Genomic DNA, 54,939 nt, shown 5'->3' on the forward strand with positions numbered 1-54,939 from the left:
TCCAAGAAATGCGTTTTTTCACGATCTTTTTGTGAAGTCATTTATTTTCAGTAAGTTACGCTCGAAACGGCCCTGAATGCCTGTGTTCGACAGTCTAATGGGGGATGTTGACGCTGCGGCGCCGCGCCTTTGCGTATGCATTTGCAGCAACGCCTATCGCGGGGATCAGACCAGGGCTGCGAACCGGGCCTTCAGCAAGGCTTCGGCCCATTCGTCTTCGGCGGTGCTGTCGAAGACGACGCCACCGCCGACATCCAGCCGGACCGCTCCATCCGATTGCACGGTCAGGGTCCGGATCGCCACATTGAAGGTCATTGCGCCATTCGGCGCGATCCATCCAATCGATCCGCAATAGGCATCGCGTGAACCGCCTTCCAATTCCGACAGGATTTCCATCGCACGGATCTTTGGCGCGCCCGTAATGGACCCACAGGGGAATAGGGCGGCAAAGATCCCGGCCAATGACAGATCGGATCGAATCCGGCTCGTAATACGAGAGGTCATCTGATGCAGCGTCTCGAACCGCTCGACGGTGAACAGGTCCGGCACCTGCACACTGCCCACCTCCGAGATCCGGCTCATGTCATTGCGCAGCAGATCCACGATCATCAGGTTTTCTGCGCGGTTCTTTTCCGACGCCGCCAAGGCGGCGCGCAGCGCGTCGTCTTCGGCGACGGTTCCCCCGCGCGGCATCGTCCCCTTCATGGGCCGCGTGGTCAGCTTGCCGTCCGCCGTCAGCTCAAAGAACAATTCCGGCGACCGCGACAGCAACACCGACCCGCCCAGATCGACCAATGCGCCATGTGGCACAGGCTGGCGCGCACGCAGCCGCGCATAGACACCATCAACAGACCCGCTCAGCCGGGCCGACAGAGGGAAGGTGAGGTTCGCCTGATAGATGTCGCCTGCCGCGATATAGGCCTGAACCTGATCAAAGGCCGCTGCATAGCGTTCGAAATTCCAAACCGGGACGGGCTCGCTCAGCGTGCCGCCCTCTGCCAGGGCGGGGGCCGGAACCGGCGCGTCGAACACGCCGAACTGCAACAGCGGCAGCCCCCGCCCCTCCGGCATAAGGGGTGACAGCTTCGCGTCCAGAACATGCCCCAGCTCATACGCGGCCGCACCGGCCAGCCAGAACCCATCGGCCTGCGCCGCCTGCATCCTGTCAAAGGCGTGAGGCACCTCGTCCGCTGTCTCGGCCCGGATCACCGCGCGCGGCTCTGTGAACAGGGTACCGCCGGTCAGCGGGCCAGCATCGAACAGCACCCGCGCCATGGACCGGCTCAGAAGTCGGCGGCGATGCGCAGGTCGCGCAGGGGCCGGACGACATCGATGGCCTGTTGATAGATCGGATGCGCCTTGTAGGCGGCCAGGGCCGCCGCGTCGTCGAACTCCGCATAGACGACCACATCCACCTCGGACGACAGGGCGTCGACCTGGCTGTTCTCTACCACCTCGAAGGTGCGGGAATGCGGGATCGCCGCCAACATCGAAAGCCCTTCGACGATACGGCCCACGTCGGCCTTGTCGCGCGCGCTGAAGAACACTGTGTGGCGGATGAAGGTTCTGTCACTCATGGCGGGTCCCTGCGGCGGTCGCGCCCGTTTGGCGCGGTCCGACACTTTCCGCAAATCGCGCGCCGCCGCAATGGGGCGCGGCCAGCCGTCGCGGCTCAGGTCCGGGCAATGGCGCGCCCCGGGGCGGCGGGGTCTTCGCCTTCGGGGATGTCATGAAGATAGAGGAAGTCGGGTTGATAATACCCGATCTGCTGCAGCTTTTCCCGATTGTGGATCGTCACGCGGCCCTGGCTGATGGTGCAGCACCCCGCTTCGCGCAGATCGCGCAGACCCCGGTTCACGTGCACGGCGGTCATGCCGCTTGCATCGCCCAGGTCGGCCTGCGTCAGCGGCAGGGCATAGCTTTCGGCATCCGCCCGTCCGCACAGCGCCAGTCGGTCCTCCATCTCGCAGATGAAGTTGGCCAACCGCTCCATCGCGCGCATGGCGCTGACGCGGTAGGCCCAATGCCGATGGATCGCGGCATCCACCAGGGTCAGCCCCCACAACGCGATGGCCATTTCGGGATCCGTGCGCACCAGATCCTTCAGGACGTCGTGTTTGAATACCGCAAGGCGGACATCGCTCATCGCGGTGACGTCGTGATCCAACCGCCCCAGCGGCATGGAATGCAGATCGACGAAATCGCCCGGCACCTCCAACGCGACCAGCCGGCGGCGGCGGTTATCCCGATCCGAGATATGCCGCCCCATCAGCCCATCCAGCAACAACAGGCTGACGCCGATCTCTTCGCCGGCTGTGCTGACGGCAACCCGTGCCGGAATATCCCGAAGGTGATCGCACAGGCCCACAAGCTTGCGAAAATGCGCCGGGCTCAGACGGCGCAGCATCCCGGTCTGTTCGATTGTGTTACCGTCCTGCATGGCTTTGCGCCCCCTCTGGGATTGGCGTGAAACCGCGCAGCATCACCGCAACAAGCCACCTGGCCCGCGCCCAGGGCACCACCGCCCACGTCACGGTCGCCCCGCCTCGCGGCCACCGATGCCTGCAAATGCGGCGGGCCATCCGGTCATCGCCCCGCACGTCAGCCCCGCGGCGGATCAACGCGGACCGCCCTTGATTAAATCCGACATAGCACCGGACGGCGCTTGCAACGCCTTCATTTGTTTGAACGTTACGATACTGCGTCCGCATGGCGACTTTCCATTTAACAATTGTGAGCGGAAAATCGGCGGGGCCTTGTGTCGGACGACATGTCCACCCTGCATAAGGTTTCCAGTTGCTCTAGCTTGTCACCCAACGCGCTTTCCCGCTCCGGAGGTCCCTGTGCCCGTCGTTTTCCCCCCGCATTCGCCCCGCCAGGATTGGGACGACGCCTTTGCACAAATGGCGCATATCCCCGGATCCGAAGGGCTGCCCGACCGCTGGGCGGCCGATGCCGCCGCCGCGCGGAGCGCGCTGCGATGCACCTGCGACCTGCGCTACGGCCCCGCCCCACGAGAGATGTTCGACCTCCTCCTGCCCGACGGCCCGCCGCTGGGCCTCGCTGTGTTCGTCCATGGCGGATACTGGATGATGCTCGACAAATCGTCCTGGACGCATCTGGCGCGCGGGGCACTGGCGCGCGGCTGGGCGGTTTGCGTGCCCAGCTATACCCTGACGCCCGAGGCGCGGATCGCTCAGATCACCCATCAGATCGCCCGTGCCATTACCTGCGCCGCCGCGCAGGTGCCCGGTCCGATCAAGCTGGCGGGCCATTCCGCAGGCGGCCATCTGGTGACGCGACAGCTCTGCGCCGACAGCTCCCTGCCGCTGGACGTGGCCGCCCGCATCACCGGAACGCTTGCCATCGCCGGTCTGTTCGACCTGCGCCCCCTGCTTCACACCGCGATGAATGACACGCTCCGCCTGGATCCGCCCGAGGCACGGGCCGAAAGCCCCGCCTTGCTGGACCCAAGGGGCCAGCCTCGGCTGACCTGCTGGCTGGGCGCGCGCGAACGCCCCGAATTCCTGCGCCAATCCCGCCTGATGACACTGCTGTGGCGGGGTCTCGACGTGCCGGTGAACGCGCACGAAGCACCGGGCGAGGATCACTTCTCCGTCCTGGACGGCCTCACGGCACCCGACAGCCCGATCACCGAGGCCTGGCTCGGCACCGCCTGAGGCCACGCGGGGGCCTCAGCCCGTCGCCAGAACGGCCTCCACCTCCGCGCGGAAGGGCATGGAGGCCGCCGCCCCGGCCCGCGTCACGGAAAGGCCGGCCAGGGCACAACCGAACCGCGCGGCCTCCACCGGGTCCATGCCTTCCGACAGAGCGGTCGCAAAGCCTCCGTTGAAGGCATCCCCCGCCCCCGTCGTTTCCACCACGGGACCGGCCGAGACGGCTGGGACATGAACCGATCGGTCGGCGGCATGGAACAACACACCCTCCGCACCCAGCGTCAGCACCGCCGCCCGTGCCACCCCGGCCGCCAGCAAGGCATCGCCCGCTACCCGCGCCGAGGCCAGGTCCGTCACCGCAATCCCCGTCAGCGCCTCCGCCTCGCTCTCGTTCGGGGTGACGTAATCGCAGAGCGTCAGCATCCCTTGCGGCAGATCCGCCGCCGGGGCCGGGTTCAGCAGGGTCGTGGCCCCGCCTGCCCGCGCTAATTCCAAAGCGCGCACAGCCGTGTCCATCGGTTGTTCCAGCTGAGTCACGAAAACCCGCGCGCCACCGATCAACGCCGCCTCCGCCTCGACATCCGCCTTGGAAATCGTGCCCGCGACACCGGGAGCCACGATGATTGCGTTGTCGCCTGTTGCCGCGTCCAGAAAGATAAAGGCGGACCCGGTCGCCCCGCCCCCGCGTTGCACGGCGGGCGTAACCCCCGCCTCTCGCCACAGATCCATGGCCATGTCGCCAAAGGTATCCTCTCCGATGCGCCCGACAAAGGCCACATCCGCCCCCGCGCGCCCCGCCGCGACGGCCTGGTTCGACCCCTTGCCACCGGGCCCCAGCGCAAAGCTGCGCCCCATCACCGTCTCGCCCATGCGCGGCATCCGGTCCGCCCGATAGGACGCATCGGCCACAAACACCCCCAGGATCACAACCTTGCTCATACGCGCCCACGCCCCATCACTTGCAGTGCCATCCTTGTTTCTCCAGTTCCGCTTGCCACCAGGGGCGCATCCGTTTCCGGCAAGACATCGATCCCCGCCACCTGCGACGTCACGGCAGCAGCCGCTGGGTCACCGCCTCGGCCATGGCCCGCCCCAGCTGGCCCTGACCTTCTGCGGTCAAATGCACGCCGTCCAGCGGGTCCGCCGCGCAGATGCGCCCGGCATCGAAAAAGCCGCAGCCCAACCGGTCCGCTTCATCACGTAGCGCGGGCGCGATCGCGCGCGACCGCGCAGGCCCGCCCTGGAACATCTCCGCCAGGACGCCCGCCTCCTCCACCGGAACCGGTGCCACCAGCATCACGTCAGGCGCCCGCCCGCCCGGCCCGGCGGTAGAGCCCTGGACAACCTGGGCCAGCTTGCCGACCGCGGCGGCGATGTCCCACCCGCGCAATCCGAACCGCGCCTTGCAGTCGTTGGTGCCCAACATGACGATCACCAGGTCCAGCGGTCGGTGACTTTCCAACAGGGCCGGCAGCGCGCGCATCCCGTTCTTGTGCGCCCCGTCGATCGGGTCGTCATGCACCGTCGTGCGCCCGGGATGCCCTTCGCAGATCACGTCGTGCCCTGTGACCTGTGCCATGACGGCGGGCCAGCGGGCCGTGACCGGATAGCGCCCCAGGGCCCCCAACCGTGCCAAGGGCTGCGTGCCATGCGAATTGCTGTCGCCAAAGACGAGGATCGTGGCCATGAACTCTCCCTCTCATGTCGGGCAGAGGCTATCGCCGCATCCCGCCCCTGTCACGCATCCCCGCACAGGATCCGCGCGTGGACGGGTTCCGCGGCCCCATGCAAGGGTCGCTCGACACAGATAATGGTATCGGAGCCGCAAATGACCAACGCCCCCACCCTCGGCCATGTGCACCTGCGCGTCGCGGATCTGGATCGCGCCGTGGCCTTCTATACCGAGGTGATCGGCCTGCACGTCACTCAGCGCTTTGGCAACGCAGCGGCCTTTCTCGCTTCGGGCGGGTATCACCACCATCTCGGCCTCAATACCTGGGACAGCCGGGGGGCCACGCCACCGCCTGAGGGCCATACCGGCCTTTTCCACGCAGCCTTTCTTTATCCTGACCGGCCCGCCCTGGCGGCAGCCCTGCGCCGTGCGCTGGATGCGGGCGTGGCGCTAATGGGCAAGGCCGACCACGGCGTCAGCCAGGCGGTCTATTTCAACGATCCCGACGGCAACGGGGTAGAACTCTACTGGGATCGCCCCGCGCAGGACTGGCCCCGAGATACCGAGGGCAATCTGTCGATGGTCAACGCCCCTCTGAACCTGGAGGCCCTGCTGGCCGAGGCCCCGATCACCCGCTGACGCGACGGCGCTCAGCGCTGCGTGCCCCCCGCCCGACCAAGGTCGGACCGAACCCGGCCCGCGGCCGGGCCGTAGGGCGGGCGTCAGGCCGCCTTGCCGCCTGCACGGGCCGCCTCGCCCAGCCAGGTCGCCACGCGCCGCGCCAACCCTCCGGCATGGCAGGCCCGCACCTCGACCCCCGCATTCAACGCCACACGGGGTCCGCCCGCGACCAGACGGCCCTCTGCCAGATGGCCCGCCACCAACGACAGCCGTCCCATGGCCACGCCGCCGCCGCCCAACGCCTCGGCCACAGCCAGCGCATACAGCGAATGCACCGCCCCCATGGGGCGCGCATAGGCCCCCGGCACCGCCGCGCGCCACGCATCCCAATCGCCGGACCAGCTCGCATCCGCCAAAAGCGGTCCGTCCCCCGCCCCTGGCGCATGCACCGGCACCAGCCAGTCCCGCCCCTGGGGTCCGTAGAACAACGTGACATCGACCGCCGATCTCTTTTGGCGCGGCGCGACCTCCATCGCCGTGATCGACACGGACATGCCGGGAAAGGCTGCGCCCACTGCCCCCAGACGCGGCTGCAACCACAGTTGGGCAATCGCAGGCAGGGCCGCAATCGTCAGCCGCAGGGGGGCGGCCTCTGCCCGCAAGGCCGCCTGCGCGTCGGCCATGGCGTCGAAGGCCCGCTCCAACGCGGGCAAACAACGCGCACCCGCTTCGGTCAGGCACACACCGCGCGGCCCGCGCCGAAACAAAGCCGCGCCCAACCGCGCCTCGACGGTGCGGACATGGGCCGAAACGGCCCCTTGCGACACGCCCAGTTCCACCGCCGCCGCCGCAAAGCCACCAAGCCGCGCGGCGGCCTCGACCGCGCGCAGCGCATTGAGCGGCAGGTCAGGCGGGGGCGCGGGGGCGACAGGCATGGGCAGAGCCTCAATTTTTCTGACCCTCACAATCAGCAATCCTCGCGTTGACGTCCACCCCACCTGGCCGCGAAATGCCCGCACGCCACCTTCGGAGTCCGCCATGCACGACCTCTCCCCCCGCCCCTGGCTTTCGCCCGTCGCCGCCACGCGCATCGACGCCTTGCCATTGCCCGCCGACCCCTCCTCGCGGGTCGAGACACTGGCAGCAGAGACGCGCGCGATCCACGACGCCCGCGCCTTCAACCTGAACCCGGCCACAAACGTGATGAACCCGAGGGCCGAGGCGCTCCTGTCGTCCGGGATCGGCACCCGCCCGTCGCTGGGCCAGCCCGGCGAGAAATACGAAATGGGGCTGAGCGCCGTCGAAGAGATCGAGGTCATCGCCGCCCGCCTCGCCGCCCGCGTCTTTGACGCCGCCTTCGCCGAGGTCCGCGTGCCGTCCGGGGCGATGGCCAATCTCTTTACCTTCATGGCGCTCGCCCAGCCCGGCGATACGATCATCGCCCCCCCCGGCAGCATCGGCGGCCACGTCACGCACCATGCGCCGGGGTGCGCCGGGCTGTTCGGCCTGACGATCCACCCGGCCCCCGTGGATGCCGATGGGTATACCGTGGATGTCGATGCGCTGACCGACCTGGCCCGGCGCGCCCGGCCCCGGATCATCACCCTTGGCTCCTCGCTCAACCTCTTTCCGCATCCCGTGGCCAGGGTCCGCGCCATCGCCGACGAGGTCGGGGCCACGCTGATGTTCGACGCGGCCCACCTTTGCGGCATGATTGCTGGGCGGGCCTGGCCGAACCCCCTGACCCAGGGCGCACATGTCATGACCATGTCCACCTACAAGTCGCTGGGCGGCCCGGCGGGCGGGCTGATCGTGACCAATGATGCGGCCATAGCCCAGCGGCTCGATGCTGTGGCCTTTCCCGGCATGACCGCAAACTTCGACGTGGCCAAGACGGCCGCGCTGGCCGTCACGCTACAGGATTGGGTGACCTGTGGGACCGACTATGCCCAGGCCATGATCGCCCTGTCCCAGGCCCTGGCGCAGGCAGCGCAGGCCGAGGGTCTGCCGCTGTTCGAGACACCGCGCGGCGTGACCGAAAGCCACCAGTTCGCCCTGGACGCCGCCCCCTTCGGAGGCGGCCAGACCATGGCAAAACGGTTGGAGACGGCAGGCTTTCTGACCTGCGGCATCGGCCTGCCCCGCCCGGAGGTTCCGGGCGACATGAACGGCCTGCGCCTCGGCACGCCCGAACTGACGCGCCGCGGCGTCCGCCCCGCCGATGCGCCCGCGATCATGACGCTGTTCGCGCGCGCGCTGCGCGACGATCCGGTCACGCTGGCCCCGCAGGTCGCCGCGCTGCGCGCCCGGTTCACCGATCTTGGCTACGTCGCCTGAGACACCGGCAAGGGCGGCATGATACGCCGCCCTGCCAATCGGTCCCCGTAGGGCGGGGTTCACGCCGCCCCGGAGCCCTCGGCCCGCACATCGTCCATGAACTGCTGCACCCTGGCCACCGCCGCGCCCTGCACCCGCAGGCCCAGTTTTGACCGCCGCCACAGCACGTCTTCGGCCGTGCGCGCCCATTCCCGTGACATCAGCCAGCGCACCTCTGCTCCGGTCAGGGTGCCGCCGAAATCGGGGCCCAGATCGTCCAGCGTCTTGGCATCGCCCAGCACATCGCGCGCTTCGGTGCCGTAGTGACGCACCAGCCGTCTGGCCCAGGTCGGCGACAGGAAGGGATAGTCCGTCTCCAACCCGGTCACCAAACGCTGCACGCCGTCGACGGGAAAATCCCCGCCCGGCAAAGGCGCGTCATGGGTCCAACCCCCCGATGCGGTCGGCAGATGCGCCTCGATCTTCTCCATCGCCGCTTCGGCCAGCTTGCGATAGGTGGTGATCTTGCCGCCGAACACGTTGAGCACGGGGGCCCCCGCGTCATCGACCTTCAACACGTATTCCCGCGTCGCGGCGGTCGCCGAACTGGCCCCGTCATCATACAGCGGACGCACCCCGGAATAGGTCCAGACCACATCCGCATCGGTCAGGTCGCGCTTGAAATAGCCGTTGGCAAAGGCCAGCAGATAGGCCTGCTCTTCGGGGGTGCAGACGGGTTTCCGGTCGGGATCGTCATGTTCCGCGTCCGTGGTGCCGATCAACGTATAGTCGTCCTCGTAGGGGATCGCGAAGATGATCCGACCGTCCGCGCCCTGGAAGAAGTAGCATTTCTCGTGGTCATACAGCCGCTTGGTCACGATGTGCGACCCGCGCACCAGGCGCACGCCTTCCTTGGCGTTGGACCGGACCACACCCTTGATGACCTCACCGACCCAGGGGCCGGAGGCGTTGACCAGCATCTTGGCCCGCACCTGGCCCGACCGCTCCCCTTCCAGGGTGACGATCCATTCGCCGCCGTCGCGCTCGGCGGACACGACGCGGGTGCGGACATGGATGTCGGCCCCGCGCGCCTGTGCGTCGCGGGCGTTCAACACGACCAGACGCGAATCCTGCACCCAGGCGTCGGAGTATTCAAACGCCTTCTCGAACCGATCCTCCAGCGGCGTGCCTTCGGGCGTGCCGCGCAGGGAAATCGTGCGCGCACCGGGCAGGTACTTCGACTTGGCCAGGCCGTCGTACAGTGCCAGGCCCGTGCGGATCAGCCAGTCGGGCCGCTTGCCCTTCAGCCAGGGCATCACCGTGCCCAGCAGTTTGGACGTCGGCGTGCCCCCCTCGAACCGCATGTCCTTGGACAACGGCAGCACAAAGCGCATCGGCCAGGAGATGTGCGGCATGTTCTTGAGCAGAACGTCCCGCTCCCGCAGGGCCTCGCGTACCAGGCGCACTTCCCAATACTCCAGATAGCGCAGCCCCCCGTGGAACAGCTTGGTCGAGGCCGAAGACGTCGCACCGGCGAGATCCCCCATTTCTGCCAGGCCGACGGTCAGACCCCGGCCCACCGCGTCGCGCGCAATGCCGCAGCCGTTGATGCCGCCGCCGATGACGAAAAGGTCGTAGGATTCGCGCATGAGAGCCTCCAAAACGAAAACAAGCGAACATTTACGCTTTCCTTTTGGCGCGCGCAATGATTCAATTCAGGGACAAACGCCCGAGGCCCGTATGAGTTTCCGCCACCCCCAAATCCTTGACATCGCCCGGCGCGACGGGCGCGTGACGGTGGACGGTCTGGCCGAGGCCCTGGGCGTCACCGTGCAGACCATACGCCGCGACCTGAGCGAGCTGGCCGATGCGGGTCGGCTCTCGCGGGTTCATGGCGGTGCCGTTCTGCCCTCCGGCGTCAGCAACATCGGCTATGCCGACCGCCGCGCCCTCGGGGCGGAGGTCAAGGCCGCCATCGCCACCCGCGCCGCCGCGCTGATCCCGGACCGCGCGTCGGTCTTTCTCAACATCGGCACCACGACCGAGGCCGTGGCCCACGCCCTGCGCGGTCACACCGGCCTGATGGTGGTGACCAACAACCTGAACGTGGCCACGACGCTGGCGGAAACCGACGCCGAGGTCATCGTGACCGGTGGCACGTTGCGTCGTGCAGACGGCGGGCTGGTCGGCCCAATGGCCGCGGCGGCGGTGGACCGCTTCAAGGTCGACGTGGCGGTGATCGGCTGCTCGGCGCTCGATGCCGAAGGTGACCTCCTCGACTACGATCCCGGAGAAGTGGAAGTCGCCCGCGCCATCCTGCGCCAATCGCGCCGCACCGTCCTGGTCGCCGACGCATCGAAACTGACGCGCAAGGCCCCCGTCCGGATCGCGTCGCTGTCACAGATCGACACCTGGATCACCGACGCGCTGCCCGACCCGCTGGCCGAAAAATGCGCTGCCTGGGGCACCGAAGTGCTGCACCCGTAGGGCGCATTTCCAATGCGCCGCCCCGGCCCGACGGGTTTCCCCCAAACCGTACAAACCGCCGCCGGGTTTACCCCCAAAACGTGAAAATCAGCCGTCGCGCCCGGCCCGGTACCAACGGATCAAAGCCAAGCGATCCTCCTCGGCCATGCGCCCCATGATCGCCGGCGGCATCGCGTGGCTGACGCCCGCCTGCAGATAGATGCGCTTGGCGTGATGGGCGATGTCGGCCTCGGTTTCCAGATGCACGCCCTTGGGCGCCCAGCGCAGATTGCCCCAGACCGGTTCCCGCGCGTGACACATGGAACAATTGCCCAGCACGACATCGGATGCCGCCCCAAAGCCTTCGGCGCTTGCAAACCGTTGCTCTGAAACGGTTAACTGCCGGGCTTCGGAGTCCTCGTAGGTGTCGAACAGGGGGGCCGTGGACAGCCACATCAGCACCACAAAAATCACCGCCGTCGCGCCCAGCGTCCACCATGGCAGCGGCTTGCGCAGATGCATGGTGTTGAAGAAATGCCGGATGGTCACCCCCATCAGGAACACCAGCGCAGCGATGATCCAGGCGTTGTCGGTGCCCGTGGCCAGCGGGTAATGATTTGACAACATGAGGAAAATAACCGGCAACGTCAGATAGTTGTTATGCGTCGACCGTAGTTTCGCAATCGCTCCATACTTGGCATCGGGCACCCGGCCCGCCTTCAGGTCCGCGACCACGATCCGCTGGTTGGGCATGATGATGAAGAACACGTTTCCCGACATGATCGTCGCCGTCATCGCCCCCAGGTGCAGAAGGGCCGCGCGTCCGGTAAACACGTGATTCAACGCCCAAGACATCACCACGATGCCGGCAAACAGCACCAGCATCACCGCCGTTGGATTGCTTTTGAGCGGTGACCGGCAAAGCGCGTCATACCCCAGCCACCCGACAACCAGGAACGCCGCCGACACGGCGATCCCCTGCCAGACCGCAAGGTCCGCCTTGCCGGGGTCCAGCAGAAACAGCTCTGCCCCGGACCAGTAGACCACCGCCAGCAACGCGGCACCCGACAGCCAGGTGGCATAGCTTTCCCATTTGAACCAGGTCAGATGCTCCGGCATCGCCGCGGGTGCCACCAAGTACTTCTGAATATGGTAGAATCCGCCGCCGTGGACCTGCCATTCCTCGCCGTCGGCAGGACCGGGGATGGAGCGGTTCAGACCCAGATCCAGCGCGATGAAATAGAACGACGACCCGATCCAGGCCACCGCGGTGATGACATGGGTCCAACGGACGGCGAATTCGATCCAGTCCCAGAATATCGCAAGGTCGTGCATGTGTGTTCCTGTCGAAAAGCCTTGGCGACGGTCTCATGCCGCCTCGCCGGGATCAACTGCCCCACATCACCCAAAACAGAAAGACAAGGCCCAGAACCAGCAAGGCCACGGCCCGGAATCCGCGCCCCTGCAACCGTCAGCTCCCGCGGTAAGTCGAATAAGCGTAGGGGCTTAGCAGCAAGGGCACGTGATAATGCATATCCTCGGACAGGCCGAACCGCAGCGGGATGTCGTCCAGGAACAGGATCTCACCATCGACCAGACCTTCGGCGCGCAGCCAGGGACCTGCATGAAAAATCAGCTCATAATTGCCGGGCTCGAACGCATCCTGCCCAAGGATTGGTGCGTCTGTGCGCCCGTCGGCATTGGTCATCGCCTCTGCAATCGTCTCGCGCCCCTCGGGCGTGAGACGCACAAGCGTCACGGCCAGCCCCGCCGCCGGTCGCCCGCGCGCGGTGTCCAGAACATGCGTCGTCAGATAGCCAGCCATGGTGCGACCCCCTGTTTCTTCTCGGCAAAAATACTCAAATCCCCGCGCTCAACCGAGCATGGCGATTGACGTCCTTGTACAGCAGATAGCGAAACGGCCCCGGCCCGCCCGCATAGCAGGCCTGCGGGCAGAAGGCGCGCAGCCACATGAAGTCGCCGGCCTCGACCTCGACCCAATCGCGGTTGAGCTTGTAGACCGCCTTGCCTTCCAGCACGAAAAGTCCGTGTTCCATGACGTGGGTTTCTTCGAACGGAATCGTGCCGCCGGGCTGAAAGGTGACGACATTGACATGGAAGTCGTGCGCCGTGTCCTCGGGCGAGACAAAGCGCGTCGTGGCCCAACGTCCTTCGGTGTCCGGCATGGCAACGGTGGTGGCCTGCGCCTCGGTCGTCACGAAGGACGCGGGCGGTGTCACCCCCGCAGCCGGGGTCCAGCGTTTGCGGACCCAGTGAAACAAGGCACCTTCGACCGAATGCAAGGACCAGTCAGCGCCCGCCGCGACATAGGCGTATCCGCCCGCCTCCAACCGATGCGTGGCACCGTCCAGCGTCAGATCCAGCGCGCCTTCGGTAACATAGATCACGGATTGCGCGGCGCGGTCCTCCTCGGGGGTGGGGCTGCCGCCGCCGGGGGCCAACTCTACCAGGTATTGCGAGAACGTCTCGGCAAAGCCGGACAGGGGGCGGGCCAGAACCCACATGCGCATCCCCTGCCAACCCGGCAGATAGGATGTCACGATATCGGACTGACAGGTCCGGGGGATGACCGCGTAGGCCTCTGTAAAGACGGCGCGCCCGGTCATGAGGGCGCTTTGCGGGGGTAGACCTCCAGGTCTCATTGACGACTCCAAACGGTGGGGAACCAGTCTTCGCGCAGGCGGTCCCCGGATTGCATTCCATGTCCCGGAAAGGGCGGTGAGGTCGGGCCGGGCCGCGCGACGACGCGCGCGTCATCCCCCACGAAGCGCAGCGAAAACGCGCGCCGCCGGGCCGACGTGGTATTGCCCCGCGCGCCGTGCAGCGTATCGAAGGAAAAAGCCACGGCATCGCCGGGCGCCATGTCCCACTCCAACACGGGCATGCCTTCGGCGTCGGGGTCGGGCACGGGACGGTAATCGCCAGGGAAGAACGCCTGCTGCGACACCCATCGGGTCGGCAGAACGGGTCGGTCCCAAAGGTGGCTGCCCGCGACCAGCCGCAGGGTCGCATCGCCCACCGGATCAAGCGGCACCCAAAAACTGACCGTCTGGCTGCCGCCAACGAAGTAATAGGGCCCGTCCTGATGCCAGGGGGTCGCGCGGGACGTCCCCGGTTCCTTGACCAGCACATGATCGTGGAACAATTGCACGCGGTCTGATTGCATCAACGCCGCGGCGGCCCCGGCGATGGCCGGGTCGCGGGCGGCGGCCTCCATGGCTGGGAACCGGTGCCAATTGACATAGTCGTCAAAGAACCGGCCCGCCTCGCCCATGAGAGTGTTTTCGGCGGCATGCGGACCCGGGGCCGCCATGTTGTCGGCCAAAGCGGAGCGCAGGGCTTCGACATGCCCGGCGAACAACCCGCGCAGAACGACGGCCCCATCGCGGGCAAAGGCGTCGATCATGTCGGGGGCAAGCTGCGTCATTCCCCTTCCCTGCCGGAACTGCGACATCGCGTCCAGTCCGGTCGCGGTGGTGCTGCATGTCTCCGGACCATATGCCTGCGGAATGACCAGAACGGAGAGCCGATGCCCCTGCCCGAGTCCTTTCGCCCTGAAGCGGTCGTTTTCGACCTGGACGGCACCCTGATCGACAGCGCCGGCAGCTTGCATGCCGCTGCCGCCGCCATGATGCGCGAATTGGGATTGCCGGAGCCGGACTTGCCCACGGTCACCGGCTTTGTCGGCAATGGTGTGCCGCGCCTGGTGGAGCACTGCCTGGCCTGGGCCGGAGCAACAGGCAGGCAGGCCGACGGGTTGGCCGTGTTCCGCCAGATCTATGACGCCGATCCCGTGACAGGCGTGGTAGTCTTCGATGGGGCCCGGATGGTGCTGGAGACGCTGGTGGCGGAGGGTCTGATGATCGGCCTCTGCACGAACAAGCCAGAGGCACCGACCCGGACCCTGCTGGCAGCGCTGGACCTGCCACGGTTCGATGCGGTTGCGGGCGGGGACACGCTGCCACACCGAAAACCCGCGCCAGAGCCGCTTTGGCATGTTCTCTCGGATCTGGGTGTTTCCGTGGACCGGGCGCTATTCGTGGGCGATTCGTCCGTGGATGCGCAGACGGCCCATGCAGCAGGCGTGGCCTATGTTCACGTGCCCAGCGGATACGGTCACGGCATCGGGCCGGATGCCGACGTGACGTTGTCGCATCTCAGCGATCTGATTGCGGTGGTTAGGAACATTCGCAGCTAGACATTTCCAACGAATCACCCATGTGGCATGATGATCCCGTAGAAACGTTGGGGGCGCGCGGTTGCGCCAGAGACCGGGATACAGGTCGATTCGGAAGATGGCAAAGTTCAAGGAACAGATTGCGGCCATGCCGCTGCGGTGGCACGACGGCGACGTCGAGGTCCTCATGGTGACGTCCCGCGACACCGGTCGCTGGGTCGTGCCCAAGGGCTGGACCATGAAAGACGTGAAGCCCTGGGCCGCAGCCGCCATCGAGGCGATGGAAGAGGCCGGCGTCAAAGGGCACATCGCGCGCGAGGTGTTTGGCACCTACCACTACGACAAGGTGCTCGATGACGCCAAAACCGTCGCGTGCCGTGTTCAGGTCTACCCGATGATCGTCGACGAAGAGCGTGACAAGTGGAAGGAAAAGGCCGAACGCACCCGCCGTTGGTTCCCCGTCGGCGAAGCTGCGGACCTGGTCGACGAAGAGGAGCTGTCACAGCTTTTGAAAACGCTGGTCAGCAAACCAAAAAAGACCCCTGTGGCGGGGCCTTTGCTACGCCGGGCGGCGTCCTGACAGATCAGATCGTCGTCAGCGGCGGGGATCACGCGGATCGTTGCGCACAGGAATGGGGATCGCGTCGGGCTGCGGGGCTAGTGCCCCGATCAGATCGGCCATGCGATCCTTCAGGATGTCGGTCAGCTTGTCGAGCGGTCCGCGCGTATCAGCCATCATGAACTCCCTTTCCTGTCTCAAAGTTGGAGCGATCGGCCCCCGGCTTCAAGGGGAGATTGCAAAAAGGCGGAATTCCGCCTGCAATTTGAGGAATAATCGCGCCGTTTACAGACACCCACGCAGCTCGACCGCACCGGACGCGCCGATCACCGTCATGCGCACGTTTCCCGTATCCAGATCGACCGCCCCACCGGTCGTTGCCATCAACTCCGAGGTGGCGCGCAGCTGATCGCCATCTCGTTCCACGGTGGCATCCGTGACCCAAAGATCCTGGTCATCCAGCTCGAACACCACGGCCTCTGTCCCGCCAAGGAACGGCAGATCCAGGACACCCGACAAGATCGCGCCATCCTTGCTGGCCACGACGGTACAATGGGCATCGGTCGACAGCCGGCGGGGCCGATCCAGCATTGCAGCATGGATAGAGGCGTCGGGCTGTCCCACGTCCGGCAAGGCCGCCCCGACCGCCAGTTGCGCGGGCAGGCAGATCTCGGCGCAGACACCCAGGTTCAAATCGCCCTGCAGGTCCATGGCGCGGCCCTGGTCCGTCGGGGTCACGATCAACGGCAGGACGAAACCTTCGGTATACCCGATGGAGATGTAATCCCCTTGGCGGAAAATCTGGGGTGTGGGCCAGGCGGCGGCAACCTGGGCCACGTTGCCGGAACGGCTCCAATCGAACTGCGGGGCAATCCCGCCAGAGCCTGCGGTCCGCCAATAGGTCCGCCAACCGGGGCGCAGCGACACGCGCAGCGCCGCGACATGGGTGCCGTCCGCCGCTCGCCAACCGGGCAGAACCTCGACCGAGATGACGTCGCTCATGTCCTCCGGGCCGGCCTGGGCCATGGCAAGCTGACCGGTGGCCAAAACCAGCGCGCCGGCAAGGGCAGCGATTGCGGCAAGACGCAAACAGAATTGGAGGATCATTTTCATACTCCTTCCCTAGGCTATCACGGAAAGGAACTGAAATCACGCCTGCGACACCGCCCCGTGAGGTCAGGGCCGTGGCGCGGCAGCCCGGCGCAGGCGGTCGTTGATCGCCCGTCCAAGACCCCGATCGGGGATCGGTGCCACGTCGATACGATGGTGCCCGCGCGCGCGGGCCAGCGCATCGGCACGGTGCAGGGCGTCAAACAGGCTCGCCGCCGCCTCGGTCAGGTCGCCATCCGGGGACAGAGACAGGTCGCCCGCGACCGGGCCGAACCCGATCAACACGGCGTCCGGTGCGCGGTGGCTGATGTCCAGGCGCACCGGCGCGCCCGGCGCGTAATGCGACGCAAGCTGACCCGGTGCCTGGACGCGCCCCGGCGTGACGTCACGCGTTAGGGGGTACCCCAGGATGGCCTCGATCCTCTCGGCGGGCAGCCCGCCTTCGCGCAGCAGAACCGCCGGGTCCGGGCGCAGAATCGTCGATTCCAGCCCGACGTCACAGGCCCCACCATCGAGAACCGCATCGATACGACCCGACAACCCGTCGATCACATGGTCCGCGCGCGTCGCGCTGATCCGCCCCGAAAGATTGGCCGACGGCGCCGCCACGGGCCGCCCCACTGCGCGCAGCAGGTCCCGCGCCAACGGCGCGGCGGGCACGCGCAGCGCCACGGTGTCCAGCCCCGCCGTCACCAGAGACGCCACCCCCGCCCCCGGTCGCAGCGGCAAGACGAGGGTCAGCGGTCCGGGCCAAAAGGCCGCCGCCAGCGCCCGCGCCTCGGGGCCCATCGTCACCAGCGCCTCGGCCTCCTCGGCGTCCGGCAGATGGACGATAAGCGGGTTGAAACTGGGTCGCCCTTTGGCCGCATAGATCTTTGCCACGGCCTGCCCGTCGGTCGCATCCGCACCCAATCCGTAGACCGTCTCGGTCGGAAACGCGACGAGCTTGCCCGCCCGCAACAGCTCGGCCGCTGCCGCCACGCCGTCAGGCGGGGTCAAACGGATCAAGTGACGCTGTGTTTCAGTTGATGCCATGGGACGACGCACCCTAGGTTATCGGCAATTGGCACAAGCCTATAGTGTTCCTCAGTCCCGAATGGGAGGTCCCAACATGCCCTATCGCGCGCCCGTCTCCGAATTGCGCTTTGTCCTCGACCATGTGGTCGGATTTGACCGCGTTGCCGCGACTGACCGGTTCGCCGAAGCCACCCCCGAGACGGTCGAGGCGATCCTGACAGAGGCCGGCCGCCTGTCGGAAGAGGTCCTCGCCCCCCTGAACCGGCAGGGAGACCTGCACCCGGCACATCTGGAAAACGGCGTCGTGCGGACGTCGCCCGGCTTTGCCGACGGCTTTGCCGCCATCGCAGAGGGCGGCTGGCTGGGCATGTCCGCCGACCCCGAACACGGCGGCATGGGCCTGCCGATCGCGCTGACCATGGCTGTAAACGAGATGATCGGGTCGGCCTGCCTGGCGCTGCAGTTGAACCCGTTGATGACCCAAGGCCAGATCGAGGCGCTGGAGGCCCATGCCTCCAAGGAGATCAAGGCGCTGTATATCCCCAAGCTGATCTCGGGCGAATGGTGCGGGACCATGAACCTGACCGAGCCGCAGGCCGGATCGGACGTCGGCGCCCTGCGCACCAAGGCCGAACCGAATGGCGACGGCACCTATGCGGTGACCGGGCAAAAGATCTACATCTCCTGGGGTGACAACGATTTTTCACAGAACATCTGTCACCTCGTGCTGGCCCGCCTGCCGGATGCCGCGCCGGGCACCAAGGGAATCAGCCTGTTCATGGTGCCCAAACGCATCCCGGACGCCGACGGCACCCCCGGCGTGGCAAACACGCTGAGTGTCGTGTCGCTGGAACACAAGCTGGGCCTGCACGGCTCGCCCACTGCGGTCATGCAATACGACGGGGCGACCGGCTGGCTGGTGGGCGCGCCGCACAAGGGCATGGCCGCCATGTTCACCATGATGAACAACGCCCGCCTGGGCGTCGGCGTTCAGGGCCTGTCGGTGGCCGAGGCCGCGATGCAGCACGCCATCGGATACGCCATGGAACGCCGCCAGGGGCGCACCGCTGGGGGCGCAGGCACCATCCTGGACCACGCGGACGTCCGCCGCATGGTGCTGGACATGAAGATCGACACATTCGCGGCCCGGGCCATCGCGATGGATTGCGCCGTCGCGCTGGACATGGCCAAGGCCACGGGTGACGACGCCTGGGCGGCACGCGGCGCGCTGCTGACGCCCATCGCCAAGGCCTTTGGCACCGACACCGGCATCGAGGTGGCCCAGCAGGGCATTCAGGTCCACGGCGGCATGGGCTTCGTCGAGGAAACGGGGGCCGCGCAATTCCTGCGCGACGTGCGCGTCACCGCGATCTACGAAGGCACCAACGGCATTCAGGCCATGGATCTGGTCGGCCGCAAGTTGATGGACGGCGGGGCTGCGGCCTATGCCCTGCTGGACGACCTCGCCGAGACGGATCACGCGGGCCTGCAGGCCGCTGTGTCGGACCTGCGCTCGGTGACAGAGTGGATGGTCGCGCAGGACATGCAGGATCGTTTCGCGGGGGCCGTGCCATACCTGGCGGCGTTCGCGCGCGTGTTGGGGGCCGCCTACCACCTTCGCGCCGCGGCGGCGGACCCCACCCGCGGGCGTCTGGCGCAGGTGGCCGTGGCGCGCATGCTGCCCGAGGCCCAGGCCGAAATGGCCAAGGCGCGCAGCGGGGCTGCGGCGCTGTTTGCCCTGTCCTCCGACGAGATTGCGGCCTAGGCCTGCGGCGACGGCATCGTCATCGGTGCCCCGCCCTTGGCAGATGACGCCGTCGGGCATGTCGAGACGTAGAAAACGAGGCCGCGCGTGAAGGACCTGGAAATCCCCGATGGCTATGCCGGTCTGACCTTCCCGTGGGAGGCGCCGCCCGCCGAGGGCGAGGCCATCGAGGTCGCCGAAGGCGTGCTCTGGGCGCGGCTGCCGCTGCCGATGACGCTGGACCACGTCAACGTCTATTTCCTGCGCGAGGGTGCGGGCTGGGTCATGGTCGATACCGGTTTCGACACCCGGCGCACGCGGGCCATCCTTGAAAAACTGCGCAAGGGCCCCCTGGGCGGGGATCCGATCCTGCGTGTTCTGGCGACCCATCATCACCCCGATCACATCGGGCTGGCCGGCATGCTGCAGGCCGAGGGCGCAGAGTTGCTGACCACGCGCACCGCCTGGCTGATGGCACGGATGCTGGTTCTCGAAGAACAACCCCTGCCGACGGCCGAGACGCTGGCCTATTGCCATCGCTGGGGCATGGACGCGGAGGTCCTGGCACAGCGGGCCACGGAACGGCCGTTCAACTTCGCGGATGTGGTGGCACCCCTGCCCGTGGGCTACACCCGGATCCAGGAAGGTGATCGCCTGACGCTGGGCGGGCGCACCTGGCGGGTGGCGCGGGGCGACGGCCATGCGGTGGAACATGCCGTTCTGTTCGAGGAGGGGGGAACCCTGGTGCTCGGCGGGGACCAGCTGTTGCCAGGGATCTCTCCGAACCTTGGCCTCTACCCTTCAGAGGCAAACGCGGATCCCGTGCAGGACTGGATGACCGCCTGCGAAACCCTCGCCCCGCTGGCCCGACCCGACCAACTGGTCCTGCCCGGCCACAAGACACCTTACCTCGGACTGCCGACCCGCCTCGCCTCCTTGCGGCAGAACCACGTGTCGGCGCTGAACCGCCTGCAGGCGCATCTGGATGTCCCCCGCACTGGCGGTGACTGCTTTGCGCCGCTGTTCAAGCGCCGGATCGACGACAAGATATATGGCCTCGCATTCTTCGAAACCATCGCCCACCTGCAGCATCTGCATCTGACGGGCCGTGCCACGCGGACGACACGGGACGATGGCGTCTGGCTGTTTCAATCGACCTGATCCGTCCTTGGCAGGCCGCGCGCCCCGGGCGGCGTCGCCTCGACGGGAAACCTCTGGTGCCGCGCAGGCAAGCCGCCTAGCCTGCGCCCATGGATGACATACAAACCTCTGCCGAAGCGATGGAAGCCGACGCCCTGCCCCGGCAGGCCGAGCTTCGCCCGGATGGGCGCGACCATGCGGGCCCGATGCCAGATGCCCTGGCCAAACGTCCGCCAGCCGCCAAAAGCGCGGCGGAGTGGGCCTATCAACGAGTCATCGCCTATCTGAAAACCTTTGAGGAAAACCTGGACGAAAGCCAGGACGTCGCCATGGGGTTTTCCGGCGGGCCTGCGGGCAGTTTGCGGATCGAGGGCATCGGTTTCAGCGCCCCCGACCTCGTCACCTTCAGCGGGCACGACGATCACGGTCAGCAATGTCAGCAGGTGCTGCACGTCAGCCAGCTCAACGTGATCCTGCGCGCCGTCCCCCGCCCCGCCAACCAGCCGGAGCCGCTGCGCATCGGCTTTCGGCTCGCCCGTGCCCTGCAAGAGGCAGAGGACGCGCAAACCGCCGCACCCACCCCCTCGTGACAGCCACCGCCAGAGCGGTTATTGGGGGTCAAATCCAAACACCCGAGGACGACAGACATGGCCGACGAACACAAGCCTGGCAGCATGGACATCACCGAGCAGGAGAAGACCTTCGAGGGCTTCGTGACCTTCACCAAATGGACCGTCATCGCGATTCTTGCGCTGCTGGTCTTCCTGGCGATCTTCCGGACCTGAGCCGATGCTCCGCGCGCTTCTGCTGGCGGCTGTCTTGCCGCTTTTGGCGGCCTGTGGCGCGGACAACGTCTACGCCCCGTTGGAAGAGGTGCAGGCCCGCGCCTATGCCGCGCCCGGCCCTGCAAAGCTGACGCTGATCACGGCGATCAACAACCGGTCGGGATCGGGCGGGCATTCCGCGTTGATGGTGTCGGGCAGCCAGCGGGTGATCTTTGATCCCGCGGGCACCTGGCACCACCCGACCGCGCCGGAACGCGGAGACGTCATCTTTGGCATCACGCCGACGATGCTTGAATTCTACATCGACTACCACGCGCGCCCGACCTACCACGTGGTCATTCAGGACATCACCGTGGACGCGGCGACCGCCGAGCGGGCGCTGGCCCTGGTGCAGGCCCATGGCCCGGCCAGCAAGGCGACCTGCGGGCAAACCGTCTCGGGCCTGCTGCAGGAGCTGGGCTTCTCGGGCGTCCGCCGCGCCTGGTATCCCGACCGGATCATGCGCGACTTTGCCGAAGTCCCGGGCGTGACCGAGCGCAAGGTCTTCGACGACACCGTCGATGCGCATTCGCCGGAACGGCCCCGCGTCGTCGCCTTGACCGATGATGGCTTTGTGCGCGCTGGCAGCTGACACCATAAAGGCGCGCGCATTTCACCGACGCTCCCCCCTCCCTGCGGCTCTGTTCCCGCCGCGACGACGGGGCCCGTCGATGAATTGGACCGGCGCGGCACGCTGATCGCGACCATCCTCGCCTCCAGCCTGGCATTCGTGCTGGGATCCATCGTCACCGTCGCGCTGCCGCAGATGCAGGCCAGTTTCAACGCGGGTCCGACCGGCGCGCAATGGATCGTGACAGCCTATTTGCTGCCGCTTGGGGCCTTTGTCCTGATGGGGGGCGCGCTGGGCGATCATTACGGCCGCAAACGGGTCTTCGAGGCCGGGCTCCTACTGTTCGCCGCGACCTGTCTGATGTGTGCCCTGGCCCCCTCCTTTCCGATCCTCATGGTTGCCCGCGCCCTGGAGGGGCTGGCCGCCGCCCTGATCGCGCCGACGTCGCTGGCGATCATCGCCAACACCTTTACCGGCCCCGCGCGCGGGCGGGCCGTCGGCACCTGGGCCGGGGTGGGCGCGGCGGCGGGGGCACTGGCCCCGGTGCTGGGCGGGGTGATCGTGGACCTTGCGGGCTGGCGCTGGGCCTTTGCCGCCATGGCCCCGATTGCCCTGACGGCCTGGTGGGTGGCGCGGGACGCCATCCGCGAAAGCCGGGCCGACGGGGCCGCAGGCGCGCCGCTGGACTGGACCGGTGCCGCGCTGATCTCGGCGGGGTTGCTGGCCTTGGTCTGGGGCCTTGTCGCGCTGCCGGATCGGGGGCTGACGGTCGAGGTCATGGCAGCACTCGTCGCGGGGGCTGCGTTGGTGGTGGGCTTTGTGTGGGTCGAGGCCAACAAGGGCGACCTTGCGATGACCCCGTTGCGATTGTTCCGGGACCGGGTGTTCTCGGGACTGACCCTCTTTACCTTTGCGCTTTACGCCGCACTGGGCGGGCTGATGCTGCTTCTGCCCTACATGTTGATCCAGTCGCAGGGCTATTCCGCGACGGCAGCGGGCGCCGCCATGCTGCCTTTCCCTCTGATCCTCGCAGTGTTGTCGCGGGTGGCCGGGGGGCCATTGGCGGACCGGTTCGGTGCGCGCCGGCTGTTGACGGTTGGCGCGGGTCTGGTGGCCGGCGGCTTTGCGCTGTTTGCGGTGATCCCCGGGACCGGGGTGTCCTACGCGGTCCACATCCTGCCTCCGCTGGTCGTGCTTGCGCTGGGCATGTCACTGGCGGTCGCGCCCCTGACCAACGCCGTCCTCGGCTCCGCCGGAGAACGCCATGCAGGCGTCGCGTCGGGGCTCAACAACGCGATCAGTCGGATCGGCGGGCTTTTGGCCACTGCCCTGCTGGGGCTGGTGCTCTTGTCGAATGACCTGGTGACCGGGTTCGCGACCGCGGCCTGGGCGGGGGTGGCGCTGGCGCTGATCTCGGCGGTCATTGCCGCGACCATGCTGCGCGCCGATACCTGAGGCCGAAACGAAAACCCCCCGGTCGCCACAAAGGGCAACCGGGGGGTCAAATCGTCGGTCTCAGAACCGCGGGCGACTTACATCATCCCTTCGCGCTGAGCCTTCTTGCGAGCGAGCTTGCGGGCACGCCGAATTGCTTCGGCCTTCTGCCGCGCTTTCTTCTCGGAGGGCTTCTCGAAATGTTGCTTGAGCTTCATCTCGCGAAACACACCCTCGCGCTGCAGCTTCTTTTTCAGGGCCCGGAGGGCCTGATCGACATTGTTGTCGCGAACGCTGACCTGCATGTGGTTTTCACCACCTTTCTAAGTTGGAGTTGTCGGATAAATCCGTGCAGGAGGTGGCCCTATAGGCCCAAGTCGCTATCTTGTCCAGTATCCACACCCAGCGGAGCCAGACCCATGACCGACCTCAAGGACCGCCTGATCGACGCTGCCCTGCCCCATGTCCCCTTTGACGGCTGGTCAGAGGCGACGTTCCGCAACGCCGTCACCGATGCCCAGCTCACCCCGGCGCAGGCGCGCATCGCCTTTCCGCGCGGGGCGGTGGACCTTGCGGTGGCGTTTCACCGGCGTGGCGACGACCGCATGCGAACCGCCCTGATGGCCGAGGATCTGTCCGAGATCCGCTTTCGTGACCGCATTGCCCATGCCGTCCGCCTGCGTCTGGAAATCGCCGAGGAACACAAGGAAGCCGTGCGCCGGGGCGTCACGCTTTTTGCGCTTCCGATCCATGCCGCCGATGGGGCGGCTGCGCTCTGGGGGACGGCGGATGCGATCTGGGACGCGCTGGGCGACGCCTCCGATGATGTGAACTGGTACACCAAACGCGCGACACTGTCGGGGGTATATTCGGCCACGGTTCTCTTTTGGCTGGGCGATCAGTCCGACGGCTACCGCGAAACGTGGTCCTTTCTCGACCGTCGCATCGACGATGTCATGCAGATCGAGAAGCTGAAAGCCCAGGTCCGCAAATCTCCCCTGCTTTCGCGGATGATGGCCGGGCCGAACCTGATCCTGGACAAGATCCGCGCGCCCGCTCGCCCGCCGCGCGGCGATCTGCCCGGTCTCTGGCGCGATCCGTCCTGACCGCGGGCGGGGCGCGGCGTGAACCCCGCCCTACAGGGCATCGTGCACCGGGAACGCGGCACCTAGCCCTCCTTCTTCGGCGCGTCTAATCTGTGCGCAACGCCAGCATCAGACGGGGGACAGATGGTCGATCTGCCGCATACCATGACCGCAATCGAGATCACCGCCCCCGGCGGCCCCGAGGTCCTGCGCCCCACCACGCGCCCCGTGCCGCACCCCGGACCGGGCGAGATCCTGATTGCCATCGACCATGCGGGCGTGAACCGGCCCGACGCCCTGCAACGGGCCGGAGCCTACGATCCGCCCAAGGGGGCCTCGGACCTGCCGGGGCTGGAATGCGCGGGCACTGTGGCGGCAACCGGATCGGGGGTCAGCCGCTGGGCCGCGGGCGACCGGGTCTGTGCCCTGCTGCCCGGCGGCGGCTATGCGGAATATGCCACGACGCCGGCCGACCATGCCCTGCGCCTGCCCGACGGGATGTCGATGGCGCAGGCGGCGGCATTGCCCGAAACCTTCTTCACGGTCTGGACCAATGTGTTCGACCGGGGCCGGTTGCGCGCGGGCGAGCGGTTTCTGGTCCACGGCGGCACCTCGGGCATCGGGACCACGGCGATACAGCTGGCGCGTGCACGCGGCGCACGCGTCTTTGCCACCGCTGGATCGCCGGAAAAGGTCGCGGCCTGCACCGCGCTCGGGGCCGAAGCGCTGAACTACCGCGACGAAGATTTCGTTGACCTCCTGCGCGCCGAGGGTGGGGCCGACGTCATCCTCGACATGGTCGGCGGCGACTACCTGCCCCGCAACCTCAAGGCGCTGGCCGAGGATGGCCGCCTCGTGCAGATCGCCTTCCTGACGGGGCCAAAGGTCGCGGTGAATTTTGCGCCCTTGATGATGCGCCGCCTGACGATCACCGGCTCGACCCTGCGGCCACAGTCGGACCTGGCCAAGGCCCGCATCGCAGAGGCGCTGCGCGCCGAGGTCTGGCCCCTGCTGGACGCGGGCACCATCGCACCCGTGATGGATCAAACCTTCCCGCTGGCCCAGGCCGCCGCCGCCCATGCCCGCATGGAAGCGGGCGACCACATCGGCAAGATCACCCTGAAGGTGCGCTGATCCCTTCCGACCCCTGGCCTCAAACACCTCAGGGAGCACGAGGGAGGATCCCTCGCTCCGCCCGTTGTCCCACGCGAAAGCTTGCCCCATGGATCTCGACGTCACCCATCCCGCGCTCTCGGACCTGCGTCGCCGGGCGCGCCGCCGCATGCCGCATTTCGCCTTCGAGTATCTCGACAGCGGGACAGGGCGCGAAACCGGGATCCACCACAACCGCGCGCGTCTGGACGCGGTCCGCTTCATGCCCGCGATCCTGCGCGGTGACCTGCAACCGGACCTGACACGCGCGACGCTGGGCACAACCTATCCGCAGCCTTTCGGCGTGGCACCTCTGGGCATGGCCGGACTGCTCTGGCCAGATGCCGAACGGATCCTGGCCGCCGCCTGCGCCCACCACCGCATGCCCTATGGGCAATCCACCGTTGCCGCCGCCACCCCCGAGGACACAGGCACCATCGCGGGCGACATGGGCTGGTTTCAACACTACCCGGTCAACGACGCGGGCATCCGCCGCGACATGCTGGCCCGGATCAAGGCGGCCGGGTGGAAGACACTGGTCGTCACCGTCGACGTGCCCGGCGAAAGCCGCCGGGAACGTCAGCGGCGCGCCCATGTGTCCATGCCGCCGGTGATGACGCCCAAAATCATCGCCTCGATCCTGTCGTGTCCGACCTGGGCGATGGGCATCCTGAAACACGGACAGCCGACGATGAAGTTCCCGAATTCCTACGCGCCTGCCGCCAAGGGGGCCGAGGCATTTACCCACGCGGGCCGTCTGATTCGCGGTTTTCCGGACGACGCCTACATCTCGGCCTTGCGGGCGGAATGGGACGGCCCCCTGATCGTCAAGGGCGTGGCAGAACCCGCCGACGCCGACCGCCTGATTGGCCTGGGCGTCGATGCGATCTGGGTGTCCAACCACTCTGGCAGGCAATTCGAGGGCGGCCCGGCGGCCATCGATTGCCTGCCCCCGGTCGCGGAAACGGTCGCAGGCCGGGTGCCCGTCTACTTCTGCTCAGGCGTCACGGGGGGGCTCGACATCCTCCGCGCCCTGGCCCTCGGTGCGGATTTCGTCTTTCTGGGAAAGGCCTGGTATTTCGCCTTGGCTGCCTTCGGGCGGGCCGGGGTCGACCATCTGGTCCATATCCTGCGCGCAGACATGGTTTCGAACATGACGCAGATCGGGGCCGCCACGCTGGACGACCTGCCGGGCCGCCTGATCCGCTAAGCGGCACACCCGCGGTTGACCGCTGGTGCGCCGCGCGCGGGCTGCCTCAGACGGTCAAGGTCCGCCGCACCGCATCCTGCCAACCGGTGTAGCGCGTTTCGCGGTCCGCCTCGGGCATCGTCGGTGCGAACTGCTGCTGCAAGGCCCAGCCCTTGGCGAATTCTTCCGGCCCCGGATAGACACCCGCCTGCATCCCCGCCAGCCAGGCCACGCCCAGGGCCGTCGTCTCGAGCACCTCGGGCCGGTCCACCGGCGCGCCCAGAATGTCCGACAGGAATTGCATCGCCCAGTCCGACGCGCTCATCCCGCCGTCTACGCGCAGGACGGTGTCGCCCAACCCGCCCTGACCTTCCATGTCGGCGGCCATCGCCTCCAGCAGGTCACGGGTCTGGTAGCCGACCGATTCGAGGGCCGCGCGCGCGAATTCAGCCGGGCCGGACCCGCGCGTCAGCCCATAGATCGCGCCCCGCGCCTCGGCGTCCCAATGGGGCGCGCCCAGACCGGTGAACGCTGGCACCAGATACAACCGCTGCGCCGCATCCGCCTGTTCCGCCAAGGCCTGCGTCTCGGAGGCCGAGCCGATGATCCCCAGCCCGTCGCGCAGCCACTGCACCACGGCCCCTGCGATAAAGATCGACCCCTCCAACGCATAGGTCGGCTTGCCGTCCAGCTGATAGGCCACCGTCGTCAGCAACCGATGGGTCGAGGCGACAGGCGTGTCGCCGGTGTTGAGCAGCGCAAAGCAGCCAGTCCCGTAGGTCGATTTCAACATGCCCTTGCCAAAACAGGCCTGGCCAAGCGTTGCCGCCTGCTGATCGCCCGCCACGCCCAGGATCTTGACCGACGCGCCCAGAATCTCCGTCGTTCCGAAGTCGGAGGCGCAGTCGCGCACCTCCGGCAGCATTCCCATGGGGATGTTCAACAGGCCGCAGACCGTCTCGTCCCAGGCCCCTTCGTGGATGTTGTAAAGCATCGTGCGGCAGGCGTTCGTAGCGTCCGTCACGTGGGACGCGCCGCCGGTCATGCGCCAGATCAGCCAGCTGTCGATGGTGCCGAACAGCAGGTCACCGGCCTCGGCACGCGCCCGCGCGCCCGGAACATTGTCGAGGATCCAGGCCAGTTTCGTTCCAGAAAAGTAGGGATCCAGCAAAAGCCCGGTCCGCGCCGTCACATCGGCCTCATGCCCCGCCGCTTTCAACCCGTCACAAAACGCCGAGGTCCGGCGATCCTGCCAGACGATCGCCTTGTGCACCGCCGCGCCGGTGGCACGGTCCCAGACCACTGTGGTCTCGCGCTGATTGGTGATGCCGATGCCCGCCACATCGGCGGCCGTGATCCCCTGCTTGGTCAGAACGTCGCGGCAGGTCGCCTCGACAGTGGCCCAGATCTCCTCCACGTCATGTTCCACCCAACCGCTGTCGGGGAAATGCTGGGGGAATTCCTGCTGCGCGGTGGAGGTGATCTTCATGGCGGCGTCGAACAGGATCGCCCGGCTGGAGGTCGTCCCCTGGTCAATGGCGAGGATATAGGTCATGGCGGGCTCCCTTTGATCGTCGCGGCGATGTTTGAAGGAATTAGTTGATGCGAGCAAGAGAGCCCCGCGTCAGACCGTCCCCGGCACCGCCCGCCCCTGTTCCGCAAATATGCACCCGACGCCCGCTGCGCCCCTATTGCGCTGCCTGGGCCACCAGTTCCACCACCCGCGGCCCCAGCGCCGCGACGATCACGGCCACGCCGTCCCGGTTGGGATGGATACCGTCGGCCTGCATATAGCGCGCCCGCGCTTCCTCCAGCGTTGCGTCAGCCAGCAGAGGGGCCAGAAAGCTCGTCTCGTGCAACACATCATAGGCCTCCGCCAGGGCGGGATACATGCCATCGAAGGCTGCCTTGAAGGCGGGGCCGTAGTTCCCCGGTGCCTCCAACCCGATCAGCAACACCGGCAGGCCGCGGTCGCCCGCCACGTCCGACAGGATGCCATCCAGGTTATCCCGGCTTGCCTGGGGCGGGATGCCGCGCAGCAGGTCGTTGCCGCCCAGCGCCACGATCATGGCGTCCACATCGTCGGTCAGCGACCAACCCAAGCGCGCCAGACCGCCCGCCGTCGTATCCCCCGAAACGCCCGCGTTGACGATCACCGCGTCCACACCTTCTGCATCCAGCCAGCCCTGTAGCTGCGGCACGAACCCCTGCCCGTCCGGCAGGCCGTATCCGGCAGTCAGCGAATCACCCAGCGCCACGACCGTCACCGGTTCCGCCCAGACCGGCGCGGCAAAAAGCGCGACGGCTGCGATCTGAACCGCCTTGTTCACATGCCGCCGCGCCCCATATGCGAAGGCACGCACACTAGACACGAGGCTCCCAATGGTTCTGTCGCTCCGCGATGTTTCGCTATCCCTGCAGGGCAATGCCGGGATGGTCGACATTCTCCACAACATCTCGTTGGAGGTATCGGCACGGGACACTGTGGGGCTGGTGGGTCCGTCGGGATCGGGCAAGTCATCTCTCCTGATGCTGATGGGCGGGTTGGAACGCGCCACCTCCGGCGCGGTAGAGGCCCTGGGACGGGACCTGACCGCGATGGACGAGGACGCGCTGGCCCGCTTTCGCCGGGAACATATGGGGGTGGTTTTCCAATCCTTCCACCTGATCCCGACGATGACGGCCCTGGAAAACGTCGCAACCCCCCTGGAACTGGCCGGTGCCCCCGACGCCTTCGACCGCGCGGCAGCCGAGTTGGAGGCCGTGGGCCTGGGTCACCGCACCCACCACTACCCCGCCCAGATGTCCGGTGGAGAGCAGCAGCGCGTGGCCCTGGCGCGCGCCGCCGCGCCGCGTCCTGATATTCTTCTGGCCGACGAACCCACTGGAAACCTGGATCAATCCACCGGAGAGGCGATCATGGACCTGCTGTTCGGGTTGCGCGACAGGCACGGCGCGACCCTGGTTCTCGTGACCCACTCGCTGGACCTCGCCCATCGCTGCGATCGCACGATCCGTCTCGTCGACGGACGCCTCGACAGCGACACCCGGCGCGAGGCGGCGGAATGACCCTCGCTTCCTTGTTTCAGAAACATGCAAACTCCAGCGCACCCCACCGCGCGCCCGGTTCGGCCCCTGTCCCCACCGACGCCCAGCCGCCCAACGCCTCCGGCCGCCGGGTCGTGCGCCGATGACCTGGCTTACCCACGCCTTTCGTATCGCCCGGCGCGAGCTGCGCGGCGGCCTTGCCGGATTTCGTATCTTCCTTGCGTGTCTCGCGCTTGGCGTTGCCGCGATTGCCGCCGTCGGCTCCGTCCGTGTGTCAATCACCGAGGGCTTGGAGAGGGAGGGACGCAACATCCTGGGCGGCGACGCCGAGGTCGAGTTCACCTACCGCCGCGCCAATGACGCGGAACTGGCCTATCTGGACGGCATCGCCGCCGAGGTCAGCGAGATCATTGATTTCCGGTCCATGGCCGCGACCGGAGACGGGATCGACGCCGACCGCGCGCTGACCCAGGTCAAGGCCGTGGATGACCTTTATCCCCTGGTGGGCAGGGTCGAACTCGACCCTGCCATCCCCCTGTCCGAGGCACTGGCGGGCGATGGCATCGTCGTCCATCCGGTTCTGGCCGACCGGCTGGGGCTGGCCATTGGCGACACGCTCTGGCTTGGGGCCAAACCGTTCACCATCCGCGCCCGACTGACGCGCGAACCCGACGCCGGGGCGGATGGCTTTGGTCTGGGTCCCCGGACGCTGGTGCGAACCGAGGCGCTGGAAGGCTCTGGCCTGCTGGCCGAAGGCAGCCTGTTCGACAGCCAGTATCGCCTGACCCTGCCCGACACCCCCGACGAGGCGCTGGATACGCTCAAGGCGGATACCCGCGAAACCTTTGCCGAGAGTGGCGTGCGCTGGCGCGACCGCCGCAACGCCGCGCCGCAGGTGGCGCGTTTTGTGGATCGGATCGGCAGCTTTCTCGTTCTCGTGGGATTGGCCGGTCTGGCGGTCGGCGGCGTGGGCGTTTCGGCGGCGGTGCGGGCCTATCTGGACCGCAAGACGGCGGTGATCGCCACGCTCAAGACCATCGGGGCCGAGGGCCGGACCATCTTTGCCGCCTACCTGATGCAGATCGGCGCGCTGGCATCGGTGGGGATTGTCCTGGGCCTGATCCTGGGCACACTCATCCCATTGGCCGCCGGTCCCTTTATCGAGGCACAGCTGCCGGTGCCCGTGGCCCTGGGCGTTCACCCCGGCCCGCTGGCCGAGGCGGCGGTCTATGGCGCGCTCACCGCGTTGATCTTCACCCTCTGGCCGCTGGCCCGTACCGAACAGGTGCGCGCGGCCTCTCTGTTCCGCGATGCGTCCGGGCCCATGCGGGGCTTGCCGCGCAAACGCTACATCGCGGCGCTGGCGGGCGCGGCATTGTTGCTGGTGGGACTCTCGGCCTGGCTGTCGGGTATCCCGACGCTGGCGCTTTATTCGGCGGGCGGCATCCTGGTCGCCTTGGCGGTTCTGATCCTGGCCGCCTGGGGCGTGCGCGCGCTGTCGCGTCGCCTGTCCCGCAGCCGTTTCGTGCGCGGCCGTCCCTCGCTCCGACTGGCGCTTGGCGCCGTGGGCGGCCCTGGCGGCGAGGCGACGGCGGTCGTGCTGTCGCTCGGCCTCGGCCTGACGGTCCTGGCCGCCGTGGGCCAGATCGACGCCAACATGCGCGCCGCCATCGACCGCGACCTGCCAGAGGTCGCGCCCTCCTACTTCTTCGTGGACATCCAGCCCGACCAATTGCCCGCCTTTCTGGACCGGGTGGAAAACGATCCCGCCGTCAGCCGCGTGGACGCGGCCCCCATGCTGGGCGGCGTCGTCCGGTCGCTGGGCGGCACACCCGCCTCGGAATTCGACCACTGGGTGACCCGCGGCGACCGCCGGATCAGCTATGCCGACGCCCTGCCCAAGGGCACCCGGATCACGGCAGGCGAATGGTGGCCCGAGGGCTACGACGGCACGCCGCAGGTCTCCTTCGCTCAGGAAGAGGCGGACGAACTGGGGGTGGAGATCGGCGATGTCGTGGTGATGAACGTGCTGGGCCGCGACCTGACCGCCACCGTCACCTCCTTCCGGGAGGTCGATTTTTCCTCCGGTGGGATCGGGTTCGTTCTGGTCTTTAATGAGGCCGCCCTGCGCGGCGCGCCCCACACCTGGCTGTCGACCGTCTACGCCGAGGAATCGGCCGAGGCGCAGATCCTGCGCGACGTGGCCGGAAACGCCCCCAACATCACCGCAATCCGCGTGCGCGACGCCATCGACCTGGTGACCGAGGCGTTGTCGGCGCTGGCTGCCGCGACAAGCTGGGGGGCGGGCGCGACCCTGCTGACCGGCTTCGTCGTGCTGATCGGGGCGGCAGCGGCGGGCGAACGGGGCCGGGTGTTCGAGGCATCAGTCCTGAAGACGCTGGGGGCCACCCGCCGCACGATCCTGACCAGCTTTGCCATCCGCTCCGCCCTGCTGGGCGCGGCGGCGGGGGTGGTGGCGATTGCGGGCGGGGCGCTTGCGGGATGGGGTATCCTGACCTTCGTGATGGACGCCCCCTATGCGTTCGAGCCTGTCTCGGCCCTGGCAATCGTCATAGGCGGTGCCTTGGCGACGCTGCTGGCGGGACTGGCCTTTGCCTGGCGCCCCCTGGCGGCGCGACCCGCGCAGGTGTTGCGATCACAGGAATGACGCGCGGGTCGCCACTGGCGGCCCGCCCCTCGCAAATGCTACGCAGCCTGCGATGACATCCCTCACCTATCGAATCCCCGCCCCCGGCCCAGGCCCAGGCCGCCTTTGGATCGGCCCGCGCCCGCGGGGCGAACGTCTGTCCGAGAGCATGGACCGCTACGGCCGCCAGGGGATCACCACGATCCTGTCGATGCTGGAACCCGCCGAAGCAGTAGAGCTGGGGCTGATGGCCGAACCGGATGCCGCTGCCAAGGCCGGCCTCACCTTTCTGTCGCACCCCATCGTCGATCACGGGCTGCCGGACCGCGCGCGTTTCGACCGCCTGCTGGACGGTCTGGCCGCCCGAATCCACGCGGGCGAGGGTCTGCTGATCCATTGCCGCGCCGGGATCGGGCGTTCGGGCATGGCGGTGTGCGGCACGCTGATCCGCCTGGGCGAGACGCCGCAGGACGCCATTCGCACCGTGTCGGAGGCGCGCGGCCTGCGTATCCCCGACACGGCCCAACAAACCGCGTTCATCGAGAGTCTGGGCAAAACCACCTAGCAGGGTGCCAGCCCCTCGGCGCAGCTGGGTCGAAACGCGGCGCGGGCGGGCGGCCCTGCCGTCCATATATCGCGTGCAACGCGCCAGCCACCATCCGCGCCCAATCGATAGATGTTCACGCCGTGGCCCGTTTCCGTCGCGGACACGCCCCCGGTGACCGGGGTCATTTCGACCCGGTAGGCATAGCGTTCAAAGGCCCAGGGTGCCGCGACGACTGTTTCCAGTGGGGTTTTCTGCCATCGGGCATCGATCGTCGCAAACACCTCCGCCGCCCAGACCGCGACTTCGGACTTGCCGGTCAAGGTGGTGCCGGGGCCGGTCAGGACGACATCATCGGTCACCGCCGCAAGAAAGGCAGGCAAGTCGGTCGCGGCGATGGCATCTGCATAGGCGCGATGGGCCGCCGCAACCTGAGGCACCGGCGACCCTGCGAAAGCGGCGGGGCCAACAAGGCAAAGCGCGAGAAGCGCGGTCGAGGCGACATGTGGAAACCTGGTAGGCATGGTGATATCCTGTCCTTGTGGTATGGCTATTACGTGAGAGGGCGCGGCAGGCCTTTCACAGTGTGATAATACCAACTTCGTCTGCATATCGCGTCTCAGGAATTGTTCCCGTTCTATTAGGTCAGCTAATAATGAGTCACCCGGACTGGACCGCCCTTCCACCGCTCAGCGCACTCCGCGCGTTCGAAGCGACCGCGCGCCTCGGCGGGTTCTCTGCTGCGGCCCGCTCTCTCAACGTCACCCCGGCGGCTGTCGCCCAGCAGGTACGCGCGCTGGAGGCGGACGTCGGCGCGCCCCTGGTCCGGCGCGAGGGACGCGGCCTGACCATCACGGCCGCCGGTCAGCAGCTGGCCACCCCCCTGTCCGAGGCCTTTGCCCTGATCGCACGCGGCTTCGCCACGACCCAGCGCAGCGCGGCGGAACAAGGCGTGCGGGTGTCGACAACCGAGCATTTCGGAAATGCCGTCATCCTGCCCAGAATGGCCGACTTCTGGCGCATGCACCCCGGCTGTCAGGTTTCTTTCACCCCCGACGGCAATCAGGCAAAGGTCGATTTCGACACCCATGACATCGTGATCCGGGGCGGTGGACCAGACGATGCCTGGCCCGGTCTGCGCCAGATTCCGCTGGTGCGAACGCCGATGATCGTCAGCGCTGCGCCCAGGCTGCTGTCCGGGGCGGTGCCGGATCTTCAGGCGCTGCCGTGGATTGCGGACACCTCGCTTGGCCCCGGCGCCTTTGACGCAATCCTGCGGGCGCTGGGCTGCGATCCCGACCACGTCACCCGCGTCAATCCCGGCAACCTGCGGTTTGACCTGGACGCGCAGCTTTTGGGCTATGGCCTCGGCTCCGGGCCGGAGGTGATCGTGGCCCGCCATCTTGCCGATGGCCGGCTTACGAAACTTTGCGAGGTGCCCGGCATCTCCGCCGTCTATTCCGCGCTGGTCCCCACCGGGCCGATGTCGCCGCAGGTGGCCCGGTTCCTTGCCTGGCTTCGGGGGATCTGTGCGGACCTGTCGGGCACGACCGCGGCCCCGCCCCCGTAGGGCGGGCTTCAGGCCGCCATGCCTCACGAAAAAAAGGCCCGGCAGAGGGGGACTTCTGCCGGGCCGAGGGGGGATGATATGCCTTAATGAAAAGGTCTTGGTGCTGAAATTCAGTTAAGCGGGATCTCGAAGAACATCGTCTCGCCGGAATGGTCGTCGACGCCGTCATTGTCGGTGACGACAAAGGCGCGGCCCTCGGGGGTGATAGCCAGCCCCTCGACCTTGTCGAGAACGTAGCCGCCGGTCGCCGTCAGATCGGCCATCAGATCACGCACGACCTGTTTTTCGACCACCGGCAGGGCCCCGCCCAGGGGTGCAGGCGTCAACCCGTCCAGGGCTACGCGGGTGATCTGTTTGACGCGGGCGGCGGCACCGATCTGGTTGTCCCGCTCGATCAGGTAGAGAAAGCCGTCGTGGGCGACGATCTCGCTCAGGCCGACCCAGCCGGTTTCGGCGGGTTCGGTCGGGTAGTGAACCGCGCCCCATTCCTCCGTCAGGAGATTGTAGCTGACCAGCTTGACCAGACCCTTGGGATCGTCCTGCCATTCGCGCTGGATCGCGATCCACAGGGTATCTCCGACGCGGGTCACGCCTTCCATGCCGAACCGCTTTTCCACCGACAGAAGCGCGGCGGGCAAGGCGATCTCTTCCTCGATCTCTCCGTCTGCGCCGACATGGAGCAGGGCGTGCGGGATCAACCGGTCGGTCCGACCTTCGGAGGCCAGCCAGAAGCCACCCTGCCCGTCGGTCGCGATCCCCTCCAGGTCGATCTTTTGCGCCGGACGGCCTGCACGGGTCACGTCGGTCGCAGCCACGATCCGGGCCGGGGTCTGGCTGGGGTCAATGGTGAAGATGCGCGGCTGGTAGCCGTAAAAGCTGTCGGATACCGCGTAGAGCATCCCGTCCTGGGCCACCATGCCCGACAGCGCGCCCCAACCGGTCAGCGTCTCCATCCCTTCGGAGGTAAGATGCGGATAGGCCACGGGGCCGTCCTGCATCTGATAGATCATGACATGGGCCCGCGCCCCGCCGTCTTCGATCAGGTCGCCTTCGTTGGCGGTGACCAGCAGGCCGCGGTCGGCCATGACGGCATAGCCCTCCGGCCCCACGCCCGAGGGCAGCAGTTGGGTCAGCACCGGCGCGGTCGGGTCGGTGACGTCATAGACACCCACGACCGAGGCCCGCTCCGCCCCGACGAACACCATCGGGGTGCCATTCACGGTGGCAAAGGCGACGCTCTCCGGTTCCACGCCCTTGGCGTCGGACCGCTTGTCCGGGTAATGGCCGATCTGCACGATGGCCTGTTCCAGCGAAACGCCGCTGTCCCAGACAACCGTGCCGTTCTTGTGGAAGATGGTCCAGCCGCGCGAGCCGCCTTCGTAGTCGCCTTCGTTCGCGGTGGCGAAATGGTCGGCGTCGATCCAGGTCACGGCATCGGGTTCGCGTTTGCGACCGTCCTGCGCCTCGGTAAAGATCAACGCGCCCCGCTCGTCCGTGGCGTCGATCCCGACAAGATCGACCGCCCCGGCGGAAAAGTGGCTGAGCACCGCGCCATCGCGGCCCAGCACGATCAGGTGGTTGTTTTCCTGCAGCGTCACGACCGTCTCGCCCAGGGCATTGATCGAGACGTATTCCGGCTCCGGGTCGCTGGGCGCGACCTGGGCCAGGCCGGTCACGTCGGCGATGATCGCGCTGTCACAGGCGGGCAGGCCATCGGCGTCCAGATCGAACAGAACCACCGACCCGGCGGGCGCTTGCGGAAGGATCCCGTCGTTGAGGTCTTCGTCCCGCTCATTCTCGATGGCGACCGCGACAAAGCTGGCGTCGGGCGCGATGGCGATGCTGTCGGGCTGGCCCGGCAAATCGCAGCGCGCCAATTCCCCCTGCGTCGCGACATCCACCGCGATCAGATGGCCGGACGGCGCGACATAGCTTTCGGAGGTATTCACACCGGCCAGCGCGACGGAGCCCGCAACCCCGACCGAAGTGGGTTCCCCGTCCAGCATCAGAACGCCCAGCGGTGCGGGTGCAGCGGGGTCGGTGATGTCGATGAAGCCCAACGCCTCCAGCGGGCTGTCGGTGTAGACCAGCGTGTTGCCGGCCGCCGCAATGATCTCAGGCGCGGTTTCGGTCGCAAGGTCCATACCTGCGGGCAGGTTCGCGGTCACGGGAAAGCTGGCGATGCGGTTGAAGCCTTCGGCGTGAGCAGCGGTAGAGAGCGCGAACAGGCTGACGCCCAGCAACAAGTGACGAAACATGGTATTCCCCGGATCTGACGTTCGTCGCGCCGTAGATGCGCACCGGGTGACCGCTCCACGACAGTTTCATGATGGTTCCATGACGCCGCCAGCCGGGACACGACCACGCCAGATCGCCTGGAACACCCCGGTCAACTTCGACGACTGACTTGGCCCCTCTTGGGGTCAGGTGCCTGGCACGGCGAAATCCGCTTCTTCCTCACCGTTCCAATAGGCGATCCGGGTTGCCTGCACGTGCAACATGACCAGACCCGGCGTATCGACGCCTTGCTTGAACCAACGCGCCAATTCCTCGGACCAATGCGCGGCAAAGGCGGTCTTGTCGCGCTGAACCCGTGCGCGACCCTGGACATGGATGAACAGCGGCGGCCCGTTGACGAGGCCGGGGGCCCGCTGAAACGTCAGCGCCACACGCGGGTCGGCGGAAATGTCGCCGGTCATTCCAGCGTCGGCCCAGGTGAAGAAATAGCTGTCGCCATCGTAGTCGACCTGGCCATTCGTGCTCATCGGGCGACCCGCCAGCGCGTCGCCCTTGCGCGTGACCAACGTGCAGAGGTCGAGATCGGCCATCAGCTTGGCCACCGTTTCCATTTGCGTTGTCATTCCAGGGATCTCCGGTTGCAGGGTCCGGGACAAACCCGCGCCGGGCACGGGCAGTTCCCTGTCTTCCCTCCGCCCGGCGGAGCGGCTAGCGTCGCGAGCGATGCTGCGCACCCTTCTCTCTCGGGCTGTTTCCCTGACGCTCTCGCTACTTGTGGCGAGCGTGGTGATCTTCGTGATGCTGCAGGCAGTGCCCGGCGATCCGGCAGCCTTCATGCTGGGCCTGAACGCACAGCCCGACACCATCGCCGCCCTGCGCGCGGACCTGGGGCTGGAAGGCACGCTGATCGAGCGGTACGGAACCTGGGTCGGCGGCATGCTGACCGGTGATTTCGGGCAAAGCTATACCTACCGCGTTCCCGTGTCCGACTTGGTGGCCGACCGCATTGGCGTCTCGGCGCCGCTTGCGCTTTATGCGCTGGTGCTGACCCTTGTGATCGCCGTTCCCGTGGGCCTGTTGGCGGCGGCGCAGCGGGGCGGGCCCGCAGACTGGGGCGTCATGGGGGCCACGCAACTGGGCATCGCGGTGCCGAATTTCTGGTTCGCCATGCTGCTCGTGTTTCTCTTCGCGGTCAAACTGCGCTGGGTGTCGGCCGGGGGCTTTCCCGGTTGGTCCGATCCCGGTGCCGCCCTCAAGGCGCTGACCCTGCCCGCCATCGCGCTGGCGCTGCCGCAGGCCTCGATCCTGGCGCGGGTGCTGCGTTCCGCGCTGCTGGACACGTTGGATCAGGATTACATCCGCACCGCCCGCGCCAAGGGCCTGTCGCGCCGCGCCACGATCATCCGCCACGCCCTGCGCAACGCCGCCATCCCGGCGCTGACGATCCTCGGGCTGCAATTCTCTTTCCTGCTGGCGGGGGCCATCATCATCGAGAATGTCTTTTTCCTGCCGGGTCTGGGTCGCCTCATCTTTCAGGGTATCACCCAGCGCGACCTGATTGTGGTGCAATCGGTGACCATGCTGCTCGTCTTCGCGGTGATCTGCGTCACCTTCCTGGTAGAGCTGGCCTATACCCTCGCCGACCCGAGGCTCCGGCGATGAAGGCGGCCATGGTCATCGGCGCGGCATTGACCGCGATCTTTGGTGCCGCAGCATTGCTTTCGCTGATCTGGGTGCCGCACGACATCACGCGGCTCGACATCTCTGCCCGGTTGATGGGGCCATCGCTGGCGCATCCTTTCGGCACCGACCAATATGGGCGGGACCTGCTGTCGATGCTGATGGAAGGCGCGCGCACCTCTATCGCGGTCGCGCTGATTGCGGTCGGCATTGGCCTGGGCCTTGGCGTGCCGCTGGGCCTGGCCGCCGCCGCCCTGCGTGGGTCCTGGCTGGACGAGGTCATCATGCGCGGCAACGACCTGATCTTTGCCTTTCCGTCGTTGGTCATCGCGATCCTGATCACGGCGGTCTTCGGTCCCTCGGCAGTGAACGCGATCCTGGCCATCGGCATCTTCAACATTCCGGTCTTTGCCCGCGTCGCGCGCGGTGGTGCCCTGCCGCTCTGGACGCTGGACTACGTCATGGCAGCGCGGGTGGCAGGCAAGGGCCGGGCCCTGATCTCTGCGCAGCACATCCTGCCCAACATCGCGAACCTGCTGATCGTGCAGGCAACGATTCAATTCTCGCTCGGCATCCTGGCCGAAGCGGCCCTGTCCTACGTGGGCCTGGGCGCGCAGCCGCCAACCGCCAGCTGGGGCCGCATGCTGTCCGAGGCGCAAACCATGATCTACACGGAACCGCAGCTGGCCATCCTGCCGGGCCTTGCCATTGTGGCGCTGGTGCTGGGGCTGAACCTGCTGGGCGACGGGCTGCGCGATGCGCTCGACCCCCGGTTGCGGCGGGTCCGCGCGTGACGCATCCTCTTCTGACGCTGACCGATCTGTCGCTGACGATCCACGGCACGCCGATCCTGCGCGACGTGTCGCTGTCGATCCCGCAGGGTCAGGTGACCGCCCTGGTCGGCGAAAGCGGGTCGGGCAAGTCGCTGACGGCACTGGCGTTGATGGGCCTGCTGCCGCGCGGCAGCAAGGCGACGGGCCTCGCGGATCTTGAGGGCCAGAACCTTTTGACCCTGCGCGAACGCGACTGGCTCAAACTGCGCGGCACGGACATCGCGATGATCTTCCAGGAGCCGATGACCGCCCTCAACCCGGTGCAGACGATCGGGGCACAGGTCTCCGAGACGCTGCGCCTGACGGGCACGCCACGGGCCGAGGCGCGGGCCACGGCGCGCGACCGTCTCGATCGCGTGGGCCTCGACGGGATCGCTCTGGATCGCTACCCGCACGAATTGTCGGGCGGGCAGCGCCAGCGCGTCTGCATCGCCATGGCCATCGCCCGCCGCCCGCGCCTGCTGATCGCGGATGAACCGACGACGGCGCTGGATGTCACGACCCAGGCGGGCATTCTCGACCTGCTGCGCGAATTGGTAACCCAGGAGGGAATGGCCCTTTTGCTGATCACCCACGACCTTGGCGTGGTGGCGCGCACGGCGGATCACGTCGCAGTCATGCGCAAGGGGCAGATCGTCGAGCAGGGCACCACCGAGACCCTGTTTCGCAGCCACACCCACCCCTACACAGGCGACCTGCTGCAGGCGTCCCGCCCGGTGCCCCGGGACCCGCGCACCAATTTCGGCGCACCGGTCCTGACGGCCCGCCAGGTCACGCGGCGATACGGCCAGATGACGGCCGTGGATGCGGTCGACCTGACCCTGCACCGGGGCGAGAGCCTGGGCCTCGTGGGGACGTCGGGCTGCGGCAAGTCCACGCTGACCCGCGCGCTGCTGGGGTTGGACCCGATCCAGGGCGGGACGATCACCTTTCAGGGGGCCCCCGGCGGCACCGCGATGACCCGCGCCCAGCGCGCCAAACTGTCCGTCGTCTTCCAGGACCCCTACGGCAGCTTCAATCCGCGCTGGACCGTGGGCCGTATCGTCACCGAGCCGTTCCACCTGACCGGTCGCCCCAGCGACGCCAAGGCGCGGGCGACACAGGCCCTGGAACAGGTCGGCCTGACTGCCGCCGACCTGGCCAAATACCCGCACGAATTCTCCGGCGGTCAGCGGCAACGCATCGCCATCGCCCGCGCCCTGATCACCGAGCCCGAGGTGCTGGTCCTTGACGAGGCCGTCTCCGCGCTTGATGTCCGCGTCCGCGCGACGGTGTTGGCCCTGCTCGAAGATCTTCAATCGCGCCTGGGCCTTGCCTACCTGTTCATCAGCCACGACCTGACGGTGGTGCGCGCAATCTGCGATCGCGTCCTGGTCATGCGCGCCGGCCGCATCGTCGAGGACGGCCCGGTCGACCGCGTCTGGCGGACCCCGCGCGCGCCCTACACCGCCGAGCTGATCGCCGCCGCGCCCACGATTCCCGATGGCTGGCTTGCCCCGGCACCACAGGCGGCAACCTTTCGTTAAGGTTAACGCCCCTGCTTCCTTGTTTCCCAAATATGCATCCGACCGCACCACGCCCACGACCATCGCCGCTCTGGCGTGGCAGGTCTGCCCATGCCACCAAAGGATGATAGCGGAGGGGACATCATGACGGACTGGTTCAACACGGACGAGATGCTGATCGGCGGCCAATGGGTCCGCGCGGCTGAAATGCTTACCCTGGAGGACCCCTCGACCGGCGACAGCATCGGTGCCATCCCGCGCGGGCAGTCGGGCGACATCGACGCCGCCGTGGCCGCCGCCCACGCGGCGTTGAACGGCCCCTGGGGGCGCATGCCCGCCGCCGAGCGCGGTCGCCTTCTGGCCGAACTGGGCCGTCTGGTCCTGACCCGCGTGGACGATCTGGCCACGCTAGAGGCCCGCGACGTCGGCAAACCTTTGAAACAGGCGCGGGCCGATGCGCTGGCCCTGGCCCGTTATCTGGAATTCTACGGCGGTGCCGCCGACAAGGTGCACGGCCAGACGATCCCCTACCTGGATGGCTATACCGTCTACACCCTGCGCCAGCCCCACGGCGTCACGGGTCACATCGTGCCCTGGAACTATCCGATGCAGATCATCGGACGGTCCGTCGGGGCGGCGCTGGCCATGGGCAACGCCTGCGTTCTGAAACCCGCAGAGGAGGCCTGCCTGACCGCGCTGGCCTTCGCCCGCCTGGCGCAGGAGGCGGGGCTGCCGCCCGGCGCGCTCAACGTCGTGCCCGGTCTGGGAGAGGAGGCAGGCGCAGCCCTGTCGGCGCACCCCGGCATCCACCACATCAGCTTTACCGGATCGGTCGCGACCGGGGCCAAGGTGCAGCAGGCGGCGGGGTCGAACGTCATCCCCGTCACGCTGGAGCTGGGCGGCAAGTCCCCGCAACTGGTGTTCGACGACGCGGATCTGGATGCGGCCCTGCCCTTTCTGGTCAACGCAGGCATTCAGAACGCCGGTCAGACCTGTTCTGCCGCGTCGCGCATCCTGGTGCACGAGGCGGTGCATGACACGGTCGTGGCCCGCATGGCCGACCGTTACCGCGCGCTGCGCGTCGGCCCGGCCCTGGACGATCTGGATGTGGGCCCCTTGATCTCGGCCCGGCAAAAGGAAATCGTCGAGGGCTTTCTGGCGCAAGCCTCCGGGCTCACGATCGCGGCGCAGGGCACGGTCGTACCGGACGCCAGCGGATCGGGCCATTTCGTGGCACCCACCCTGCTGACTGGCGGCCCCCCCGATCACCCCCTGGCGCAGTCCGAAATCTTCGGTCCCGTCCAGATCGTGATCCCCTTCGCCTCCGAAGAGGAGGCGGTGCAGATCGCGAACGGCACCGATTACGGCCTTGTCGCCGGGGTCTGGACCCGCGACGGCGCCCGTCAGATGAGGTTGGCGCGCGACCTGCGTGCGGGGCAGGTTTTCATCAACAATTACGGTGCGGGCGGCGGTGTGGAACTGCCGTTCGGTGGAATCGGCAAATCCGGGCACGGACGCGAAAAAGGGTTCGAGGCGCTGTATGGGTTCAGCCAGCTGAAGACGGTGGCCGCGCTGCATGGATAGCCTGCGGCCCCCGCCCAGCGGCCGTCAGGCGCCGTAAAAGAACTCTTCCCGCACGATCTTGCCGTCTGCCACGTGGTAGACGGCGATTTCCTTCATCTCGTCCACGGCCCCGGTTTCGCGATTCCGGGTCTTCACCTCGAAGATGACGCCGAACCGATCCTCGCCGTGCGGCATCGGGTCAGAGATGGTACTTTCCAGCACCTCAAAGGCGGCATCAAACCAGTCATGCTTGCCCCGGATTCCGTCGATCCCGACGGTTTCACGACCATTGCCCATGTCCATGGCTTCGACGCTGACGGCATCGGCGGCATAGAGCCTGGACAGGTTTTCCTTTTCCCGGCCATCGCGGCATCCGGCGACCAGTTCGTTTGCGAGGTCTAGAAAGGTCATTGGTCGATTCTCCTGGGTGAAAGCGGCAGGCTAGCACGGTTCGCACGTCCTTCGGCAGGCACTCAGGGATTGACCTTCGGCGCTCTGTCCCGCTCCTTCGGGGGATCAGGGAGGGTCTCATGAGACTGCAGGGAAAAACGGCTATCGTCACCGGCGGTGCCTCGGGGTTTGGGCGCGGCATCGTTGAAACATTTGCGCGCGAAGGGGCCAAGGTGCTGGTCGCCGATCTGAACGGTGCCGGCGCGCGCGAAGTGTCCGAAGGCCTGCGCGGCAGCTGGGCCGCGATGGACGTCTCGCAGGATGCCGATTGGCGAGGCCTTGTCGCCCAGGCGCTGGACGAATGGGGCCACATCGACATCCTGGTGAACAACGCGGGCATCACCCATTTGCCCAAACCGATGGAAGAGGTCACCGAAGAGGAATTCGACCGCGTCCTGTCGGTCAACGCCAAGTCGGTCTTCCATTCCGCCCGCCACGTGGTGCCGGTGATGAAAGCGGCGCGCGCGGGGGCGATCCTGAACGTGGCCTCCACGGCGGGCGTGTCGCCCCGGCCCCGGTTGAACTGGTACAACGCGTCAAAGGGCTGGATGATCACCGCGACCAAAGCGATGGCGGTGGAACTGGCCCCCGAGGGGGTGCGCGTGAACTGCCTGAACCCGGTCGCCGGGGACACGCCCCTGCTGGCCAGTTTCATGGGCGAGGACACCCCCGAGATGCGCGCCAAGTTCCTGTCGACGATCCCGATCGGGCGCTTTTCCACCCCCGGTGACATGGGGGCTGCGGCCGCGTTCCTGTGTTCCGACGAGGCTTCGATGATCACCGGTGTCGGGCTGGAAGTGGACGGGGGGCGGTGCATATGAGCGGCCGCGCACCCATCGGACCCGGATCGTCCCCGCCATGAGGTTGTCGGCCGACATCCATGTTCTGACGGGGACATTCGCGTCGCAGCAGCTGGCCTTTGCCCACCTGCTCGACGCGGCGCAGCGCGATGGCCTGTCGCCGGACCTGGACCACCTGGAGGTGATCCTGCCGCCCCATGGCCCCCGCCTGCGCGGCTATTTCGACGGCGAAACGGCCAGCGTGATCGCGCAACAGGCGGGGACGCAAGCCGTTGTCCTGGTTCTGCCCGGTGCCCTGATCACCGGCCAATTCACGGCGGATGACCGGCTGCAATCGCTGGGTCGCCACGTCGGAGAGGTGACGCGCGCATGAAGATCGGTCCACGCAATCTGATCACCGATATCGCCGGGCTGCGGGTGGGCCATGCGCAGGATGCGCGGCTGGCCTCTGGCGCAACGGTTCTGCTGGGCGACACGCCCTTTGTGGCGGGCGTGCATGTCATGGGCGGGGCCCCCGGCACGCGGGAAACGGATTTGCTGGCCCCCGACAAGACGGTGCAGGAGGTGGACGCCCTGGTCCTGTCGGGCGGATCGGCCTTTGGCCTCGACGCGGCGTCGGGCGTGGCGGACGGGCTGCGCGCCATGGGGCGTGGGTTTCCGGTCGGGGATCAACGCGTGCCGATCGTGCCCGCCGCGATCCTGTTCGACCTGCGCAATGGCGGCGACAAGACCTGGGACCGGAACCCCTATGCGCCCCTTGGGCGGGCCGCGCTGGCCGCGGCGGCGACAGATTTCCCGCTCGGAAGCGTTGGCGCAGGATTCGGGGCCACGGTGATGGACCTGCGCGGGGGCATCGGCTCTGCGTCCTGCGTGCTGGAATGCGGGGTGACCGTGGGCGCGCTGGTGGCGGTGAACGCCCTGGGACGGGTCAGCGACGACGAGGGGCGGTTCTTTGCCGCCCCCTGGGAGATGGGTGCCGAGTTCGGCGGCGGGGCGGCGGGCGCGATGTCCCCCGCATGGGAACCGTTTGGCACCGCGGGCCCGCGCGAGGCCACGACGATCGCCATCGTCGCCACGGACGCGCGCCTGACCCAGGCGCAGGCAACAAGACTGGCGACCGCCGCGCACGATGGCATGGCCCGCGCCATTCAGCCAAGCCACACCCCGATGGACGGCGATCTGGTCTTTGCCGCCGCAACCGGTGCGCGCGCTCTGCCGGACCCGATCTGGGATTCGCTGCGCCTGGGCCATGCCGCCAGCGCCTGCCTGGCACGCGCCATCGCACGCGGTGTCCGGGCGGCCAGTCCCGGTGGGGCCCTGCCCGCCTGGTCGGAACGTTACGAATAACGCGCCCACCTCACGGATCCGTGAGGGGCGCTACGGCACTTCGTGAGGTCCGTGCGCGGCCCTCCAACTGGCTCCGCATTTGCGCACCGATTAAACAGATTACTCGCGGTCTCGTGCATTGCGAGTGATAGACCGGTCGCCTATCTCAGTCTCATCGCCGACGGTCCCACAGCGCCGCAACGCAACACGGACCCAAGGCGACGGCCAACCGGCCACCCCATCCACGGTGCCCCTATCCGGGCATCACAGACGGCAACCATTGAACGAAAGGAAGATCTCATGACCTATCTTGTCAAATCCGCCTTGCTGGTCGCCGCTCTCTCTGCACCTCTCATCGGCGGCATCGCGCCCGCTTATGGTGCCGGGTCTGCGGCAACAGCCCAGGAAACCCAGGCCGACCTGAAGACCTACAAAAGCGACCGCGGCGATACGCCGACGCGCGCTCAGTTGATCTTTGCCGCCCTCGCCGCTGAAAGCGACGACTGATTTCCCCTTCCTGGTCCCTCCCTCGGGATTCAGGCGGCGGCGCGACCCGGCCCCCCTCCGGGTCGCGCCCACATATCCGAACAGATCCATTCTGTTGAACAGAATCGCCTCCTGATGCGTTAACATTAACGAAGGTTAACCATGCCACAGGAGAGTTCCATGAAACGTCTCGCCACCGCCCTTGCCCTGGTCATTGCCGCCGGGCCAGTCCTTGCACAGGGATACTACGACCCCGCCCGCGACATGTGGATCAAGGACGAAGCAGCCCCCCTCGGATCCACCACTGTCGTCAGCAGCAGCGCGCCGATTCGTCAGGTTGGGCCAGTCGGGTTCACCCGAACGGGCCGGACGCTCCGCGATCTGGATGAATTCGGCGGCAAGATGGGCGACGCCGGCGAAAACGCCACCGCATATCGCGGCGATTACCGGTTCGGCGACTGCCCGGCCGGATCCATCATCACCACCTTTGGCACCTGCGCGCGGCCCTGACGCCCTAGCGCCGCGCGGCGAAGAAATCGCGCAACACGGCCGCGCAGGCATCTGCGTCGAGTCCGTCATGAACCTCTGGCCGGTGGTGGGTTTGGGCGTGGGCAAAAACACGCGCGCCCTGCAACACGCCGCCCGACTTCGGGTCGGCAGCCCCGAAAAGCAACCGCGCCAACCGGGCGTGCGCGATGGCCTGGGCGCACATGGCGCAGGGCTCCAGCGTGACCCAAATCGCGCAGCCTTCCAACCGGTCCCGCCCCAGGGCGGCGCAGGCGGCGCGAATCGCCAGAATTTCAGCATGGGCGGTAGGGTCCGACAATTCGCGGGTGCGGTTGCCAGCTTGCGAAAGAACCTGTGGCCCGCGTGTGATCACCGCCCCGACCGGCACCTCGCCGCGCAGGGCAGCGGCGCGGGCCTCTTGCAGGGCGAGCGGCATGAAGGACGTGAACATGCCTTTCCCTGCCCGCTGCCGCCCCCCCGCGCAAGCCGCTTCCCCCGCGCCGCGATAGCCGCTAGAGGCCGGTCATGAACGATACACCCGACACCCCGACCGGAAACCGCCTTGCCAAGGTCATCGCCCGCGCGGGCCTGGCCTCTCGCCGGGATGCAGAAACGATGATCGCCGAGGGCCGCGTGTCCGTGAACGGCAAGACCGTGGACAGCCCCGCGCTGAATGTCGGGCCGCGCGACAAGGTCGCGGTCGATGGCAAACCCCTGCCGGAGGCAGAGGCCGCGCGCCTGTGGCTGTATCACAAGCCCGCGGGCCTGGTGACGACCGAAAAGGATGAAAAAGACCGCGAGACGGTTTTCGACGCCTTGCGTGACCGGCTGGGCCGGGTGCTGTCGGTAGGGCGGCTGGATCTGACCTCCGAAGGGTTGCTGCTTCTGACCAACGACGGCGAGTTGAAGCGCAAGCTGGAGCTGCCGGATACCGGCTGGCTGCGTCGCTACCGGGTCCGTGTGAATGGCAAGCCGGGCGAGGCCGCGTTGCAGAAACTGCGCGACGGGATCGAGATCGACGGCGAGACATTCCAGGGCATGCAGGTCACCTTTGACCGGCAACAGGGGGCCAATGCCTGGCTGACGATCGGCCTGCGCGAGGGCAAGAACCGCGAAATCCGCCGCGCCGCCGAGGCAGTGGGTCTGTATGTGAACCGGCTTATCCGGGTCAGCTATGGGCCGTTCCAACTGGGCAATCTGGGCGTGGACGAAGTCGAAGAGATCAAGCCCCGCGTCTTGCGCGACCAGCTGAGCACCATTTTCGACGGCGACTTCGCCGAGGCGAAACGAGAAGACCCCGTCCCGGCGCGTGCGCCCCGTGCGGCGGGCGACCGACTGGTCGACAAGGGCCGGGGCAAGCCGCAGGGCCGCCCCGGTGCGAAACCGCGCGACGACCGCGGCCCCCGCGACGAGGCCCCGCGCGGCAAGGGTCCGCGCCCGGACCGCGGCGACCGGCCGCGCACCGCCAAACCGCCCGTGACGCGCAACGATGAAACCCGCGCCGACCGACCTGCGCGGGGCCCTGGTGGCAAGCCCGGGTTCGCCAAGGGTCCGGCCCGGCGGGATGGAAAGCCGGGATCTGAGCGTCGCGACGCCCCCCCTGCCCGCGACGGCAAGCCTTTTGGCAAACGCGAAGACAGCCGGGGCGACCGCAAGGCCGGTCCGGGCGGCACGGAGCGCAAGACCAAGTCAGAGCGGAAAGCCGAGATGCGCGCCGATACCTCGGTCAGCCTGCGCAAGGGCGGGCAGCGCGGGCGCGGTATCGCCAAGGGCAAGAAGCCCGCGGGCGGCAAGCCCTATGTGAAGCCGAAGGGTCCGCGCGGCTGACGGCCGCGCCTCAGCCCTCGCCTTCCTCGGTTTCGGTGGAGTGGCGCTGAATCAAGCCTGCCTGGCTGATGAAAAAGACGAACATCGAGCCGGGCAGAAAGAACGTCTCGAAGGTCACCCAGAACTCGGTCGACTGCGTGCGCCAGACCAGTTCGTTGGCAACAGCAGACGCGACAAAGAACCAGGCCATGCGGCGGGTCAGGATCATCCAGCCCTCGGCATCCATCGGCAAGGCATCGGACAGCACGACCGACAGCAGGGACTTGCCCCGCCAGAGCCCGACAAACAGCACCCCGCCCAGCAGCAGATTGATGATGGTCGGTTTGATCTTGAGAAACCTCTCGTCGTTCAACCAGACCGTCAGCCCGCCAAAAACCACGACCAGCACCGCCGTCAGCACCTGCATCGGCGACAGCTTGCCCGTCAGCTTCCACAGGATCGCCATGGACAGCAGGATCACCGGAATGAAGCCTGCGGTGACCGCGATGAAACCGTCGTAGTCGGTGCCCGCAACGGTGAAAGTTTCGTCCTTCAGCCAGAGATAGGCCACGAAGAAGCCCAGCACGGGGCCCAGCTCCAGGGTGGATTTCAGCCACGGGGCTACGGATCGGTCAGCCATATCGTCTCCTCCAGCCGGGCGGGCGTAGCAGGCGCGCGGGGGTTTGCACAGGGGGTCAGCCGCCGAACTCCACCACCACCGCGCCCAGCGCGATCAAGCTCATCAAGGCGATGCGGCGGGGGCCGACGGCTTCCTTTAGCCAAAGCCAGCCGATCAGCGCCGCAAAGACGGTCGAGGTCTCGCGCAGGATGGCGGCCTCGCCGACGCTGTCGAGGCGCGTGGCCAGCATCACTGATCCAAAGGATCCAAAGGCAATAAAGGCCCCCAGAACGCCCAGACGGATCATGCCTGCGTCCGGCCGGCGCCATTTGCCCCGCGCCAGGGCGATCAAGGGAAAGTCGAAGGCCGTCAGGAAAAAGAACCACGCGAGAAAGGTGAACGGGTTCTCGACCGCCCGGATGCCATAGGCGTCCCAGGTCGTGTAGACCGCCACCATCAGCCCGGTCGCCACCGCCAGGCCCAGCGCGGGCACCAAGGTATCGCGCGCCACCGTGACCTTGGCCAGGTTATAGGCCGACAACCCGAACAATCCGGCCAGCAAAAGGGCCACGCCAAACCACTGGGTTCCCGTGAATGTCTCGCCAAAGATGATGCCCGCCGTGAAAACGGTGAACAGCGGCCCGGTACCCCGCACCACGGGATAGACCACCGTGTAGGCCCCCCGTTGATAGGTCATGCCCTGCAACACCTTGTAGACAAAGTGGATCACGACCATCCCGGCCAGAATCCACCAGATCTCCAACGGGGGCCAGGGCACGAGGAACAATGCGATGGGCGCGGATATCACCAAAAGCCCCGCGTCGATCACCACGCGCGATGTCCAGGGATCGTAGCGTCCCTTTTGCAAGGCGCCGAACAGCGCGTGCAGAAAGGCCGCCATCAAGGCCAGCATCAAGGCTACGTTGTGCCCCGTTTCTGTGCCCTCGATAGAGATCAGCCAGTCAGTCACGCCGATCCCCGATCCGGTTCATCCCAGGACCGCGTCGACGGGGTCGACGCTCCGCAGGCTGGATGCGAGGACGGGCACATGGGCCTGGCCCACGTAGATCACAGCCTCGGTCGCGCCTGCAAAATCGCGGACAAGACGCCGGACCATCCGTTCCTCCAGCCCTGTCTCGCGGTATTCGGCGCGCACAGCCAAGGCATCGATGGCGGCCACGCGGATGCTGGCGGGTTGGCTGCTGGGCACCAGACGGGGGCGCAACGTCTCATCCGTCAGGACAACCAGCGCCGCCTGCCCCACCAGCAGGTCGCGGTCCCGTGCCCAGATGGCGGAATGGCCGCGAAAGCCTGCCGGACAAGTGTCGCGCGGCAACAGACCGGCGGCGGTCAGAAAGGCGTCCCGCTCCGCCTCATCCACCGGGTGCAGGTCGGGGCCCATATGAAGGTCCAGCAAGCCGTTCATGATGATCTCACTGCGCACCGACCAGGGCTGCGGCGAACTCCTCGGGATCGAAGGCATCCAGATCTTCGATCTGTTCCCCCACACCGATGGCATGGATCGGCAGGCCGAACCGGTCAGCCAGCGCCACCAGGACACCGCCCTTGGCGGTGCCGTCCAGCTTGGTCATCACCAGGCCCGAGACATCCGACAGTTTCTGGAACACCTCGACCTGGTTCAGCGCGTTCTGACCCGTCGTCGCATCCAGCACCAACAGCGTGTTGTGCGGCGCGGTCGGGTCCTTCTTGCGGATGACGCGGACGATCTTGGCCAGTTCTTCCATCAGGTCGGATCGGTTCTGAAGCCGTCCGGCAGTGTCGATCAACAGCAGATCCGCGCCCTCTGCTTCGGCGCGGGTCATGGCATCGAAGGCCAATGACGCGGGATCGGATCCTTCGGGGGCCGTCATCACCGGCACCCCGGCGCGGTCGCCCCAGACCTGCAATTGTTCAACAGCCGCCGCGCGAAAGGTATCGCCGGCGGCGATCACGACGGATTTGCCCGCCGCGCGGAACTGCGACGCCAGTTTTCCGATGGTCGTCGTCTTGCCGGACCCGTTGACCCCGACCACAAGAACCACCTGCGGGCGCTGTGGGGTCAGGGGCATTGGCCTGGCGACCGGCTCCATGATGCGGGCCACTTCTGCGGCCAGCAGGTCCTTGATTTCGGGCACCGACAGGCGCCGTCCCATGCGCCCCTCCGCCAGATTGGCCGTGACGCGCAGCGCGGTGTCCACACCCATGTCAGAGGCGATCAGCAGCTCTTCCAACTGCTCCAGCATGTCGTCGTCGAGGACCCGGCGCGGGGCCGCGGTGTCCTCGGCGCGCCCCATCAGACGCCCAAGAAAACCGGGCTTGGCGGCGGGTTCGGGCGGCGGCGGGGGGGCGGTCACGGCGGCCGGGGGCGGCGGTGCCACCGCAGACGGCTGCGGGGTGGGGGCCGGGGTCGGTTCGGGATCGGGCAACGCGGTCTCGCCTGCCTCCTCCACGATGGCATCGAGTCCCTCCTCCAACTTGGAGGACGACCGCGTCAGGCGATCCTTGAGCTTCTTGAAGAACGACATGGCGGCCCCTTTCCCCCTTCACCTAATATGCGCGGGGCAAAGGGGAAAGGCCGGTTGACACCCCAGCCCCCCGCCCCGACCGTGCAGGCATGTGGCGTCTTGTCGTGATCCTTTGTCTTCTGGCCCTGCCGCTGCGGGCCGACCCGCCCCCGGCGCTGGTCTGTTCCGACGGGCAGGACGCGCCGCGCCATTGCATCCGCACCGCCAGTTTCGAGGCCGACCTCTGCCGTCAGATCGAGGCGGAGGCGCGCTTTCACGGCCTGCCGCCCGGCTATTTCGCGCGCCTGCTTTGGCAGGAAAGTCGGTTCGATCCCAATGCCGTCAGCCCCGCGAATGCCAAGGGCATCGCCCAGTTCATCGACAGCACCGCGCGCCTGCGTCGGCTGGCCGATCCTTTCAACCCCGCCGAAGCGGTGGCGCGGTCCGCGGAATACCTGGCCGAGATGTCGCGCCGATATGGCAACGTCGGCATGGCCGCGATCGGCTACAATGGCGGCGAACGCCGGGCCGAGGGATGGCTGGCGCGAACCGGCGGGCTGGCGCGGGAAACGGTGGACTACGTGCGCATCATCACGGGCCACCCTGCCGAGAGCTGGCGCGACGATCCGCCAAAGGGCCTGACCTTTGCCCTGGACGGAGACACACCGTTCCAGCAGGCCTGTGAAACGATGGCAGCCAACCGCCGGGTCACCCCGCTGGCCCCGCCGGCACCGCGATTCTCGCCCTGGGGGGCGCAGGTGGCCTTTGGAACCGACCGCGGCGCGGCGCGGGCGGCCTGGGGCCGCCTGCGGGGCGGGTGTCAGTCGGCAGCCCCGGTGGCGCGGCTGGAATTCGTACCCGTGCAGCGGCGCGGACCGGGCAGCCGCACCTATACCATGGCCCGCGTCGGGGCCGGATCTCGGGACGAAGCCACGCGGATCTGCCGCGCCGTATCGCGCGCAGGATGCCCGTGCCGCGTGTTCAGCAACTGACGGCGGTGCGCGGTGAAGCCGTGGGTTTGCATATTCTTGAAACAAGTGAGCGGGATTTCCCGAGCCCCGTTAACGTTTCGCGAACCCGTCCGTCGCACATTCGCCGGGCGGAACAGGGAGGCATCCCGATGGCCGTAGACGAGGAAGAAGGCTCCGTCATCCGGACCCGGAAACGGCGCTGGGTGACGGGCTTGCTTTGCTCGTTTCCCCAATATGCACCGCGACGCAGGCCTCCGACCGCGTCGCCGCGTGTCTTGCACCTTCCGTCGACCTGCGCCTGTCGCGCGGGCTAGACCTTGCCGCCCACTTCCTGAGGGAAATGGCGCATCGTCAGGCGGATCGGGTTCGGCGCGGCTTGACCCAACCCGCAGATGGAAGCATCGACCATGGCCTGACTGATTTCTTCCAGCAGAGTGGTGTCCCACCGCTCCGCCTGCATCAGCTTGACCGCTTTTTCACAGCCGACCCGGCAGGGGGTGCATTGGCCGCAGCTTTCCGTCTCGAAGAAGCGCAGCATATTGAGGGCGGCGGCGCGGGCGCTGTCGTGATCCGACAGAACCACCACCGCCGCCGAGCCGATGAAGGACCCGTGCGGTTGCAGCGTGTCGAAGTCGAGCGGGACGTCAGACAGGGTCGCAGGCAGCAGGCCCGAAGACGGACCGCCGGGCTGATAGGCCTTGAAGGCGTGCCCGTCCAGCATCCCACCCGCCGCCGCGATCACGTCGGTGATGGTGGACCCGGCAGGCAAAAGGTGGACGCCCGGCTGTTTGACGCGGCCCGAAACGGAGTAGGAGCGCAGGCCCTTGCGTCCATTCCGTTCGACAGAAGACAGGATCTCTGGCCCTTCACGCAGGATGCGGGCGATCCAGTGGCAGGTCTCGATGTTGTGGACCAGGGTCGGCCGCCCGAACAGGCCGACCTGTGCCACATAGGGCGGGCGATGGCGGGGCAGGCCGCGCTTGCCTTCGATGCTTTCGATCATGGCGGATTCTTCGCCGCAGATGTAGGCCCCCGCCCCCCGGCGTAGATCGATGTAGCCGGGGGCGATCAGGCCCGCCGCTTCCAGAGCCGCGATTTCGGTGGCCAGGATGTGCAGCACGGCGGGGTACTCGTCGCGCATGTACAGATAGATCCGCTCCGCCTCGACGGCCCAGGCGGCGATCAGCATCCCTTCCAGGAACAGGTGTGGGGTGCGTTCCAGGTAGTAGCGGTCCTTGAAGGTGCCCGGCTCTCCTTCGTCGCCGTTGACGGCCATGTAGCGGGGACCAGGATTGGCGCGCACAAAGCCCCATTTCTTGCCAGACGGGAAACCCGCCCCGCCGAGGCCGCGCAAGCCGGAGGCGGCGACCGTGTTCTGAACGGCCACCCAGTCGCCGCCGTCGCGCAGCTGCGCCAGCTGAGCGTAACCGCCGTCTTTGCGGTAGACGGCGAGATCCTCGTAGGACGGGATGACGGGATGCAGGTCGCCTGCGTCGATGACCGCTTGCGCCGCTTGGGGCGTGGCGTGGTCGACGTGGCGGTGGCCGATCTCCAACACCGGAGCAGTGTCGCAACGGCCCATGCAAGGTGCGCGCAGGACGCGGACCTTTGCCGGGTCGTGGCCCGCCTCCAAGGCGTCGATCAGGGCCTCGGACCCGGCCAATTCGCACGACAGCGAGTCGCAGACCCGGATCGTCAGATCGGGCGGCACCGGGTCGTCTTCGCGCAGGGGGTCGAAATGGGCATAGAAGGTCGCGACCTCCCAGACTTCGGCCATCGACAGGCGCATCTCTTCGGCCAGGGCGCGCAGATGAGCTGCGGATTGGTGGCCGTGGGCATCCTGGATCAGATGCAGGAATTCGATCAGAAGATCGCGGCGGCGGGGACGGTCGCCCAGCAGGGCCTGCACCTCGGCCAGGGCGGCGTCGTCGTATTGGCGGCCCTTGGGCGTGGCGCGTCCCCTGCCCTTGCCGGATTTCCAGACGCCCTTTGTGGTCTCGTCGCGCATGGTATCCCCCCGTTTCGCCAGCGTGCTAGCAGACCCGCGCCTGCCGCCGCGGTGCGTTTGCGACACCGCCTGCCCTGTTTGCGGAGGCGCGGCGCGTCGGGCAAGGTAGGGCACCGACGCAAGTGGCAGAAATCGCCACCTGGCACCGCGCCGCACAGGGCGGGTGTTTCCGATCCGCGCCAGTGCCCTCTTTTCGTCCAACAGGGGGGATAGGGTGACGAGACTCAACCCGAGGGGACAGATCATGCCCGCTCTTTTCGCCTATCTCGCGGCCCTCGGGCTGTCTGTCGCGCTGTTGCTCGCCGGGGCGGTCGCGGACGGACCTTGGGATTTCGCATCATTCGTCTGGATGGCGATCGTGGTCGCGGCGCTGGATCACCTGATGCCCGCAGGCGACCGCGCCCCCAGCGAACGGCAGGCGCGCGCGCTGACGCTGGGGCTGGCGCTGGTGCATTTTCCCTTGCTGGCCCTGGCGGTCTGGGCCCTGGCGCAGGGGGGACCGGCGGTGAACTGGGTCTTCTATTTCGCAGCGACCGGATTGTTCTTCGGCCAGATCATGAACTCCAACGCGCATGAGCTGATCCATGCGGGGGGGCGTCTGCGGCGGGGGCTTGGTCGCTGGATCTATGTGACACTGTTGTTCGGGCATCAAACCACCGCGCACCCCGGCATCCATCACCGACTGGTGGCCACGCCAGAGGACCCCAACACCGCACGACTGGGTGAAAGCTGGTGGCGGTTCTGTTTTCGCGCCTGGCATCATTCGTTCTGGGACGGGTTGGCGCTCGAAAAGGGCCGTCAACGGCAGAAGGGGCGCGCGGGCTGGGACCGGCGGAACCCCTATTGGATCTATCTGGGCGGCGGTTGGCTGGCGATGGCGCTGGCCTGGGGCACGCTGGGCTGGCGGGGGCTGGCGGCTTATGTCGCGCTTTGCCTGCTGGCGCAGAGCCAGCTTTTGATCACGGATTACGTGCTGCACTATGGCATGCGGCGCCGCTGGCTGGGCGACAAATGGGAACCTGTGGGGCCAGAGCACAGCTGGAACGCGCCCCATGTCGT

Annotated in this window: 58 protein-coding genes (1 of these 58 running past the window's edge); 31 read left to right on the forward strand and 27 right to left on the reverse strand. The window is 67.3% G+C overall.

What is annotated here, in order from left to right; translation table 11 throughout:
* Positions 1 to 165: 165 nt before the first annotated feature.
* The 3 genes from K3551_RS01160 to K3551_RS01170 form a co-directional block, all read right to left on the reverse strand.
* Positions 166 to 1,275: an aminodeoxychorismate synthase component I gene (locus K3551_RS01160; RefSeq protein WP_259916963.1), complete on the reverse strand. Its 1,110-nt coding sequence runs from the start codon at positions 1,273 to 1,275 to the stop codon at positions 166 to 168.
* A gap of 8 nt (positions 1,276 to 1,283) precedes the next feature.
* On the reverse strand, positions 1,284 to 1,577 hold the full coding sequence (locus tag K3551_RS01165) for a Dabb family protein (RefSeq protein ID WP_259916965.1): 294 nt from the start codon (positions 1,575 to 1,577) through the stop codon (positions 1,284 to 1,286).
* A gap of 95 nt (positions 1,578 to 1,672) precedes the next feature.
* A complete protein-coding gene (locus tag K3551_RS01170; protein ID WP_259916968.1) occupies positions 1,673 to 2,440 on the reverse strand; it encodes a Crp/Fnr family transcriptional regulator in 768 nt (255 codons plus the stop codon).
* Positions 2,441 to 2,843: 403 nt separating this feature from the next.
* Between K3551_RS01170 and K3551_RS01175 the strand changes: the two genes are divergently transcribed.
* Positions 2,844 to 3,680 (forward strand): alpha/beta hydrolase, encoded by an 837-nt coding sequence (locus tag K3551_RS01175; protein WP_259916970.1) that lies wholly within the window; start codon positions 2,844 to 2,846, stop codon positions 3,678 to 3,680.
* 15 nt (positions 3,681 to 3,695) lie between these two features.
* Here the strand turns inward: K3551_RS01175 and K3551_RS01180 are convergent, their stop codons facing one another.
* Both K3551_RS01180 and K3551_RS01185 read right to left on the reverse strand, forming a co-directional pair.
* Positions 3,696 to 4,616: a ribokinase gene (locus tag K3551_RS01180; protein WP_259916974.1), complete on the reverse strand. Its 921-nt coding sequence runs from the start codon at positions 4,614 to 4,616 to the stop codon at positions 3,696 to 3,698.
* Between the two features lie 109 nt (positions 4,617 to 4,725).
* Positions 4,726 to 5,364, reverse strand: a complete 639-nt coding sequence (locus K3551_RS01185; protein WP_259916976.1) for an SGNH/GDSL hydrolase family protein — start codon at positions 5,362 to 5,364, stop codon at positions 4,726 to 4,728.
* Positions 5,365 to 5,505: 141 nt separating this feature from the next.
* Here K3551_RS01185 and K3551_RS01190 point away from each other — a divergent pair, with 141 nt between their 5' ends.
* Positions 5,506 to 5,988, forward strand: a complete 483-nt coding sequence (locus K3551_RS01190; protein WP_259916977.1) for a VOC family protein — start codon at positions 5,506 to 5,508, stop codon at positions 5,986 to 5,988.
* 83 nt (positions 5,989 to 6,071) lie between these two features.
* Here the strand turns inward: K3551_RS01190 and K3551_RS19895 are convergent, their stop codons facing one another.
* Positions 6,072 to 6,905 (reverse strand): LysR family transcriptional regulator, encoded by an 834-nt coding sequence (locus K3551_RS19895; protein WP_311199752.1) that lies wholly within the window; start codon positions 6,903 to 6,905, stop codon positions 6,072 to 6,074.
* Positions 6,906 to 7,008: 103 nt separating this feature from the next.
* Between K3551_RS19895 and glyA the strand changes: the two genes are divergently transcribed.
* Positions 7,009 to 8,307: a serine hydroxymethyltransferase gene (glyA, locus tag K3551_RS01200; RefSeq protein ID WP_259916979.1), complete on the forward strand. Its 1,299-nt coding sequence runs from the start codon at positions 7,009 to 7,011 to the stop codon at positions 8,305 to 8,307.
* 59 nt (positions 8,308 to 8,366) lie between these two features.
* Here the strand turns inward: glyA and glpD are convergent, their stop codons facing one another.
* Positions 8,367 to 9,935: a glycerol-3-phosphate dehydrogenase gene (gene glpD, locus K3551_RS01205; RefSeq protein ID WP_259916983.1), complete on the reverse strand. Its 1,569-nt coding sequence runs from the start codon at positions 9,933 to 9,935 to the stop codon at positions 8,367 to 8,369.
* A gap of 91 nt (positions 9,936 to 10,026) precedes the next feature.
* Between glpD and K3551_RS01210 the strand changes: the two genes are divergently transcribed.
* Complete coding sequence (locus tag K3551_RS01210; protein WP_259916984.1) at positions 10,027 to 10,773, forward strand: DeoR/GlpR family DNA-binding transcription regulator; 747 nt, start codon at positions 10,027 to 10,029, stop codon at positions 10,771 to 10,773.
* Between the two features lie 87 nt (positions 10,774 to 10,860).
* On the opposite strand, the gene K3551_RS01215 is transcribed toward K3551_RS01210, so the two are convergent.
* From K3551_RS01215 to K3551_RS01230, 4 genes are all read right to left on the reverse strand, one after another.
* Positions 10,861 to 12,087 (reverse strand): urate hydroxylase PuuD, encoded by a 1,227-nt coding sequence (locus K3551_RS01215; protein WP_259916986.1) that lies wholly within the window; start codon positions 12,085 to 12,087, stop codon positions 10,861 to 10,863.
* Positions 12,088 to 12,223: 136 nt separating this feature from the next.
* Positions 12,224 to 12,577, reverse strand: a complete 354-nt coding sequence (gene uraH, locus K3551_RS01220; RefSeq protein ID WP_259916992.1) for a hydroxyisourate hydrolase — start codon at positions 12,575 to 12,577, stop codon at positions 12,224 to 12,226.
* 34 nt (positions 12,578 to 12,611) lie between these two features.
* Complete coding sequence (locus K3551_RS01225; RefSeq protein WP_259916994.1) at positions 12,612 to 13,415, reverse strand: bifunctional allantoicase/(S)-ureidoglycine aminohydrolase; 804 nt, start codon at positions 13,413 to 13,415, stop codon at positions 12,612 to 12,614.
* The gene (locus tag K3551_RS01230) at positions 13,412 to 14,200 is read right to left on the reverse strand and encodes a phytanoyl-CoA dioxygenase family protein (RefSeq protein ID WP_259916997.1); all 789 of its coding nucleotides are present in this window, start codon (positions 14,198 to 14,200) and stop codon (positions 13,412 to 13,414) included. The genes K3551_RS01225 and K3551_RS01230 overlap by 4 nt, the downstream gene beginning before the upstream one ends.
* Before the next feature lie 102 nt (positions 14,201 to 14,302).
* On the opposite strand from K3551_RS01230, the gene gph reads away from it, so the two are divergent.
* Together gph and K3551_RS01240 are read left to right on the forward strand one after the other, a co-directional pair.
* Positions 14,303 to 14,971, forward strand: coding sequence for a phosphoglycolate phosphatase (gene gph, locus K3551_RS01235; protein ID WP_259916999.1), 669 nt, complete (start codon positions 14,303 to 14,305; stop codon positions 14,969 to 14,971).
* Between the two features lie 97 nt (positions 14,972 to 15,068).
* Entirely contained in the window at positions 15,069 to 15,530 is a 462-nt protein-coding gene (locus K3551_RS01240) for an NUDIX hydrolase (RefSeq protein ID WP_259917002.1), read from the forward strand.
* Between the two features lie 15 nt (positions 15,531 to 15,545).
* On the opposite strand, the gene K3551_RS01245 is transcribed toward K3551_RS01240, so the two are convergent.
* The 3 genes from K3551_RS01245 to K3551_RS01255 form a co-directional block, all read right to left on the reverse strand.
* Complete coding sequence (locus tag K3551_RS01245; protein WP_259917005.1) at positions 15,546 to 15,689, reverse strand: hypothetical protein; 144 nt, start codon at positions 15,687 to 15,689, stop codon at positions 15,546 to 15,548.
* A gap of 105 nt (positions 15,690 to 15,794) precedes the next feature.
* Positions 15,795 to 16,616, reverse strand: coding sequence for a protein-disulfide reductase DsbD domain-containing protein (locus K3551_RS01250; protein WP_259917007.1), 822 nt, complete (start codon positions 16,614 to 16,616; stop codon positions 15,795 to 15,797).
* Between the two features lie 69 nt (positions 16,617 to 16,685).
* Entirely contained in the window at positions 16,686 to 17,627 is a 942-nt protein-coding gene (locus K3551_RS01255; protein ID WP_259917009.1) for an L-threonylcarbamoyladenylate synthase, read from the reverse strand.
* A gap of 103 nt (positions 17,628 to 17,730) precedes the next feature.
* On the opposite strand from K3551_RS01255, the gene K3551_RS01260 reads away from it, so the two are divergent.
* From K3551_RS01260 to K3551_RS01285, 6 genes are all read left to right on the forward strand, one after another.
* Positions 17,731 to 19,401 carry an acyl-CoA dehydrogenase gene (locus K3551_RS01260; protein ID WP_259917011.1) on the forward strand — a complete coding sequence of 557 codons (1,671 nt, stop codon included), beginning with the start codon at positions 17,731 to 17,733 and terminating at the stop codon, positions 19,399 to 19,401.
* 87 nt (positions 19,402 to 19,488) lie between these two features.
* A complete protein-coding gene (locus K3551_RS01265; RefSeq protein WP_259917013.1) occupies positions 19,489 to 20,541 on the forward strand; it encodes an MBL fold metallo-hydrolase in 1,053 nt (350 codons plus the stop codon).
* Positions 20,542 to 20,630: 89 nt separating this feature from the next.
* Complete coding sequence (locus tag K3551_RS01270; RefSeq protein ID WP_259917016.1) at positions 20,631 to 21,110, forward strand: hypothetical protein; 480 nt, start codon at positions 20,631 to 20,633, stop codon at positions 21,108 to 21,110.
* A gap of 57 nt (positions 21,111 to 21,167) precedes the next feature.
* Entirely contained in the window at positions 21,168 to 21,305 is a 138-nt protein-coding gene (locus tag K3551_RS01275; protein WP_259917019.1) for an aa3-type cytochrome c oxidase subunit IV, read from the forward strand.
* A 4-nt stretch (positions 21,306 to 21,309) separates the two neighbouring features.
* Complete coding sequence (locus tag K3551_RS01280) at positions 21,310 to 21,936, forward strand: hypothetical protein (RefSeq protein WP_259917020.1); 627 nt, start codon at positions 21,310 to 21,312, stop codon at positions 21,934 to 21,936.
* Positions 21,937 to 22,020: 84 nt separating this feature from the next.
* Complete coding sequence (locus K3551_RS01285; protein WP_259917023.1) at positions 22,021 to 23,370, forward strand: MFS transporter; 1,350 nt, start codon at positions 22,021 to 22,023, stop codon at positions 23,368 to 23,370.
* A gap of 77 nt (positions 23,371 to 23,447) precedes the next feature.
* Here K3551_RS01285 and rpsU read toward each other — a convergent pair whose 3' ends face one another.
* The gene (rpsU, locus tag K3551_RS01290; protein WP_109564695.1) at positions 23,448 to 23,654 is read right to left on the reverse strand and encodes a 30S ribosomal protein S21; all 207 of its coding nucleotides are present in this window, start codon (positions 23,652 to 23,654) and stop codon (positions 23,448 to 23,450) included.
* Positions 23,655 to 23,768: 114 nt separating this feature from the next.
* Here rpsU and K3551_RS01295 point away from each other — a divergent pair, with 114 nt between their 5' ends.
* From K3551_RS01295 to K3551_RS01305, 3 genes are all read left to right on the forward strand, one after another.
* Complete coding sequence (locus tag K3551_RS01295; RefSeq protein WP_259917031.1) at positions 23,769 to 24,455, forward strand: COQ9 family protein; 687 nt, start codon at positions 23,769 to 23,771, stop codon at positions 24,453 to 24,455.
* Between the two features lie 123 nt (positions 24,456 to 24,578).
* On the forward strand, positions 24,579 to 25,568 hold the full coding sequence (locus K3551_RS01300) for an NAD(P)H-quinone oxidoreductase (protein WP_409197393.1): 990 nt from the start codon (positions 24,579 to 24,581) through the stop codon (positions 25,566 to 25,568).
* A gap of 88 nt (positions 25,569 to 25,656) precedes the next feature.
* Positions 25,657 to 26,796, forward strand: coding sequence for an alpha-hydroxy acid oxidase (locus tag K3551_RS01305; protein WP_259917033.1), 1,140 nt, complete (start codon positions 25,657 to 25,659; stop codon positions 26,794 to 26,796).
* Between the two features lie 46 nt (positions 26,797 to 26,842).
* Here the strand turns inward: K3551_RS01305 and glpK are convergent, their stop codons facing one another.
* On the reverse strand, positions 26,843 to 28,330 hold the full coding sequence (gene glpK, locus K3551_RS01310) for a glycerol kinase GlpK (protein ID WP_259917036.1): 1,488 nt from the start codon (positions 28,328 to 28,330) through the stop codon (positions 26,843 to 26,845).
* A 133-nt stretch (positions 28,331 to 28,463) separates the two neighbouring features.
* Entirely contained in the window at positions 28,464 to 29,087 is a 624-nt protein-coding gene (locus K3551_RS01315; RefSeq protein ID WP_409197416.1) for an arylesterase, read from the reverse strand.
* 70 nt (positions 29,088 to 29,157) lie between these two features.
* Here K3551_RS01315 and K3551_RS01320 point away from each other — a divergent pair, with 70 nt between their 5' ends.
* The 3 genes from K3551_RS01320 to K3551_RS01330 all read left to right on the forward strand — a co-directional run bounded on the left by K3551_RS01320 (position 29,158) and on the right by K3551_RS01330 (position 33,035).
* A complete protein-coding gene (locus K3551_RS01320; RefSeq protein ID WP_259917044.1) occupies positions 29,158 to 29,844 on the forward strand; it encodes an ABC transporter ATP-binding protein in 687 nt (228 codons plus the stop codon).
* A 121-nt stretch (positions 29,845 to 29,965) separates the two neighbouring features.
* Complete coding sequence (locus tag K3551_RS01325; RefSeq protein WP_259917048.1) at positions 29,966 to 32,491, forward strand: ABC transporter permease; 2,526 nt, start codon at positions 29,966 to 29,968, stop codon at positions 32,489 to 32,491.
* A 52-nt stretch (positions 32,492 to 32,543) separates the two neighbouring features.
* Entirely contained in the window at positions 32,544 to 33,035 is a 492-nt protein-coding gene (locus tag K3551_RS01330) for a hypothetical protein (RefSeq protein WP_259917051.1), read from the forward strand.
* On the opposite strand, the gene K3551_RS01335 is transcribed toward K3551_RS01330, so the two are convergent.
* Entirely contained in the window at positions 33,032 to 33,538 is a 507-nt protein-coding gene (locus K3551_RS01335; protein ID WP_259917053.1) for a nuclear transport factor 2 family protein, read from the reverse strand. The two genes, K3551_RS01330 and K3551_RS01335, sit on opposite strands and share 4 nt — an antisense overlap.
* A 131-nt stretch (positions 33,539 to 33,669) precedes the next feature.
* On the opposite strand from K3551_RS01335, the gene K3551_RS01340 reads away from it, so the two are divergent.
* Positions 33,670 to 34,584 carry a LysR substrate-binding domain-containing protein gene (locus K3551_RS01340; protein WP_259917057.1) on the forward strand — a complete coding sequence of 305 codons (915 nt, stop codon included), beginning with the start codon at positions 33,670 to 33,672 and terminating at the stop codon, positions 34,582 to 34,584.
* Between the two features lie 110 nt (positions 34,585 to 34,694).
* On the opposite strand, the gene K3551_RS01345 is transcribed toward K3551_RS01340, so the two are convergent.
* Together K3551_RS01345 and K3551_RS01350 are read right to left on the reverse strand one after the other, a co-directional pair.
* Entirely contained in the window at positions 34,695 to 36,842 is a 2,148-nt protein-coding gene (locus K3551_RS01345) for an esterase-like activity of phytase family protein (protein WP_259917060.1), read from the reverse strand.
* 165 nt (positions 36,843 to 37,007) lie between these two features.
* The gene (locus tag K3551_RS01350; protein ID WP_259917062.1) at positions 37,008 to 37,445 is read right to left on the reverse strand and encodes a pyridoxamine 5'-phosphate oxidase family protein; all 438 of its coding nucleotides are present in this window, start codon (positions 37,443 to 37,445) and stop codon (positions 37,008 to 37,010) included.
* A 100-nt stretch (positions 37,446 to 37,545) separates the two neighbouring features.
* Here K3551_RS01350 and K3551_RS01355 point away from each other — a divergent pair, with 100 nt between their 5' ends.
* From K3551_RS01355 to K3551_RS01370, 4 genes are all read left to right on the forward strand, one after another.
* On the forward strand, positions 37,546 to 38,484 hold the full coding sequence (locus K3551_RS01355) for an ABC transporter permease (protein WP_259917064.1): 939 nt from the start codon (positions 37,546 to 37,548) through the stop codon (positions 38,482 to 38,484).
* On the forward strand, positions 38,481 to 39,296 hold the full coding sequence (locus K3551_RS01360) for an ABC transporter permease (protein WP_259917065.1): 816 nt from the start codon (positions 38,481 to 38,483) through the stop codon (positions 39,294 to 39,296). Before K3551_RS01355 ends, K3551_RS01360 begins: the two co-directional genes overlap by 4 nt.
* On the forward strand, positions 39,293 to 40,861 hold the full coding sequence (locus K3551_RS01365; RefSeq protein WP_259917066.1) for a dipeptide ABC transporter ATP-binding protein: 1,569 nt from the start codon (positions 39,293 to 39,295) through the stop codon (positions 40,859 to 40,861). The genes K3551_RS01360 and K3551_RS01365 overlap by 4 nt, the downstream gene beginning before the upstream one ends.
* A 123-nt stretch (positions 40,862 to 40,984) precedes the next feature.
* Complete coding sequence (locus K3551_RS01370; protein WP_259917067.1) at positions 40,985 to 42,424, forward strand: aldehyde dehydrogenase family protein; 1,440 nt, start codon at positions 40,985 to 40,987, stop codon at positions 42,422 to 42,424.
* 24 nt (positions 42,425 to 42,448) lie between these two features.
* Here K3551_RS01370 and K3551_RS01375 read toward each other — a convergent pair whose 3' ends face one another.
* Complete coding sequence (locus tag K3551_RS01375) at positions 42,449 to 42,814, reverse strand: nuclear transport factor 2 family protein (RefSeq protein WP_259917068.1); 366 nt, start codon at positions 42,812 to 42,814, stop codon at positions 42,449 to 42,451.
* 119 nt (positions 42,815 to 42,933) lie between these two features.
* On the opposite strand from K3551_RS01375, the gene K3551_RS01380 reads away from it, so the two are divergent.
* The 5 genes from K3551_RS01380 to K3551_RS01400 all read left to right on the forward strand — a co-directional run bounded on the left by K3551_RS01380 (position 42,934) and on the right by K3551_RS01400 (position 45,975).
* Entirely contained in the window at positions 42,934 to 43,674 is a 741-nt protein-coding gene (locus K3551_RS01380; RefSeq protein ID WP_259917069.1) for an SDR family oxidoreductase, read from the forward strand.
* Between the two features lie 37 nt (positions 43,675 to 43,711).
* Positions 43,712 to 44,026 carry a hypothetical protein gene (locus tag K3551_RS01385; protein ID WP_259917071.1) on the forward strand — a complete coding sequence of 105 codons (315 nt, stop codon included), beginning with the start codon at positions 43,712 to 43,714 and terminating at the stop codon, positions 44,024 to 44,026.
* Positions 44,023 to 45,000 carry a P1 family peptidase gene (locus K3551_RS01390; protein ID WP_259917072.1) on the forward strand — a complete coding sequence of 326 codons (978 nt, stop codon included), beginning with the start codon at positions 44,023 to 44,025 and terminating at the stop codon, positions 44,998 to 45,000. Before K3551_RS01385 ends, K3551_RS01390 begins: the two co-directional genes overlap by 4 nt.
* A gap of 279 nt (positions 45,001 to 45,279) precedes the next feature.
* Entirely contained in the window at positions 45,280 to 45,486 is a 207-nt protein-coding gene (locus tag K3551_RS01395) for a hypothetical protein (RefSeq protein WP_259917073.1), read from the forward strand.
* A gap of 159 nt (positions 45,487 to 45,645) precedes the next feature.
* Positions 45,646 to 45,975 carry a hypothetical protein gene (locus K3551_RS01400; protein WP_259917074.1) on the forward strand — a complete coding sequence of 110 codons (330 nt, stop codon included), beginning with the start codon at positions 45,646 to 45,648 and terminating at the stop codon, positions 45,973 to 45,975.
* 4 nt (positions 45,976 to 45,979) lie between these two features.
* Here K3551_RS01400 and K3551_RS01405 read toward each other — a convergent pair whose 3' ends face one another.
* Positions 45,980 to 46,423 (reverse strand): nucleoside deaminase, encoded by a 444-nt coding sequence (locus K3551_RS01405; protein WP_259917076.1) that lies wholly within the window; start codon positions 46,421 to 46,423, stop codon positions 45,980 to 45,982.
* A 74-nt stretch (positions 46,424 to 46,497) separates the two neighbouring features.
* Between K3551_RS01405 and K3551_RS01410 the strand changes: the two genes are divergently transcribed.
* A complete protein-coding gene (locus K3551_RS01410; protein ID WP_259917078.1) occupies positions 46,498 to 47,799 on the forward strand; it encodes a pseudouridine synthase in 1,302 nt (433 codons plus the stop codon).
* Positions 47,800 to 47,809: 10 nt separating this feature from the next.
* Here the strand turns inward: K3551_RS01410 and K3551_RS01415 are convergent, their stop codons facing one another.
* The 4 genes from K3551_RS01415 to ftsY are packed head-to-tail and all read right to left on the reverse strand — an operon-like array spanning position 47,810 to position 50,922.
* Positions 47,810 to 48,418 (reverse strand): inner membrane-spanning protein YciB, encoded by a 609-nt coding sequence (locus tag K3551_RS01415; RefSeq protein WP_259917079.1) that lies wholly within the window; start codon positions 48,416 to 48,418, stop codon positions 47,810 to 47,812.
* 55 nt (positions 48,419 to 48,473) lie between these two features.
* Complete coding sequence (locus tag K3551_RS01420; protein ID WP_259917081.1) at positions 48,474 to 49,367, reverse strand: DMT family transporter; 894 nt, start codon at positions 49,365 to 49,367, stop codon at positions 48,474 to 48,476.
* 18 nt (positions 49,368 to 49,385) lie between these two features.
* Positions 49,386 to 49,823: a hypothetical protein gene (locus tag K3551_RS01425; RefSeq protein ID WP_259917083.1), complete on the reverse strand. Its 438-nt coding sequence runs from the start codon at positions 49,821 to 49,823 to the stop codon at positions 49,386 to 49,388.
* A 7-nt stretch (positions 49,824 to 49,830) separates the two neighbouring features.
* Positions 49,831 to 50,922: a signal recognition particle-docking protein FtsY gene (ftsY, locus tag K3551_RS01430; protein ID WP_259917085.1), complete on the reverse strand. Its 1,092-nt coding sequence runs from the start codon at positions 50,920 to 50,922 to the stop codon at positions 49,831 to 49,833.
* 89 nt (positions 50,923 to 51,011) lie between these two features.
* Here ftsY and K3551_RS01435 point away from each other — a divergent pair, with 89 nt between their 5' ends.
* A complete protein-coding gene (locus K3551_RS01435) occupies positions 51,012 to 51,893 on the forward strand; it encodes a lytic transglycosylase domain-containing protein (protein ID WP_259917086.1) in 882 nt (293 codons plus the stop codon).
* Positions 51,894 to 52,182: 289 nt separating this feature from the next.
* On the opposite strand, the gene K3551_RS01440 is transcribed toward K3551_RS01435, so the two are convergent.
* Positions 52,183 to 53,880, reverse strand: coding sequence for an NAD(P)H-dependent oxidoreductase subunit E (locus tag K3551_RS01440; protein WP_259917088.1), 1,698 nt, complete (start codon positions 53,878 to 53,880; stop codon positions 52,183 to 52,185).
* A 244-nt stretch (positions 53,881 to 54,124) separates the two neighbouring features.
* Between K3551_RS01440 and K3551_RS01445 the strand changes: the two genes are divergently transcribed.
* Positions 54,125 to 54,939, forward strand: partial view of an alkane 1-monooxygenase gene (locus K3551_RS01445; protein ID WP_259917089.1) — the 5' portion only. 259 nt of this gene lie beyond the right edge of the window; the window shows 815 of its 1,074 coding nt (coding positions 1-815); it begins with the start codon at positions 54,125 to 54,127; its stop codon lies off the right edge, out of view.

It is taken from the genome of Jannaschia sp. M317, from assembly GCF_025141175.1.
Taxonomy (GTDB): Bacteria; Pseudomonadota; Alphaproteobacteria; order Rhodobacterales; family Rhodobacteraceae; genus Jannaschia.

Excerpts from the sequence above, each read along its gene's own strand:
- K3551_RS01160 (WP_259916963.1), bottom strand. The coding sequence starts at position 1,275 with ATGGCGCGGGTGCTGTTCGATGCTGGCCCGCTGACCGGCGGTACCCTG.
- K3551_RS01165 (WP_259916965.1), bottom strand. The coding sequence starts at position 1,577 with ATGAGTGACAGAACCTTCATCCGCCACACAGTGTTCTTCAGCGCGCGC.
- K3551_RS01170 (WP_259916968.1), bottom strand. The coding sequence starts at position 2,440 with ATGCAGGACGGTAACACAATCGAACAGACCGGGATGCTGCGCCGTCTG.
- K3551_RS01180 (WP_259916974.1), bottom strand. The coding sequence starts at position 4,616 with ATGAGCAAGGTTGTGATCCTGGGGGTGTTTGTGGCCGATGCGTCCTAT.
- K3551_RS01185 (WP_259916976.1), bottom strand. The coding sequence starts at position 5,364 with ATGGCCACGATCCTCGTCTTTGGCGACAGCAATTCGCATGGCACGCAG.
- K3551_RS01190 (WP_259916977.1), top strand. The coding sequence starts at position 5,506 with ATGACCAACGCCCCCACCCTCGGCCATGTGCACCTGCGCGTCGCGGAT.
- K3551_RS19895 (WP_311199752.1), bottom strand. The coding sequence starts at position 6,905 with ATGCCTGTCGCCCCCGCGCCCCCGCCTGACCTGCCGCTCAATGCGCTG.
- glyA (WP_259916979.1), top strand. The coding sequence starts at position 7,009 with ATGCACGACCTCTCCCCCCGCCCCTGGCTTTCGCCCGTCGCCGCCACG.
- glpD (WP_259916983.1), bottom strand. The coding sequence starts at position 9,935 with ATGCGCGAATCCTACGACCTTTTCGTCATCGGCGGCGGCATCAACGGC.
- K3551_RS01210 (WP_259916984.1), top strand. The coding sequence starts at position 10,027 with ATGAGTTTCCGCCACCCCCAAATCCTTGACATCGCCCGGCGCGACGGG.
- K3551_RS01215 (WP_259916986.1), bottom strand. The coding sequence starts at position 12,087 with ATGCACGACCTTGCGATATTCTGGGACTGGATCGAATTCGCCGTCCGT.
- uraH (WP_259916992.1), bottom strand. The coding sequence starts at position 12,577 with ATGGCTGGCTATCTGACGACGCATGTTCTGGACACCGCGCGCGGGCGA.
- K3551_RS01225 (WP_259916994.1), bottom strand. The coding sequence starts at position 13,415 with ATGAGACCTGGAGGTCTACCCCCGCAAAGCGCCCTCATGACCGGGCGC.
- K3551_RS01230 (WP_259916997.1), bottom strand. The coding sequence starts at position 14,200 with ATGACGCAGCTTGCCCCCGACATGATCGACGCCTTTGCCCGCGATGGG.
- gph (WP_259916999.1), top strand. The coding sequence starts at position 14,303 with ATGCCCCTGCCCGAGTCCTTTCGCCCTGAAGCGGTCGTTTTCGACCTG.
- K3551_RS01240 (WP_259917002.1), top strand. The coding sequence starts at position 15,069 with ATGGCAAAGTTCAAGGAACAGATTGCGGCCATGCCGCTGCGGTGGCAC.
- K3551_RS01245 (WP_259917005.1), bottom strand. The coding sequence starts at position 15,689 with ATGATGGCTGATACGCGCGGACCGCTCGACAAGCTGACCGACATCCTG.
- K3551_RS01250 (WP_259917007.1), bottom strand. The coding sequence starts at position 16,616 with ATGATCCTCCAATTCTGTTTGCGTCTTGCCGCAATCGCTGCCCTTGCC.
- K3551_RS01260 (WP_259917011.1), top strand. The coding sequence starts at position 17,731 with ATGCCCTATCGCGCGCCCGTCTCCGAATTGCGCTTTGTCCTCGACCAT.
- K3551_RS01270 (WP_259917016.1), top strand. The coding sequence starts at position 20,631 with ATGGATGACATACAAACCTCTGCCGAAGCGATGGAAGCCGACGCCCTG.
- K3551_RS01275 (WP_259917019.1), top strand. The coding sequence starts at position 21,168 with ATGGCCGACGAACACAAGCCTGGCAGCATGGACATCACCGAGCAGGAG.
- K3551_RS01280 (WP_259917020.1), top strand. The coding sequence starts at position 21,310 with ATGCTCCGCGCGCTTCTGCTGGCGGCTGTCTTGCCGCTTTTGGCGGCC.
- rpsU (WP_109564695.1), bottom strand. The coding sequence starts at position 23,654 with ATGCAGGTCAGCGTTCGCGACAACAATGTCGATCAGGCCCTCCGGGCC.
- K3551_RS01295 (WP_259917031.1), top strand. The coding sequence starts at position 23,769 with ATGACCGACCTCAAGGACCGCCTGATCGACGCTGCCCTGCCCCATGTC.
- K3551_RS01300 (WP_409197393.1), top strand. The coding sequence starts at position 24,579 with ATGGTCGATCTGCCGCATACCATGACCGCAATCGAGATCACCGCCCCC.
- K3551_RS01305 (WP_259917033.1), top strand. The coding sequence starts at position 25,657 with ATGGATCTCGACGTCACCCATCCCGCGCTCTCGGACCTGCGTCGCCGG.
- glpK (WP_259917036.1), bottom strand. The coding sequence starts at position 28,330 with ATGACCTATATCCTCGCCATTGACCAGGGGACGACCTCCAGCCGGGCG.
- K3551_RS01320 (WP_259917044.1), top strand. The coding sequence starts at position 29,158 with ATGGTTCTGTCGCTCCGCGATGTTTCGCTATCCCTGCAGGGCAATGCC.
- K3551_RS01325 (WP_259917048.1), top strand. The coding sequence starts at position 29,966 with ATGACCTGGCTTACCCACGCCTTTCGTATCGCCCGGCGCGAGCTGCGC.
- K3551_RS01330 (WP_259917051.1), top strand. The coding sequence starts at position 32,544 with ATGACATCCCTCACCTATCGAATCCCCGCCCCCGGCCCAGGCCCAGGC.
- K3551_RS01335 (WP_259917053.1), bottom strand. The coding sequence starts at position 33,538 with ATGCCTACCAGGTTTCCACATGTCGCCTCGACCGCGCTTCTCGCGCTT.
- K3551_RS01340 (WP_259917057.1), top strand. The coding sequence starts at position 33,670 with ATGAGTCACCCGGACTGGACCGCCCTTCCACCGCTCAGCGCACTCCGC.
- K3551_RS01345 (WP_259917060.1), bottom strand. The coding sequence starts at position 36,842 with ATGTTTCGTCACTTGTTGCTGGGCGTCAGCCTGTTCGCGCTCTCTACC.
- K3551_RS01350 (WP_259917062.1), bottom strand. The coding sequence starts at position 37,445 with ATGACAACGCAAATGGAAACGGTGGCCAAGCTGATGGCCGATCTCGAC.
- K3551_RS01355 (WP_259917064.1), top strand. The coding sequence starts at position 37,546 with ATGCTGCGCACCCTTCTCTCTCGGGCTGTTTCCCTGACGCTCTCGCTA.
- K3551_RS01360 (WP_259917065.1), top strand. The coding sequence starts at position 38,481 with ATGAAGGCGGCCATGGTCATCGGCGCGGCATTGACCGCGATCTTTGGT.
- K3551_RS01370 (WP_259917067.1), top strand. The coding sequence starts at position 40,985 with ATGACGGACTGGTTCAACACGGACGAGATGCTGATCGGCGGCCAATGG.
- K3551_RS01375 (WP_259917068.1), bottom strand. The coding sequence starts at position 42,814 with ATGACCTTTCTAGACCTCGCAAACGAACTGGTCGCCGGATGCCGCGAT.
- K3551_RS01380 (WP_259917069.1), top strand. The coding sequence starts at position 42,934 with ATGAGACTGCAGGGAAAAACGGCTATCGTCACCGGCGGTGCCTCGGGG.
- K3551_RS01385 (WP_259917071.1), top strand. The coding sequence starts at position 43,712 with ATGAGGTTGTCGGCCGACATCCATGTTCTGACGGGGACATTCGCGTCG.
- K3551_RS01390 (WP_259917072.1), top strand. The coding sequence starts at position 44,023 with ATGAAGATCGGTCCACGCAATCTGATCACCGATATCGCCGGGCTGCGG.
- K3551_RS01395 (WP_259917073.1), top strand. The coding sequence starts at position 45,280 with ATGACCTATCTTGTCAAATCCGCCTTGCTGGTCGCCGCTCTCTCTGCA.
- K3551_RS01400 (WP_259917074.1), top strand. The coding sequence starts at position 45,646 with ATGAAACGTCTCGCCACCGCCCTTGCCCTGGTCATTGCCGCCGGGCCA.
- K3551_RS01405 (WP_259917076.1), bottom strand. The coding sequence starts at position 46,423 with ATGTTCACGTCCTTCATGCCGCTCGCCCTGCAAGAGGCCCGCGCCGCT.
- K3551_RS01410 (WP_259917078.1), top strand. The coding sequence starts at position 46,498 with ATGAACGATACACCCGACACCCCGACCGGAAACCGCCTTGCCAAGGTC.
- K3551_RS01415 (WP_259917079.1), bottom strand. The coding sequence starts at position 48,418 with ATGGCTGACCGATCCGTAGCCCCGTGGCTGAAATCCACCCTGGAGCTG.
- K3551_RS01425 (WP_259917083.1), bottom strand. The coding sequence starts at position 49,823 with ATGAACGGCTTGCTGGACCTTCATATGGGCCCCGACCTGCACCCGGTG.
- ftsY (WP_259917085.1), bottom strand. The coding sequence starts at position 50,922 with ATGTCGTTCTTCAAGAAGCTCAAGGATCGCCTGACGCGGTCGTCCTCC.
- K3551_RS01435 (WP_259917086.1), top strand. The coding sequence starts at position 51,012 with ATGTGGCGTCTTGTCGTGATCCTTTGTCTTCTGGCCCTGCCGCTGCGG.
- K3551_RS01440 (WP_259917088.1), bottom strand. The coding sequence starts at position 53,880 with ATGCGCGACGAGACCACAAAGGGCGTCTGGAAATCCGGCAAGGGCAGG.